This is a genomic window from Millionella massiliensis (genome assembly GCF_900104655.1).
Taxonomy (GTDB): domain Bacteria; phylum Bacteroidota; class Bacteroidia; order Bacteroidales; family Rikenellaceae; genus Rikenella; species Rikenella massiliensis.
In genome coordinates, this window is record NZ_FNWD01000002.1 from 1,901,334 (window position 1) to 1,959,004 (window position 57,671).

The window sequence follows — 57,671 nt, forward strand, 5'->3', positions numbered from 1 at the left end:
GTTCGTCGACGTGCGGGTCCTGGTAGAGGTGATCGATGCGTTCGGTGTTGAACGACGAGGCGCGGCGTTTGATGCCGTGCACGATGTAGCCTTTCTTGAGCAGAAATTCGGCCAGGTAGGCTCCGTCCTGACCGGTGATGCCGGTGATTAGCGCAACTTTTGCCATAGGGTTGTCGGGATGTGTGAGGTGGGTCGGCCGGAGCCGGAGTGGGGGGCAGCTCGCGTAAACGCGCCGTGTGCGGGGGCGTGTGGGCGGGGCGGTGTTATTTCGAGGCTTTGAGGCCTTCGATCACGGCATGGGTGAATCCGTTGGCTTCCATGGCGTTCAGACCGCGGATGGTGATGCCGCCGGGGGTGGTCACTTTGTCGATTTCGATTTCGGGATGGTTGCCGGTGCGGAGCAGAATCTCGGCGGCTCCTTTGAGGGTCTGGGCCAGGATGGTCTGGGCCATGCGGGGCGGAATACCGAGTTCGATGCCTCCCTCCATGGCGGCGCGGACGTAACGCAGGGCGTAGGCGATGCCGCACGAGGCGAGGGCCATGCCGCCGTCGAACTGTTTTTCGGGGATCTCCATCACCATGCCGAGCGATTCGAACAACGAGGTCATGGACTGGATCTGTTCGGGAGTGGCGTTGCGTGAGGTGATAAAGGTCATGCCGGCGCTGACGGTCACGGCGGTATTGGGCATGATGCGGAACAGGTAGCGGTCGTTGCCGAGCCAGGTGCCGAGTTCGTTGAGGGTGATGCCGGCGGCCACCGATCCGATCAGCGTGTGTTGCGGGATGGCCGAGGCGATCTGGCGGGCGACTCCTTCGGTGAGCCACGGTTTCACGGCCAGGATCACCACGTCGGCGTTCTGAACGGCCGACCTGGCGTCGGTGGTGGCTTGGGCGCCGAGGCTGCGCATGGCGTTCAGGGTCGTATCGTGTACGGCTACGGCGGTGATGTCGCCGGCGGCGACGGGGCCGTTGGCGATCAGACCGCGGATGATGGCGCCTCCCATGTTTCCGGCGCCGATGACGGTCACTTTCATAGCGATTCGATTTTCAATTACCTTACAAAGATACTCTTTTGCGGTTGATTACGATACGCTTTGCGCACGATCGTGCGACGGAAAAGAAAAGCCCCCTTCGACGCGGCTCCGGAGACGGGATGGGTTGGTCGAAGAGGGACGAAAATGGATAAAAATGGAGCGTTTTTTCGCTCGGGCAGGTCGGACGGCGTGGGATTGTGCGGTGCTCGGTGATGTGTCGTTCGGTGAGGCTGAGCGGATGGACGAAAATCGTTGTCGGGTGTTCCGGGCGTGCCGCATGTGGTCGATTGGGGGACGGGGAGTGACGTTTGTCGTGGGGCAAAGTCACCACCCTTTGTGTCCTGTCAAGGCTGGTTATCGGGTCGGCAGGCCGAGTTGTGCCACCCAACGGGCGATCTGTTCGGTCGAGACGCCGTTCAGCAGCCGGCCGCCACTCCAGTCGGCCGTGGGATAGGCGGCTTGAAGGTGTTTCATGCAGTTGTCGATCGAACTGCCGCCGCTGGTGGCGAAGGGGATGATGTGTTTGCCGCTGATGTCGCTGCTCTCCAGAAAGGTGTTGATGATGGTCGGGGCAACGTACCACCAGACGGGGAAGCCGATAAAGAGGGTCCCGTAAGGACGCAGGTCGGGCAGTGGTCCGGCGATGGCGGGACGGGACGCGGGGTCGCGCATCTCGACCGAACTGCGGCTCGAACGGTCGTGCCAGTTCAGGTCGGCGGCCGTGTAGGGCTCTTGCGGCTTGATTTCGTAGAGGTCTCCGCCGGTGGCCCGGGCGATTTTTTCGGCGGCGGCACGGGTGTTCCCGCTGCACGAAAAGTAGGCGATCAGTATCTTGTTGTTCATGGTGTTCGTAGATTTTGAACGGGGCGTTTCGGCTCTTTGTCGAGTGGGGGAGCGCCTGTCTGTGATTCGTTCGTTTGTTTCCGGTGGCGGCTATTTGACGGCCTCGGCATACTCGTCGTCGCTCACGGCTTCGAGCCAGGTGTTGCGGTTGGTGTCGGGGTTGCACTCGATGGCCAGGTGCGAAAACCAGCTGTCGGGTGCGGCTCCGTGCCAGTGTTCCACGTCGGGGGCGATCTCGACAATGTCGCCCGGAACCAGACGGCGGGCGGCTTTGCCGCGTTCCTGGTAGTAGCCGACGCCGCCCACGGCGATCAGGATCTGGCCGCCGGTGTGGCTGTGCCAGTTGTTGCGGCAGCCGGGTTCGAAGGTGACGTTGAAGGTGGGGACCTTCAGCCGCGGATCGGTGGCCAGCGGTGCAAGCCACGACCGGCCGCTGAAATACTGTGCGTAGGCGGTGTTTTCTTCGCCTACGGGGAAGGGACTGATGGTGGGAATTTCGGTTTTCATCTCTTGTGCGAATAGCGGGTTGGCGAGGCCCAGTGCGAGGGCCAGCGTGAGGAAAATATGTTTGAAGTTCTTCATGGCGTATCGGTCCGGGTGTAGCCCGAGTGGCGGTATTGCCGGTCGGCTCCGTGACTGATACAAAGGTAGAGGCTCCGGGGCGGTGCGGGGCTATCCCGATTACGGTTGTTTGTATATGGATTACGGATTTTGTCCCGTCGAGGGGAGGTGTGCGGGTGGTCGGGAAACTTTGTCGGATGGATGTTGAGGGAGGGCGGGTAAAAACGAAACGTACCGTTCCCTGCTGAATCGGAGAACGGTACGCTGCATCTTGTGAGTGTCCTTTGCGGGGGGGACGGAATGACAGGAAACATACTTTGTCTTCCGTCGGACTGTCCCGCTTTGAAACCTGTCTGTTCCAATCGTTTCGGACAGCCTGGGGGCCTACTGTTGGCCGACCATGGTTTCGAGGGCTTTACGGTTGCGCAGTACGATCTGCGTTTCGCTCAGCTCGATGTATCCTCGTTTGGCCAGCTCGGTGAGGGTCTGTTCCAGCGCGTTGCGGGTGATGTTCAGTTCGTCGGTCATCTTGTCGACCTGCATCGGAACGGTGTCGCCGTCGGTGGCCAGCGACAGCAGCAGGGCAGCTACCTTCTCGGTCAGCATCAGCACCGACAGCGTGTAGATCTTACGCGAGAAGTAGTTGGCGCGGTTCGAGATGATGTCGATGAAGTTCGAGAGGACGATGGTGTTGTCCTGCATGATTTCGAAGAGTCCGCCGCGGTGGAGTGTCATGATTTCGGTGTCGTCTTCGTTGGCGATCACGTCGATGGGCAGACGGTTGTAGCCGCCGAAGAGGAAGGCGGGGGCGATCAGCTGCGGAGCCGAGATGTTGTCGATGATGCGGCGGCGTCCGGCGGCGTCGACCACTTCGCCGCGTGCGGAACCTTTCAGGATAATCATCAGTCCGGAGTAGGCCATGTCACGTTTGGCGATGCAATCGTCGTGGTTGAATACGGCGGTGGTGTAGGATACGCGTTCGAGCAGGGAGTTTATGGTCTGCTGGTCCAGTCCGCGGAACAGCGGTGATTCGGTCAGTATGGGAAACATAGCGTTGTGAGTTTTAATACCACTAAGTTAACGGTTTTTTATGGAAAACGCCAAAGAAAACGGGATATTCCTTGTTTTTAGCAAAGAACACCCCGCTGTGAAATGGCTGTAAGTCGTTAGTCTATTGCGGGCTACCGTTGAAGGGGCCGATTACGGCCACGTTCGGGACTGTAACGACGAATTGCATGGCGGGGACGTGCCGTTTCCGATGACGGTCATGGCGGGGACGTGCCGTTTCCGATGACGGTCATAGCGGGGGGCGTGCTGTTTCTGGTGACGGTCATGTCGGGGGGGCAGGTTGCGACGCTGCCTTGGAATACTCTTGGAACGATGTATAAAGAGCCTTGTTTTTCAGTGGCTTACAAAATACGCAAGGCGGGATATTCCTCTGATTGTGTTGTATTCCTTTTCCGGGGAAGCGTATTTCTCTCTTTTGTGACCGGAAATTAGCGCGGGAAGATGTCGGACAGCAGGTCGGTGTGGGCCCACAGATAATAGCATAGGTAGCCGATGGCGGCTACGACGATCACTACGGCGAGGATTGATACGGTGTAGTTGTGGGGATTCTTTTGTTTCGGACGGGGCCGGTGCTGGGCGGACATGGGGGCTGCCGACCGTCGTGCCGAGGGTACGACGAGCGGTTCGGCGGGCAGGGGGTTGAGCATGGCCAACAGGTCGGGGTCGGCAAAGAAGTCGAATCCGGTTTCGGGGTCGGCCTGCAGGGTGCCGATCCCTTCCAGCACGAGCGATCCTTCGGGGAGTCCGCTCTGCATGGCCAGCAGACCGGCTGTCTGCTGCCACTCGCGGCAGAGGCCTTCGGCTGTGGCGGGGTCGAGCGAGAGCTCGGCGGCAACGATGCTGCTCAGGGGCAGGTCGCCGGCTTCGGTGGCGACCAGTTCGGGCATGCGTCGCGGGGGATCGAGCCGCTGGCCGGGCTGGAAGCGGGCGCTGCTGCGCACGGTGTGCAGGGTACCGATCCCTTCGATGGCGACGGGGCGGTACTGCAGCAGGGTGCGGCGAAGGAGTGCGGATACGACGTGCATGGATCAGCGCAGTTTCTGGATGGTCTGTTCGATGACGGTCGGGAAGTGGCGGTGCTCCAGTACGTGGATCTTGGCGGCCAGGGTGTCGGGCGTGTCGTCCGGGGTGACGGGTACGGTGGCCTGGAACAGGGTGTCGCCGCTGTCGTACTGTTCGTTGACCAGGTGGATGGTGATGCCCGACTCGGTCTCGCCGGCCGCGATTACGGCCTGGTGGACGTGTTCGCCGTACATGCCTTTGCCGCCGAACTTGGGCAGCAGGGCGGGATGGATGTTGACGATCCGTCCGGCGTAGGCTCCGGTGAGGTAGTCCGGCACTAGCCACAGGAAACCGGCCAGCACGATGAACCCGATCTGGTGTTCGCGCAGCAGGGCGGCCACGCGTCCCTGGGGATCGCGGAACTCCTCGCGCGAGAAGACGGCGGTGGGGACGCCGAACCGTTCGGCGCGTTTGAGGGCGTAGGCATCGGCGCGGTTCGAGAGCAGCAGGGCTACGCGTGCGCACGACGACGCTGCAAAGTGGTTCATGATGGCTTCGGCGTTGGTGCCCGATCCCGAGGCGAATATTGCTATGTTGGTCATAATGAGTTCTTTATGTTGAAAACGGCAAATAAAAGTACAAAAAAAACCGGGGTTATAGCCGATTTTGAGAAAAAAACTATACTTTTGCCCTGAATTGGATAATTGTGTTGATCCATTCCAACGAACACGATAACAATTGTTAAACACTCTAAATTTAGAACGTTATGTCAGACATCTCTTCAAAAGTAGTCGAAATCATCGTTGACAAACTCGGTGTAGACGCTTCGGAAGCAGTACCCACCGCCAGCTTCACCAATGACCTCGGCGCAGACTCGCTGGACACCGTTGAACTGATCATGGAATTCGAAAAAGAATTCGAAATCTCGATCCCGGACGAAGACGCTGAAAAAATCGCTACCGTAGGCGACGCTATCACCTACATCGAAAGCAAAAAGAACTAAGCGGCCGATACGATCGTACTTAGCATAAGACTGTTTCGGACACATTAGAAATATTGCGTTCGGAACAGTTTCTGTTATAACGGGGTTACGGAAACAGAAACCCGTTTGCCGACCAGCCGGCGCGGGCAACCCCTCCCGCCCACCGCCGGATCACTGCGTCCGGCCGCATTCCACCAATCATAAATCCTTATGAAATTGAGAAAAGTAGTAGTAACGGGTCTCGGAACCATCAATCCCATCGGGAATAACATAGCTGAATACTTCGAAAACCTCGAAAAAGGTGTCAGCGGCGCTGCCCCCATCACCCACTTCGACGCTTCGAAATTCAAAACCCAGTTTGCCTGCGAAGTCAAAGGCTTCGATCCGAACCAGCACTTCGACCGCAAGGAAGCCCGCAAATACGACCGATACACCCAGTTTGCACTCGTAGCTGCCAAAGAAGCCGTGCAGGACGCCGGCCTCGTTGACGCCGAAGGCAAAGTCATCGAAAGCATCGACCAAAACCAGGTAGGTGTCGTTTGGGCATCCGGTATCGGCGGTATCGAAACCTTCTTCAACGAAGTCAGCAACTACGTCAAAGGCGACGGGACTCCCAAATACAACCCCTTCTTCATCCCCAAAATGATCGCCGACATGGCGGCAGGCCAAATCTCCATGAAATACGGATTCCGTGGTCCCAACTACTGTACCGTATCGGCCTGCTCCTCGTCCAACCACGCGTTTATCGACGCCCTGAACCTGATCCGTCTGGGCAAAGCCGACATCATCGTTTCCGGTGGCTCCGAAGCAGCCATCAACCCCGCAGGTGTCGGCGGTTTCAACGCCATGCAGGCCCTCTCGACCCGCAACGACGATCCCGCAACCGCATCGCGTCCCTATGACGTCGGCCGCGACGGCTTCGTGATCGGCGAAGGTGCCGGTGCGCTCGTGCTCGAAGAGTACGAACACGCCAAAGCACGTGGTGCCAAGATCTACGCCGAAGTGGTCGGCGGCGGCATGAGTGCCGACGCATATCACCTCACCGCTCCCGATCCCAACGGAGCCGGTGCTGCACGGGCCATGAACGAAGCACTCAAGGACGCAGGAATCCGTCCCGAAGATGTCGACTACATCAATACCCACGGGACCTCGACCCCGGCCGGCGACCTGCCCGAGCTTACCGGGATCCAGAGCGTTTTCGGCGACCACATCTATAACGTCAACATCAGTTCGACCAAATCGATGACCGGCCACCTGCTCGGCGGTGCCGCTGCTGTTGAAGCCCTCGCCTGCATCATGGCCATCGACAAGGGAATCGTGCCCCCCACCATCAACGTGACCGAGCGTGACCCGCACATCGACGAACGTATCAACCTGACCCTGGGAACCGCTCAGAAACGCGACATCAACTGCGCACTGAGCAACACCTTCGGATTCGGCGGACACAACTCCACCGTGATCTTCAAGAAAGTACAGTAATCCCAGGCCCATCGGGCGATCAGTTTACCGGGCCGTTCCACATTGCGTGAGACGGCCCTTTTTCGTTGGAGACGCTCCGTCCTCCCGCGGCCCCGAATGGCATTCGGAGACAAAACCTTTCCATACTCAAACCTCTATGAACCTGCGTCAACTGTTTCGTCGCCGCCCCTCGGGGGCTGACAGACCCTACTACGATCTGCTCAAGCGCATCTTCGGAATCGTGCCCGACAACGTCGAGTTGTACAAACTGGCGCTGGTGCACCGTTCGGCCTCCGTGGCGATCGACGTAGGGCGAGTAGTCAACAACGAGCGGCTCGAATTTCTGGGGGATGCCGTGATCGAAACCGTGGTCTCCGAACTCCTCTTTATCGAGTACCCCGAGGCCAACGAAGGCTTTCTCAGCCGGATGCGCTCACGGATGGTGAGCCGCGAGACATTGAACCGCGTTGCACTCGACATGGGGATCGACGCCGTGATCGTGGCCCATCCCTCCAGCCTGGTGGCCAGCCGAAACAACATCTACGGCGACGCTTTCGAGGCGCTGGTCGGTGCGCTCTATCTCGATCAGGGGTACGAAACCGCCAACCGGGTGTTGATCGAGCGAGTGTTCCCCGAGTACGTCGATCTCGAGGCGCTGGAGCAGACCGAAAAGGACTTCAAAAGCCGCGTGATTGAGTGGGGACAGAAACACCACCGTGCCGTCGAGTTTCACAGCCGTGAGTGTACCGACGCGCTGGAGCTGACCCCCCATTTCGAGTGCGAACTGACGATCAGCGGCACCCGTTACGGTTACGGTGAGGCGCGTTCGAAAAAGGAGGCCGAGCAGCTTGCAGCCCGCGAAGCTTACGAACAGTTGAACATACAGTAAATCATACGCGCGGGCGCGAGTGCGCACGGCGGAAGAAAATACGGATTGCGTCGGATGGCTGTTGCTGTCCGGCGCGATTTGTCTTTGTACGGGAGGTGTCGGTATTCCGGCGGTAGGAGTCGCGTTTCGGCGGGGCGATGGGCGGCGGTGGCGGGTCGTGCCGAAACGGTTGTCTGGATGCGGGTGAACGGAGCCCAGTGGGTTAGAACATCAGGCGGACATAGACCGGCAGGTGGTCGCTGATCGTGCGGTCCGGGTAGCCGCGGAATCGCCCTTCGCGGGTCAGCATCCAGTCGCGGACGAAAACCCGTGCCGCCCCGATTGGCGTACACGCTGCGTTGACCAGAATGTGGTCATACATCTGCCACGTGTCGCGCCAGGCGTAGGAGCCCTGTCCCTGTCGGAAGGGGGCGGCCGTGAGGCATTGCAGGGACGCGAGGTGACGGCGGATCAGCCGCGAATCGGGGTTGGCGTTCAGGTCGCCCAGTACGACCACCTGTTTCCCGGGCTCTTCGGCGGCGACCCGTGCCCCGACCTGGGCTGCGATCAGCTCACGCATCCGGTTGGCCTCGCTGTATCCGCCTCGTCGCGACGGCAGGTGGAGTACGTAAAAGACCAGCCGATGCTCTGTGCCGCGGACGATGAACTCGGCCCGGAGTACGTCGCGGGTGGCGTAGCCGTCCGGTGCGGGGAGCGGTTCCGACTCGACCGGTTGCAGCCGGTCGCTGCGGTAGAGCAGCGCGACGTCGATGCCGCGGCTGTCGGGTGAATCGTAGTGGACGGAACGCAGGGGAAGGGTGTCGAGCGGCAGGGTAAGGGCTAGGGATTGCAGTACGTCGTCGTTCTCCACCTCGCAGAGAGCCAGTAGGTCGGGCGAAAGTTCGCCGATCACACGGGCCAGCGCTTTCGTTTTTGCCCGGTACGTCGTGGAATCGAACACCATGTCCCGGATGCCGGGATCGTTAATGGTGTCGAACAGGTTGCAGACGTTGTAGCTTGCCACGGTCAGCGATCGGGGGCCTTGGGCAGCGGAGGGTGCGGCGATGCCGATCAGAAAAACGACGACAAACAGCAGTGTACGAGCGTACTGCAAAACCGTGCGGAGTTTGTCGGCGGCAGGTGTGAGGCGGCAGAGGAGTGTGAAAGATTTGGAAGGTGCAAAGGATGTGACGGGGGAGGGGAGGACGTGGAATGTGAAGGGGGCGATCGAACCATTCGGCTGTGTATGCGTAAGGCGTAGAACAGCGGGCGTTGATTGTGTCCGTTCGGGATGCCGGCCGGATGGGAGACCGGTGCGAAGGTGGTTCGAGAGGGGTGTTTCCACGGTCATGTGTCGGAGCCGTTTGAGTTGTACCGCCGGGGGTGCCGGAGAAACCGTTGCCGTGCGGTGCGTGGTCGATGCTCTGTTCGACAAATATAGCTTTTCGGAAGCGGCTCTGCAAGGTCCCCGGCCGAAGAGAGGGGAACGTTTCCGCTTCTCCTGTTGTCCGACATCTGTGTCGGGCTTGACTGCCGGGCTTGGTTGTCGGGTTGTTCCGTACCGCTTCGAGCAGTCTCAAATCGTTTCGGGTAGTTTCAGGTTGCTTCGTATCGTTTCGAGCTTTTTCAAATTGTTCTGTACTGCTTCGGGTTGTTTGGGAATGTTTCGGGCTGCATGAGGTTGTTTCGAGTTGCGGGAGCCTGCGTGTGCCGTCTCCGGAAACTTCCTGAAAAATCGTATCTTTGTCAACTCTGTCCGCTCGTTTCCGAGACTGGATGGGGGCTCTTGTGAATACTCTATGGAAAACAACTCTGTCGGTCATATTCGCTGGTGGAAAGTGCTGCTGCCGGTCCTGCTGGGGCTCGGCTTCGTGGCCTGGATGATCGTCCGCGATTTCGACCCTGCCATCTTCGAGCATGTCCGCTTCACGTGGCATGCGCTACTCTTTATTGCGATCGCCTTCCTCTTTATGGTCGGCCGTGACCTCGGGTACATGATCCGTATCCGCCTCTTCAGCCGCGGACAACTGACCTGGCGACAGGCTTTTCGCGTCATTATGCTCTGGGAATTCACGTCGGCCGTCACCCCTTCGGCTATCGGCGGTACCAGTGTGGCGGTCGTCTTTGTTCACAAGGAGGGGATACCGGTGGGGCGCAGTGCCGCCATCGTGATGCTCACCTCGTTTTTCGACGAATTGTACTTTGCGGTGGTCTTCCCCATCATCTTCTTTTTGGTGGGTGGCGACCGCCTCTTCGACGGGCCGATGGGCCACGAACTGATGCTCTTCGCTTCGATCGGCTATGGCATCAAGCTCGCCTACCTGCTGCTGTTGAGTTACGGCCTGTTCCTCAATCCGATCGGCCTGAAATGGCTGATCGTCAAAATCTTCTCGCTACCCGGGCTGCGTCGTTGGCGACCCGGTGCGGTCAAGGCCGGTACCGACATCGTGCGCAGCGCCATCGAAATCCGCCGCTACCGCCCGATGTTTTGGCTCAAGTCGTTTGCCGCTACGTTCCTGTCGTGGAGTTCGCGCTATCTGGTGGCCAATGCGTTGTTCCTGGCCTTCTTCTCGATCAGCGACCACCTGTTGGTCTTCGCACGGCAGCTGGCCATGTGGATCATGATGCTGGTGGCGCCGACTCCCGGCGGGAGCGGTTTTGCCGAATATATCTTCTCCAACTTTCTGAGCGACGTGATTCCGGTGGGAGCCTCGATTCAGGTCGGTACGGCGGCCGTTATCGCGCTGCTGTGGCGCCTGGTGACCTACTATCCCTATCTGATTATGGGGGTGTTCATCCTGCCGAAGTGGCTCGGCCGCAGTTTCGGGAAAAAAGAGCCTGTCGTGTCGCAGAAGGCTAATTAATGTTATTTTTGTTCATGGTTAATCTTCTTTTCCGATGGATATCCTGATCCTGATTCTCAATATCATCGGTTCGCTGGGCCTCTTCCTCTATGGGATGAAGCTCATGAGCGAAGCCCTGCAGCGGGCTGCCGGGGGACGTATGCGCCGCGTCATGGGACGAATGGCCGCGACACCCCTCTCGCAAATCTCTACGACGACGGCCATCACGGCTACCGTGCAATCCTCCAGCGCCATCACCGTGATGATCGTCAGCTTCGTCAACGCCGGCATTGTCAACCTCCGGCAGGCCATCGGGATGATTATGGGGGCGAATATCGGAACCACCCTCACGGCCTGGATCATTGCCATCTTCGGCTTCGAGCTCAACTTCTCGATCATCTCCATTCCGATGGTCGGGCTGGGTTTCGCGCTGATTCTGATCAACAAAACACACTACCGTGCTCTGGGCGAAATCATCATCGGGTTTGCCCTGATGCTCTTGGGGCTGGCCGTCCTGCAGTCGTCGATGAGCGGTATCGCCCAGGATACGGTACTCTTCCACGCGCTGGCCAAATATGCCGGACTCGGCTACCTGTCGATCTTCCTGTTCATCCTGATCGGGACCCTGCTGACCGCTATTCTGCAGTCGTCGAGCGCCACCATTACCCTGACGATCATCATGTGTCAGAGCGGCTGGATCCCCTTCGAAGCAGGTGCCGCGATGATCCTCGGCGAGAATGTCGGAACCACCGTGACTGCCAACCTGGCCGCCATCGTCGCCAACACCTCGGCCAAGCGGACGGCCCTTTCCCATACGCTGTTCAACGTGGCTGGGCTGGTGTGGGTTGTGCCGTTGCTGCCCTGGATATCGGACCGCATCGTCGATCTTTTCGCGGCGATGGGCAATGTCGGACCCAAGGCGACACCGATGATGCTCGCCACGTTCCATACCGGATTCAACGTGCTGAACGTCTGCCTGCTGGTCAACTTCATTCCGCAGATCATGCGGGCCGTCACCTGGATGGTGCCGCAGTCGCCCAACGACAACCGCAAACGCCTCTTTGCGCTCGATTCGGGAATGGTCTCCACGCCCGAACTGTCGTTGATGCAGGCCCACAACGAAATTACCAACCATGCCAAGCGTATCCTGAAGATGTTCGGCATGGTACGCTCGCTGATGACCACCACCAACGCGCAGGAGTTTCAGAAAGAGTACGAGCATGTCGAAAAGTATGAGCGGATTACGGATCGCGTGGAGCGGGAGATCATCACCTACCTTTCGCGGATCACCTCGCGTGACAACGGTGAGGCGGCCACCCGTCAGCTGCAGACCATGTTCCGGACCATCTCGCACATCGAACTGATTGCGGACGGAAACATGGAACTGGCCAAGATCCTGAAGGCCAAAAAAGAGAAAAACCTGTGGTTCAACCAGGAGTTGCGGGATCGGCTGGGCAGTCTGTTCGATCTGGTGGAGCAGGCCCTTTATGTGATGATCATGAACCTGGAGAATCCGACGGCCGAAGGGGTTGAACGTTCGCGCGGGATCGAGGAGCAGATCAATCTGGTGAGCGCCCGTCTGCGCAGCGAACAGTTGCAGGAGGCGCAGGAGCAGGATTACAAATACATGGCGGGGATTGCCTTTATCGAGATGGTGGTCGAGTGCGAGAAGCTGGGTGATGCGGCGGTGCACATCTCGGTGGAGCAGGCCGAGGCCCTGTAAACGGCTGTGCCCATGACCGGCAGTGACTGCGGGTGAGCGAGGGGATGGAGAGAAGTGGATAAAGGAGCAGGGGGGAGTGAAATGAGCGGAGGGGATCGGGAAAGAGGGTGTGACCAAGGATTTGACCCAAAGCAAAGGTTGGGGCTGGTGAAGGAGGGGGCACGTCGGCTATTAATCCCTCCGATATAACGAAACGGCAGGCGGGAGACACTGTTTGATCAGTGTCTCCCGCCTGCTTGATTTATCCCACAACGGGTGCTGAAACGGAAGCGGCCGCCTTGTGAGTTCTCTTTTTAACGGTCGCGGAGTCGGGAGGATCCCCGGTCGAAGCGTTGAACTAACCCCGCTTAGAAGTTCATGTGGAGGTCGCAGACAGGGGAATGGGCGAGGCAGTGCGGGCTTTTCGCCGAACGGATCGCACGGGGTCGTGTGCGCTTGGGTAATGACAGGCAGCGGGCCGGTATTTTTGAGAACAAATTAGCCTCTGAACAAGGATCCGGTACCCTTTTCTGTCGCTCGTCCGCCGCTGTGTCGCGCAGGGCGAATTATCGGCCTCCTACGGCAGCCACATCCAGCAGCTCGATCTCCGGGGAGAGGTACCCTTCCCGCTCGGGCTCTTCGGCACCGTAATCCGTGGTCAGGTATTTCTTGTTGTCGTCCGGGAAGAGGGTGACGGCATTGCCGTGGCCGTATCGCTCCTGCAACTGGACAGCTCCCAGGAAATTGGCGCCGGATGAGATGCCCACGCCGAGACCCAGCTCGCGGGCCAGACGCTGCGTCATCCGGATGGCGTCGCCGTCGTCTACGGCGACAATGCCGTCGGCGGCGCTTCGGTCTACGATCGGCGGGATAAATTCGTCCGAAATCCCTTCGATTCGGTGTTTGCCGACCTTGTGGCCGGTCGACAGGGTGGGCGACGAGGCCGGTTCCAGCAGGTAGAGACCCGTCGCGCGGTGTTGCTGTTTCAGATACAGACCGGTGCCCATGGCGGTGCCGCCGGTGCCGACGCCGGCGACGAAAGCGTCGGGGCGGATCCCGATACGCTCCAGTTGTTCCAGAATCTCGGGACCGGTGGTGCGGAAATGGGCCTCGCTGTTGAGGGGATTGCCGAACTGGTCGGGCAGAAAGACGTCGCTGCGGGCGGCGGCCATGGCCCGGCAACGCTCGATGCTGCCGAGGAATCCGCCTTCGGCGCGGCTGACCAGTTCGATGCGTGCGCCGTAGCTGCGCAACAGCCGGATGCGCTCCTGGCTCATCCAGTCGGGCATATAGATGGTGACGGGGTGGTCCAGCAGGGCCCCCAGCGCGGCCAGCGAGATGCCGGTGTTACCGCTGGTGGCTTCGACGAGGGTCTCGCCGCCGTGCAGCTCGCCCTGGAGGTAAGCCTCCCGCAGGAGGTGTAGGGCGACGCGGTCCTTGATGCTGCCGGTGTAGTTGTAGTGTTCGGCTTTGACGTAGAGGGTGCGGGGCGTTCCGCGGCGATAGCTGTAGCGGATGGCAAGCAGGGGGGTGTGGCCGATCATGGGGGCGATCCGGTCGAGACGGCGAAGGGCTTCGTGCGCGTTTTTCATGGTGGGTCTGGTGTTTGGGGAGAACGGCACGCCCGAATATGAAACGATCCGGCGTCCGTTTTCCGTGGGTTTGACGAAAATTGGGTGCGCCGGATCGTGAATGTGTGAGTTGCTGGTTGTTGATGCCTGCCCCGTACTTTACGTGGCTGCACTCCGGCGCCTTGTGCATGGCAAGGCATACGCGTGGCTGTAGATGTCCCTCTGGGGACAACAACAGCATGCGTTGGGCCGGTTGGTGCAGTTGTGCGGGTTCATGGCCTGTGTGGTTTCGAATGTCGGGCGGATTCGGTCGACGGGCGAACGGTGTTCGGACGTGGGAATCCGGCCGGGCTATTTTGTTTGGTCGTAGGCTGTTTTCGCGGTAGTAGGCTGTTTTCGGAGGTCGCTACGCGGTCGCGCGCTGGGCGTTGTTCGGAGGCGGACTTATCGGGGGTTATTGTTTGGCGTTGTCGGGGTTTTCTGTACTGCTTGCCGGAGCGGGTTTGGGCTTGGCTTTGCCGAGTTTCGGCGCCCGTTCGAAGGGTTTGGTGCGGTCGAACAAGTAGCGGTAGGTGACGTGGCGTTTGTATTTTTCGGCACGGACGTAGCTTTCGGCCACGCGCATCATCAGGGGGTTGAAGTCGCCGATCCAGGCGATCTCCAGCGAGTTGTAGCGGTCGGGGTGGGTTTCGACGTACTGTTCGAAGCGGCGGATCATGCCGGCTTCGACGCCGCGGCCCTGGAACTCGGCAGCCACGCCGAAAACGAGGCCGAAGAGGCGGTCGCTCTGCTTGCGGACCTTGAGTCGCCACAGCAGTTTCAGTTTCTGCCACAGTCCGAAGCGTCCCCGGAAGTCGCGGATCAGCAGATTGAGGTCGGGGATCATCACGAAGAAGCCGATGGCCTTCTCTTTGTGGAAGGCGAAATAGAGCACTTCGGGGTCGACCACCGGAGCCAGCGTGTTGACCATCTGGAGGGCGTGTTCGAACTCCATCGGTTTGACGCCGGAGAAGGTGGCCCAGCCGCTGTTGTATACTTCCATCAGGTCGCGGGCCACTTTGCGTTTGTCGCTCAGATCGACGTGGTCGAAGCGGTAGTCGGGGTTGGCGAAGAGGCGGTCGGCTTTCTGGTAGAGGGCTTCGGGCATGGTGTGTACGATCATCCGGCGCAGGTAGGTGTGCTGGTTGAAGTAGTTCTGGAAGCCGTAGGTTTCGAACAGCCGGGCGTAGTAGGGCGGGTTGTAGTTCATGCCATAGAGGGGCAGGGTGAACCCTTCGACCAGCACGCCCCACCACTGCATGCGGTCGCCGAAGTTGATCGAGCCATCCATCGCCTCGAGGCCGCGGGCGGCGAGCCACTCACGGGCAGCGTTGAAGAGGGTGTTGGCGGCCTCCTGATCGTCGATGCACTCGAAAAATCCGCATCCGCCGGTGGGCTGAGGCTCGTTGGCGCTGAGCTCCCGGTTGTAGAAGGCGGCAATGCGGCCCACGATCGCTCCCGATGCGTCGTGAAGCGTCCAGCGGATCGCCTCGCCGTCGTGGAAGAGCGGGTTTTTCTGCGGGTTGAAGACGTTTTCGATATCGGGATCGAGGGGTTGTACCCACATGGGGTCGTTTTGATAGATACGCTCGGCCATGCGGATGAATTTGCGTGCATCCGCTGCCGTTTTTACTTCCCGAAGCTGGTATTTCCCCATATTTGCTTACTTTTACTGTTAATCGTTCGTCACCTTCGTGAAAGGGTTGTCTCCCGGTGTGTGACGAAGTCCGTTGTTGGAACAGCGGGCTGTGGGGTCGGTTGCGGAGGCTGGTTTGCTGCCGTATCCGCGGGTTTCCCTTCAGGGCCAAGCGGCCGGGCTGCTGTGACGGTGCACGTATGCGGGCCTTTGTCTGTGCTGTTGTCTCTGACGGGGGGCTGCGCATCGAACGATTAAAAGCAAAAATAACGATAAAATGGCGAAGTACAGCGAGAAATTTTTCGTGGACATCGATTTTCACAACCTGATGCAGCGACGCATCACCCATATCCTGCTCGTTTGCAGCTCTTACGACCAGTTCACGCTCGAGGAGGACGGGCACATCGAGGCGCAGATCGTACGCGAGTATGGCGATCTGAGCCTGACCAATCCGCCCACCTTCACCCGCGTCAGCTCGGGTCTCGAGGCGCTCGAACGGCTCCGGAGTGGCGAACGGTATGATCTGATTATCACGATGTTCAATATCGGTGAGATGGACGTCTTCACCCTCTCGCACGAGGTTCGCGCGCAGTGGCCCGGGATTCCCTTCATCCTGATGAGCTCCTTTTCGCGCGAGGTGGCCCGGCGCGTTGTCGAGGCCGACACTTCCGCCATCGACTACATGTTCAGCTGGCAGGGGAATGCCGACCTGATACTGGCCATCATCAAAATGCTAGAAGACCGGATGAACGCCCGCGAGGATATTCTTGGCATCGGTGTGCAGGCCATCCTGCTGGTCGAGGACAACGTGCGTTTCTACTCGGCCTATCTGCCCGACCTCTACCGCATCATCATCCAGCAGAGCAACGAATTTGTCCGCGAGGCGCTCAACGAACGTCAGCGGACGCTCCGTAAGCGGGCTCGTCCCAAAATCCTTTTTGCCCGCTCCTACAACGAGGCCATCGGCTATTATGAACTTTACAAGGACAACCTGCTGGGGATTATTTCCGACGTTTCGTTCCGCCGCAGCGGTCGGCTCGACGAGATCGATCCCGGTGCCGGGCTGGAGTTGTGCCGACTGGTGCTGAGCGACCGCCCCACCATGCCGATTGTGCTCCAGTCGACCAACATCGACCACCAGCGTGACGCCGCCGAAATGGGGGCCGACTTTATCCATAAGAAATCTCCCCACCTGTTGCGCGATCTGGCCGACTTCATCAACCGTCGGCTGGCGTTCGGCGACTTCGTCTTCTACGACCCCCTGAACGGCGAGGAGGTGGCCCGCGTGAGCGACCTCGGGCAGATGCAGGAGGCCATCGAGCGCATCCCGACCGACGTCCTCACCTTCTACACCGCGCGGAACATGCTCTCGAAATGGCTCTATGCCCGCGGGATTTTCTCGCTGGCCCACATGCTGCGGGCCGTGACCAACAGCACGTTCGACAGTCCGGAGGAGATGCGCGAGTTCATCCTGCGTTCGATCCGCGGCTACCGGCGGCAGATGGGGCAGGGCGTGGTGGCTGAATTTGTCCCCGAAACCTACAACCAGTTCATCAGTTTTGCCCGCAGCGGCAGCGGGTCGCTGGGCGGAAAGGCCCGCGGGCTCGCCTTCATCGGCAACATGCTCGAAGAGTACAAGCTCTACGACAAATGGGAGGGGGTGCGGGTCACCATTCCCCGTACGCTGGTGCTGGCCACCGACCATTTCGACCAGTTCATCGCCATGAACGGGTTGCAGTATCTCCAGAGCGAAAAGATGGAGGATGCCGACATCCTGTCGGAGTTCGCCGGCTCGCGGATGCCCGAAAAGATGCTCCGCGATCTGCGGGTCTTTCTGCGCAACGTCAAACGGCCGCTGGCCGTGCGGTCGAGTTCCAAACTCGAAGATTCGCACTTCCAGCCCTTCGCCGGAATCTACTCCACCTACATGGTGCCCCGCGTCGATAACGAGGATCAGATGATCCGCATGGTGTGCAAGGCCATCAAAGGGGTCTACGCCTCGGTGTACTACCGGGCCAGCCGGGCCTATATCGAGGCCAGCTCCAACAGCCTGGCCGACGAAAAGATGGCCGTGGTGATTCAGGAGATCTGCGGCACGCCCGACGACGGGTACTACTTTCCGACCCTGTCGGGAGTGGCTCGGTCGCTGAACTTCTACCCGATCGGCGACGAACGGCCCGAAGAGGGGATTGTCAATATCGCCTTCGGTCTCGGAAAACTGGTCGTCGACGGCGGCATCACGCTCCGTTTTTCGCCCGCCTATCCGCAGCGCGTTCTGCAACTCTCCACCCCTGAGCTGACCCTGCGCGACACGCAGCGGGTGATGTACGCCCTCTCGCTCGACCCGTCGAAACTGCGGACCTCGACCGACGATGCCGTGAACCTCGTGCAGTTCGAGATCCCCAAGGCGGCCCACTTCCGGAACATGAAGTATGTGGCCTCGACCTGGGACGCCGTGAACCAGACGGTGAGCGACTCGCCCAACGAAAAGGGACGCAAGCTCATCACCTTTGCCCATATCCTCAAGTACGACACCTTCCCGCTGGCCGAGATTCTCCGCGAACTTTTGCGGATCGGGGCCGAGGAGATGAAGTCGCCGGTCGAGATCGAGTTCGCCGTGAACATGGACGTTCCCTACGGCAACGAAAAGATATTCAACTTCTTGCAGATCCGACCCATTGCCGATGCCATCCAGAACGGTCGGCTCGACTGGTCGGAACCCGAGGCGCAGCCCGAAGGGGCGCTGCTCTATGCCACTTCGGCCCTGGGACTGGGGCGGATCGAGGGGCTGCGGGACATCATCTACGTGAAGACCGGCCGGTTCGAACGGGCGGCCACCCAGCAGATGGCCCAAGAGATCGACATGCTCAATACGGCCATGAAACAGGCCGGCGTGAACTACGTGCTGGTGGGGCCGGGACGATGGGGATCGAGCGACCCGTGGCTGGGGATACCGGTCAAGTGGCCGCAGATCTCCGAGGCGCGCGTGATTGCCGAGTGCGGGCTGGAGGACTTCCACGTCGATCCGTCGCAGGGAACCCACTTCTTCCAGAACCTGACCTCGTTCGGTGTCGGGTATATGACCCTGAATCCGGCGCTGAACGACGGAGTGTTCGATGCCGCGGCGCTGGATGCCATGCCGGCAGTGGCCGAGACCGAACATTTCCGACGGGTCACCTTCCCCGACGACCTCTTTGTCTTTGTCGACGGACAGAATAACCGCGGGATCGTCCGCCGCGGCGCTCCCCAATCGGAATAGTCCCCAACGGCGGGTCTCCCGTCCCGGGGAGTGTTTTTGGGGCGTTTTGAGGGGGGTTATCGGCTTTTTGTCGATAGATCCGGGAAAAATGTATATCTTGCAAGTTTGAAAACGAACAGATTAAGCCATACGATGAAAGTATTCAAATTCGGCGGCACCTCCGTGGGGAGTGCCGTAGGACTCCGGAATATCAAACAGATTATCGGTAACGAAACCGAACGCGTAGTCGTGGTGGTGTCGGCTCTCAGCGGAATCACCGACCAGCTGATCGCCACCAGCGAAGCGGCCGCCAAAGCCGATCCGAACTATCGCGAACAGTACGAAGCCATTTGCCGCCGGCACCACGATACCATCACCGAAAGCGTGCCCGAGGCCAAACAGGCCCAGACCCGCCTGCAGATCGACACCCTGCTCGAAGAGTTGGGCAACATCCTGCGCGGCGTGTTCCTGATCCAGGACCTCTCGCCCAAGACCACCAACACCATCGTCAGCTACGGCGAACGGCTCAGCTCGCTGATCGTCAGCCGCATCATCGATGAGGCCGTGTTGCGCGATTCGCGGGCGTTCATCAAAACCGAACCCTACTTCAACAAACATATCGTCGATTTCGCGCTGACCAACGAACTGGTGCGGAGCACCTTTGCCGACAACGCCCGTGTGAGCGTCGTGCCCGGCTTCATCTCCTCCGACAAGAACAGCGGTGAGGCCACGACCCTCGGACGCGGCGGCTCGGACTACACCGCGGCCATCATCGCAGCGGCCATGGGCGCCGAGGTGCTCAATATCTATACCGACGTCGACGGATTCATGACCGCCGACCCGCGCGTGATCGGCAAGGCCTATCTGATCGAAAGCCTGACCTTCCTCGAAGCCATGGAACTCTGCAACTTCGGGGCGAAGGTCATCTACCCGCCGACGATCTTTCCGGCCTACAACCACAACATTCCGATCTACATCAAGAATACGTTCCGCCCCGAATGTCCCGGCACCTACATCTCGCGTGCGAAAACGGCCGCCGACGGCGACGTGCGCAAGGCGATCAAGGGGATTTCGTCCATCAACGACAGTTGCCTGCTGACCATCCGCGGGCTGGGCATGGTCGGCGTGATCGGGGTCAACTACCGGATATTCAAGGCACTGGCCAAATCGGGGATCAGCGTCTTCATGGTGTCGCAGGCATCGAGCGAAAACACCACCTCGATCGGCGTGCGTCGCGACGATGCCGAACATGCCCGCGAGGTGCTGAGCCGTGAGTTCGCACAGGAGATCGCCATGGGCGAGATCGACGAAATCATGCTGGAGTGCGACCTGGCGACTGTGGCCATCGTCGGCGAAAACATGCGCGGATGTCCCGGTATCGCCGGTAAACTCTTCGGAACGCTCGGCCGAAACGGGATCAACGTGGTGGCCTGCGCTCAGGGGGCCAGCGAAACCAATATCTCGTTCGTGGTCAAGGTCGAAAGCCTGCGCAAGGCGCTGAACGTGATCCACGACTCGTTCTTCCTCTCCGAGTACCAGGTGCTGAACCTCTTCCTGACCGGAGTCGGGCTGGTCGGCGGGTCGCTCATCGAGCAGATCCGTTCGCAACAGGCCGAACTGCTGCGTACCAATGCCCTCAAGATCAACGTGGTCGGTATCTCAAACTCGCGACGCAGCATCTTCAACCGCGAGGGAATCGATCTGGCCAACTATCGCGAACTGCTCGAAAACGAAGGTATCCCCAGCTCGCCGCATATTGTGCGGGACAAGATTCTGGAGATGAATATCTTCAACTCGGTGTTCGTGGATTGTACGGCCAGCCCCGACGTGGCCGAAATCTACGGCGACCTCCTCTCGCACAATGTTTCGGTGGTGACGGCCAACAAAATCGCGGCCTCGTCGGATTACGAACACTATGCCGAACTGAAAAATACGGCCCGTACGCGCGGCGTGAAATTCCTGTTCGAAACCAACGTGGGGGCCGGTCTGCCGATCATCAACACGATCAACGACCTGCGCCACAGCGGCGATACGATTCTGGGGCTCAAGGCGGTGCTGAGCGGTACGCTGAATTACATCTTCAACGTGCTGGCCGAGGATGTGCCCTTCAGCCGGGCGGTGGCCATGGCCAAGGAGGCCGGCTATGCCGAACCCGATCCGCGTATCGACCTGAGCGGTACGGACGTGGTACGCAAACTGGTGATTCTGGCCCGCGAGTCGGGCTACCGGGTCGAACAGTCGGACGTGGTGAAGAACCTCTTTGTGCCGGACTACATCTTCGAAGGGTCTACGGATGATTTCTGGGCCAAGGTGCCGGAACTGGACGCCTCGTTCGAGGAGAAACGCCGGGTGCTCGCTGCCGAAGGCAAGAAGTGGCGTTTCGTGGCTTCGCTCGAGAACGGGACCTGCTCGGTCGGCCTGCAGGAGGTCGAAGCGGGGCACCCCTTCTACAACCTCGAGGGCAGCAACAACATTATCCTGATCACCACTACGCGCTACAACGAGTATCCGTTGCAGATCAAGGGATACGGTGCCGGTGCGTCGGTGACGGCGGCGGGTGTCTTCGCCGACATCATGTCGATTGCGAACATCCAATAGTATGGTGTAGAGCCAGGGGCGGAAACTTTCGCTTTGCGGGGATATTTTTGCGTGAAGCAGGAAGATAGGGAAAGATACCGGAACCTGGCTCGGATCAAAATTATCGTTCCCCAATTGCCGGAAATGTCTGTGTTTTTGCTGGCGGACGGCGGGGCGATAATCCCCTCTCCGGGTGGTAATATAATAAAGAGCGGGACAGCCGACTAGGCTGTCCCGCTCTTCTTGTATGAATGGGTAATCGTGTGTTATAAGCAGGCGTCAGGGGAAATTTGTATCTCCTTGTGGCTCTTTCTGCTGTTTCTTTGTGCTCTTCCCTATGCTTTCCCGGTGTTTCCTCCGGTACTTTCCTGTATTTCCCCCTGCTTTTCTGTGTTTCTGGGGGCCCTCGCCTCCCGTTTTCTCCACCCCGGGGGCTGGACGGGCTATTGCTGGCGGTTCAGCAGACGGGCTGCCTCTTCCATGCTGATGCGGCGGGTGCCCTGCGTGGCTACCACGAATGCGTCGCGGTACGAACTGCTGCTGCGGAGACGTTTGCAGGCGTTCTGTGCCTCGGTGTAGGTCGGGTAGCTGCCGTAGTAGTAGGCGTATTTCCCGTCGGAGCGTTGTACCATCTGGACGTTCCCGAGGCTCGAAAAGGCGCTCTCGTTGGGACGGGCGGTGACGGAAATCTGAATGCGGTAGCTGACGCGGTTGTCGGTCTGAGGCTGTTCCTGACTCTGGGCCACGTAGCGGTCGGTGGCGGGGGTCTCGAATTCGTACTCTTTCAGGTCCGAAGTCTTGTTCTCGCTCTCTTCGGTCGACGATGAGCCGGGTTTGGGCAGACCTTCCAGTTTGCGGTCGATGACGGCAATCTGGTCAGCCAGCAGGTCGAGTTCCTTGGTGATCTTGCGGGCACGCGACCCGCGGGCGGTTTTCAATTCGGCTCCCAGCAGGTCGACCTGCTCCTGCAACTCGGCCCGCTGCTGGGTCAGGTTGTAGGCCAGCTGTTCGGCGGGGCTCAACTTCGAGCGGGGGGTGCCGCGAACGATGGTGGCATTCGGGTCGGCGGCCCATTCTTCTTTCTTGCTGTCGGTGGTGGGGCTTCCGGCGGTCTGGTAACTCAACTCTTCGGCGCGTTGTTTGTCGGCTTTGCGGCTTTGTGCTGTGGCTGACAGGGGCCCGAGGCCGAGGCTCAGTACGATGGTCAGGGTGGTCAGAACTCGCTTGGACATGGTGTGTGGTATGGTCTAGATGGAATGCGGCAAATGTAATGATTTTCAGACTTACAGGCAATCGGTCTGCAACGGTTTAGCGATCGATGGCGTTGAGAATGATCTGCGTGGCGCCGGCACGGCTGTGGACATACGATTCGGCGGCGGCGCTGCGGAAATCGAGTCCCGAGGGGTCGGACAGCCACTCCTCTACGGTGCGTTGCAGGGTTTGGGTGTCGCTTACAGCGGCGGCGGCTCCGAGGCCGACCAGGTCGATCGCTTCGGCAAAGGCGGTGTAGTTGGGGCCGAACAGTACGGGCATTCCCCAGGTGGCTGCTTCAAGGGTGTTGTGGATTCCGCGTCCGAACCCGCCGCCGATATAGGCGAGCTGGCCGTAGCGGTAGACGCCGGAGAGGATCCCGATGGTGTCGATTACCAGCAGGGTGGCTTCCTGCAGTTGCGTTTCGGTGGTCTGCGGAGTGAGGGTGGTATAGCGCAGTGCTTTGCGGCCGCTGCGCTGGATGAGGCTGTCGATGCGTGAACTGTCGAGTTCGTGCGGAGCGACGATGAATTTCATCTCGGGACGCGCTTTCATCAACTCCAGCAGTAGCTCTTCGTCGGGGGGCCAGGTGCTTCCGCAGATCATTACCGGAGCGGTGGCATTGCTGACGAAGGTGGCAATTGGGGGTAGTTCGGGGGCCTTTTGGGCCAGGGTTACGACTCGGTCGAAGCGGGTGTCGCCGCTGACGGTGACGCGTTCGGCGCCGAAGCCGATCGTGGCGAGCAGTTCGCGCGAGGCTTCGTTCTGTACGAACAGATGGTCGAGCAGACCGAGGGTCTTGCGCATGAAGCGTCCGGCTGCGCTCTCCTTGAAGAAGACGGTCCCGGGACGGAACAGGGCGGAAACTACGCAACTGTATGCCCCGCTGGCGCGCAGGGCGGAGAGGTAGTTGTGCCAGTATTCGTACTTGACGAAAATAGCGGTCTGGGGGCGGACGGCGGCCACGAAACGACGGGCGTTGGAGGGGGTGTCGGCGGGCAGGTAGTAGATGGCGTCGGCCTGGTCGTAGTTCTTACGGATCTCGTAACCGGAGGGCGAGAAAAAGGTAACTACGATGCGGCGGTAGTGGGGACTCCCCACGGGGTGTCGGCGGCGCAGCTCTTCGATCAGGGGGCGTCCTTGTTCGAACTCGCCGAGCGAGGCGCAGTGGATCCAAATGGTTCCTTCGCCGTGGTCGGCTGCCTTTTCCTGCTGTTCGATGCGGGAAAGAAGCCCTTGTCGACCCTGATGCAGCAGGCGGGCTTTCCGGTTAAAAAGAGCCCCCAGCCCGATTCCCAGGCTGAAGGCGTGTATGGAACAGTTATAAAGGAAGTTCATCCTCTTTCCTGTGTTTGGAGTTACTATTTGAAGAGTGAGGTAATCATGGCGGCCATCGAGAGGGTGCTGTTGGCGATGCTCATGATTTCAGTAGCGCCCATACCTGAACCTTTCGGCGGTTTGGAGGGGACGACGATCTCGCATCCGGGTTCGATCTTGGGCCAGCGTCCACCACGTTTAGCGTTCGGAAGCCCGTTGGCGTAAATCACGAACGGACGTTTCTTGGCGCGTTCGGCATACCCGCCGCCCCGGTAGATGTAGTCTTTCAGTTTCAAACCTTCGACGTAGGTCACGGTGCAGGGGTAAAGAACGGCACCGCTGATGGTGACGGTGTTGTTGAATTTCGGAACGACCAGAATATCACCATCTTCCAGTACGAGATTCTCGGTGCTGTTCGGATTATTCAACGCTGTGACCAGGTCGATGGCGATCGGGTAGTAGTCTCCGACCTGAAAGGTTTTCATCGCAATCGAGTCGTTGCTGCTGTTTTTGGTTTGTTCCGAGAGGTTTCTGAGGGTCTCTTTCCGGTTGAGTTGCTCTTCGGTCAGTTGGCGTTTGAGGTAGGCGCCCCGTGCATAGGCTTCGGGACTCAATCCGCCGGCTTTGGCGACCAGGTCGGAGAGGCGGTCATTGTTGGTCGAGAGTACGTATTCGCCGTCGAACAGGAATTCACCGTCGGCATATACGCTGTTTTGTTCGCTGTAGCCGGGCGAGCGACGGATATACACTTCGTCGAAGGGTTGGAGGGTAAACGAAGCGGTTTCCGGCGAGATCCCCAAATCGGCGTTGATGTTGAACTGGTAGAGTTCGGCGATTCGGTCCGAAGGTTCGGTCGAGTTGGGATTCTTGACCCGGCGGGCGACTTCGATACGGGCCAGCGAAGCGGACTCTTTCAGGCCGTTGGCCATCAGGATAGCATCTTCGATGGTCATGTTATCCCGATACAGCAGGGTTTGCGGCGTGTTGACTTCACCCTTGACGGTGACTGTAAAGCCCTCTTTCAGGGAGTTGACGGACGGTATGCGAATCAGGTCTTCGCGTTTGAGGGTCACGTCGGGCACCGTGCCGTTCAGCAGCCCTTGCAGATCGACCGATTCGACGCTAAAGGTGTAGTCGTCGTTGACACGGATAATTTGGGTCCGGCTCATCAGTGCGTCGCCGCGGACTCCTTCCGCTTTTTGAATCAGTGCCTTGAGGGTCGTCAGGCTGTCGTTCAGCTCATAGTCACCGGGACGCCATACGGCGCCTTCGATCGTCACGCGGTTGGCGTATTGGCGGATGACTTCGCCGACGGCAATGCTGTCGCCATCGGTCATCGCGAAGGCGGCGAACTCTTCGGCCGGGATGTTGTGCACGGTCATCATGCGGCCTGACTTGCGGTTCACGGTGAGATTGTCCTTATAGGCTTCACCCATGAAGCCGCCTGCATATTGAAGCAGATCTTCTGCCGTTTCGCCTTTTTTCAACTCATAGATCCGGGGGCGTTTGACCTTGCCGGTCACCTTGATCAGGCTCTCGTAGGGCTGGACGAGGATCATGTCGTTGTCCTGCAGACCGACGTTGACCGACTGGTCGCCGCCGAGCAGGTAGTCGTAGACGTCGAGATCGGCGATCTGTTTGCCGTCGCGGATCAACTTGATGCTGCGCAACGAACCGATGTCGCTGACGCCGCCGGCTTCGTACAAGGCGTTGAAAAGGGTAGCCAGCGAGGGGAGGGTATAGGTGCCGGGCATCGAGGCTTCGCCGATGATGTTGACTTTGATCGATCGGATGTCGCCCAGCGAAATCTTCAGGTTGACGGTGCCGTCACTCAGACCGGAGATGGTATTGGCGAGGGTGTTGCGTATGCGGTTCTCGGCATCCGCAATGGTCATGCCGCCTACGTTGATGACTCCGGCGTTGGGAACGGTAATGCAGCCGTCGGGGCTGACCTGAAGGTCGTAGTTGGCTTCGGCATCGCCCCACAGGTCGATGAACAGCCGGTCGCCGGCAGCCAGAACATAGTTGGCCGGGGTGGGCAGGTTGTAGGTCGGGGCGAAGGTGAGGTTGCGGGCCGAAAAGATTTCGCGACCGAAAACGCTGTTACGCAGGATTGAATCTTGAATCCGTTTTTCCTCCTCTTTGAGACGGTTGACCTCAGTGGGGGTCAGTTCACCGACCGCGTTGAGGCGGGGATCGCCAAGGGTTGTCCCGGAGGTGCTGATGCGGTTTTGTTGTCCGGCGGCGGTTACGGTTCCATCGGCAGTTTCGAATATCTCGCCGGTTTCGGCATCGACCAGATTCCCGTTTTTGTCACGAATGGTGCGTTTACGGTAGTCGTTCTGGCGGGCCTGCTCGTACTTATAGGCGGAGCTTTGTGTATCTACGCCGTTGTTGCGGCGGTTGTATTCCAGATTATCCAGATTGGCGTCTTTACGGGTACGGTCGGTCGGCGTAGTGGTCGAACCGTTGGTTCCGGAGAATTTGTTGGTGTTTTCGGTGGTGGTTCCCAGATCGCCTAAACCTTCAAGCCCCTGCCGGAGGCTCGGGTCGTAACCTTTCGACATGGCCTGACGGATCAACTCTTCTTTGGAGGTGGCACTCTGGTTTTGGGCCTGTGCCGACAGAGAGCCTGCGGATAAAAATAATAGGGCCGTAAAGGCGGTTGCGGCGATTTGTTTGAATATCATCAGTGAAATACGGATTTTCTGCAAAGGTAATATTTATTGCTATCTTTGCCCGCATAATACAACGGATTATGTCGCGTAAAATTGTGATTCTCGCTTTGTTCGCGCTGGTCGGAACGGTCGGGCGAACGTTGGCACAGAGTACGTCGCTCAAGTGGAACGCTCTCTACTGGGTGGTAGGGGTGCCCAACATGTCGGTCGAAACACGGCTGGGCGAAAAGTTCACCTTCAATGCCGATGCCGTCTATTCGCCTTGGAAAAGCGTCAAGGGCAGACCGTTGCAGGGGCTGCAGCTGATTCCGGAGGTGCGTTTCTATCCGAAAGAGGCGATGAAAGGATTTTACGTCGGCGGCTTCGTATCCTACGACTCCTACAAGGTGAGCAAGTGGGATCATCCGAAAAACGAGGTGCAGCACGGTATCGGCATGTGCCTGGGGGCTACGGTGGGGTGGCAGATCGACATTGCACGCCGCTGGGGAATGGACTTCTACGCCGGTGGCGGCTGGCACCTGGGCTGGTACTACGGTGTGAATACGCAGACCGGACAGCGCTATGCGAACTGGAACCGAAGCGGCGAATGGATACCCTATAAAGTGGGTGTCGCTTTCGTTTACCGATTGGGAATGGGCCGGCAGTAATGCTCCGGCCTTTTTTGTATCGTTCGGGGACGGCCGGAAACGACTGTGGGGCATACGGTGAGAGCGGAGGAAAAGAGGTCGTCCGAAAATGTGCGGCAGCAGAGACAGGGGGCGGTGTGGTTGAGAAGCGGGGATGGAAGGCGGAGGGATGTCTATGTCCGATAACTGACCGGGGGCCGTGCCATATGCAGGCGGTGCTGTTGTTCCGGGGGGCTGTTATTTTAACAAGGCGCTGTTGGCCCGGATGAAAACGGATGTCCCGTACGGGGCGAAGATTGAAGTTCGCTAAAACAGCGTGGATGCGGGGATGGGAGATCCTCGTTTCGGATAAAACAGGCGGGGAGAGAGGTTCGATTTCAGAACCTCTCTCCCCGTTCGGTATGTATTGAAGCCGGTTGGTGTGGATTACTCCCTGACCCAGGCGTGGGTGATCTCGGCGATATACATTTTGTGGAAGCCGCCGTGTTCGGCTCCGTACCACCGTTCGGCAAGGGCCGGGTCGAGGAAGTGCGAGGCTTCGAGCAGGTCGGCGTAGAGAACCTGGCATTCGAGTCCGAGGCGGGTCTCCTCGTAGAGGATGCCGTCGTTCTCGGTGATGACCGGATGGAGACCGGCTGCGGCGATTTTGTCGGTGTCGCGACCCGATTTCGAACCGGTGATTTTGTGTACGGCACGGTGGTCGGCCCCCAGGAACGAGAGGGTGAAACGGTGGCTCTCTTCGACGAAGCCGTAGGTGTAGCGTTCGGGGCGGATGAAGACGGAGGCCACGGGTTTGTTCCAGAGGTAGCCGACGCCGCCCCAACTGGCGGTCATGGTGTTGAATCGGTCTGGGCGGCCGGAGGTGATGAGCATCCATTCGTTGCCGATGATGTCGATCATGTTGTCGGAGATGGTGCGCGGGTCGATGGCTTTCATGGTATGGTGTTTTGCGATACAAAAAAGGCGTTCCATCGGAGTGATAGAACGCCTCAGTTGATGTGTTGACCCGCTAGGACTCGAACCCAGAAAGACAGAACCAGAATCTGTAGTGTTACCATTACACCACGGGTCAATCAGAAAGATCGGTGGTGCCTTCCCTCAGGAAGACGGTGCAAAGTTAAAGCGATTTTCAGAAATCTGCAATAAAATTGCTGAAAATTTTATGTTGACCCACCAGGACTCGAACCTGGAACGACAGAACCAAAATCTGCTGTGTTACCATTACACCATGGGTCAGAACCTCATTTCTGATGGCGCAAAGGTAATGTTTTTTCTTGATTTGCAAAAACATAATTTTTTTCGAGACCGCGGCGAGTGGAGGCAGGGTGAGGGCGGGTGGAGGAATGGGGAGAGATTAACGTGTTGATATATAATATATTGATAAATGATGTCGGACTGTTTGGAAACCTGTACGAGCCGCCGGGGAGAGTGTTGGCGGAGTTGGTATGGCCCGTTGGAATGGGGGGAGGGCGGCTTGCGGGGGGGGAGCCTGCGAAGCTGATGGCGTTGAGGTGGAGCGTAAAAAATAATCCGCAAAGGATAGGGTACCCCCCTCTTCCTTTGCGGATGAAAAATCGCGGCGGATGCGGAATGCGAAACAGTCAGACGGCCCGGGCAACCACTTCGGCAATATCGACCACGTGTACCTGGTCGTTGCCGGCCGAGAGCTGGAGCGACTTTTTACACTGCGGACAACTCGTAACGATGGTCTCGGCTCCCGTGGCCAGCAGGTTGTGTACGACGGTCGTCCCGATTTTCTTCTGGGCAGCGGTGTCGAGCGTCAGGTTGGCCAGGCTGCCTCCGCAGCAGTGGACGCGGTCCTTTTCGTGGCTTTCGGCGTTGGTCAGCGTGGCCACGTGCGAGAGTACGTAGCGCGGTTCGGAGTAGATGCCGCGCAGTTCGCAGGGATCGTGGTAGGCGTAGCTGGCCGCGAGGGTCGAAGTCTTGAGGCGTCCTCCGGCGATCAGTTCGGCGATGTACTGGGTGTGGTGCAGCACGCGGATACCCATTTTCTGAAGCTCCTTGTACTCCTGGGTGAAGGTCTTGTAGCAGATGGGGCAGCCCGTGACCAGAGTGGTGATGCCGTGTTTGCGGAAGAGCTCGGTGTTGTAGCGTTCCATGCGTTCGGCGGCGGGCAGGTTGCCGCTCAACCGCATCGGACGGCCGCAGCAGACTCCGCCGTTTTTGTCGGCCCACCAGACGTCGACGCGGGCGGCGGCAAAGATCTTCTCCATGGCGCGGGTGATACTCGGGGTCAGCTGGGTCATGCAGCCGGCAAAGTAACCGACGCGGCCGGTACCTTCGGAGCGGTCGGCCGTGGAGGCGAGGAACTCGTAACGCGGGGCCTCGTAGAACGAGCTCTGGCGGGCGAAGGCGACGCGGCTGCTGAGGCGGAGGGTGGCCTGGTCGATGCCGACGGGACACGCCTGGGCACAGCGTCCGCACATCAGACAGGTGTCGGCTACCTGAGCGGTCAGGTGGCCATAGCGGCGGTCGCGCAGGAAGTAGGCGGGCTGGATGTTGTTGATGTCGAGGTCGGCGGCGATGGGGCAGGGGTCGAGGCAGATGCCGCAGCGCGAGCAGGCCTGGATCTGGAAGTTGTCGAAGGTGGAGCCTTCGGGTTTCGACTTGACTTTATAGGCGCGCAGGAAGATGAGCGGAATCTCGGTAAAGATGTGCATGTAGCGCGAGTAGGGCATGGCCACGAAGAAGAGGCCGAGCACGATGGAGTAGGCCCACCAGGCCGGATACTCCATGGCCGAGAGCACGCCGCCGGGCAGGACGCTGGCGAGCAGGTCGCCGGTGCCGCCGGTGAAGAAGCTGCCGCTGTCGTGGACGCCGCAGGTGATCGATTCGGCCAGGTAGCGCAGCGGGAAGATCAGCCACAGGGTGGTCAGGGCGATGCGGTCGAAGGGGGTGTGGCGCGTGGTGCGCTTCATGCCCATCATCCGCGAGTAGAGCCGTTTGCCCCAGGCCAGCGCCACGCCGCAGAGAACGAAGATCAGCAGGCAGTCCATCAGCAGGGCGTAGTTGAAGTGGCGGATGTAGGCGGCGGGTTCCTCGGGGAAGAAGTAACGGAAGAAGACGTGGACGTGGGGCGGGTTGACGGCATCCCGGATGTAGGCCGAGGTTTCGAGTTTTCCGACGACGATCAGCAGGAACCATCCCAGCGCGAGGCTCATGTGCATGAAGCCGAGCATGGGGTTGGTTTTCCAGATCTTGCGGTGGATCAGGCATTCGAGGAAGGCCTCCTTGATGGCCCGAAAGGTGCGGGCCGTGAAGAAGTTGTGCCGGATGAGGGCTTTGTCTTCGCGGGGAAGGCCGGCAAACCATTTGCTCCATTTCCAGACGATGGCGATGAAGAGCCACAGGACGCCGATGCTGAAGGGCAGGACGAAGGGATCGAAAAACCAGGGTGAACCGGGGTGCATAGGTCGAAATAGTCTTTATATCTGTTCAGTTTCTCGTTTCTTGGGGGGGCCGCCGCGGTGTTTCGGCGTGTTGCCGGTAGGGGTTTCGGGTAGGAGGGGGGCCGGGCGGTGTGCTTTGTGGGGTATGCGGCGCGGAAGCGGTAGGCGGAGATGCAGGTGTGAGGCGCATCAGCAACGGGAGCGTTCCGCGGCGGTGGCGGTTGCGGCGGGGGCGTGCGTGGGTCGGCCGGACGTGTGGTCAGCAGTGCGGGGCTCGCCGGAAGCGTTACAGCACTTCGAGCATGGCGTGGATCACGGCGCGGGTGTGGACGCCGCGCGGGCAGACCATCCGGCACTTGCCGCACAGCATGCACTCCTGAAGGGACTTGCGGACGGTGTCGTATTCGCCGCGGCGGATCAGGTGCTGCATCTTCCGCAGGCTGAAGGAGGTGAACTGTCCGGTGGTGCAGGTGGCGGTGCAGCTGCCGCAGCCGATGCAGAGCAAGGTAGTGCGCTCGCGGGCGATGATCTTGTCGCGCAGGGTGGGGTCGATCTTGTCGAGGTAGATGGCCCGGGGCGCGTTGATGGTAAATCCGAAATCCATAGGTCTGGAGTTGTCTGTAAACGGTGTTGCGGGTCTCCCGGTTGCCGCGAACCGATGTGCGGGGAGGAGCGGTGGAGTTGCGGTCTCCGCGGTTGCCCGTCCTGGATGCGGCGCCGGCCGGATGTTTGCGGCGGGGCGGCTGGCGGTTGCGGTTCGGTGGCTGAAGGGTGGCCCTGTGTACGGGTCGAAGGCTGGGGCTGAACAGTGGTCGGAACTGCGGTTCGTGCTGTGGTCGGAGTTGTAGTCCGCACTGCGGCCCGAGTCGATCCGGTTATTTTTTGAGGTCCATCCGGATGCGGCGGGCTACGGCAACGGCTTCATTGACGGTCTCGCCGATGGTCTTGGGGCCGGTGGCCGTGCCGGCCAGGTAGATGCCGGGTGTGGTGCTGGCGACAGTCTGGGTGTAGGGGTCGCGCGGGGCGAAGAATCCGTTGGCCTGTGTCGGCAGTCCGAAGGTGGAGCAGCATTTCGGGGCCCGCATCCCCACCAGCAGCACCAGCATGTCGACGGTCATTCGCAGCGGGCGGCCGACCAGTGTGTCTTCCACCTTGAGCTGGATGCGTTTGTCGATCGTTTCGCCGGCTTCCGAGATGCGGCCGCGTACGTAGGTCACGCCGTTTTCGATCTGCGACCGCCGGTAGAGTTCTTCGTAGCCGTTGCCGAAGGCCCGCAGGTCCATGTAGAAGTTGGTCACCTGTACGCCGGGGACGGCTTCGGTCAGTTCGATGGCCTGTTTGATACCGGTGATGCAGCACACTTTCGAACAGTGGTTCTGGCCGACCTTCTCGTCGCGCGAACCGACGCAGTGCAGGATGGCTACCCGTTTGGGGGCTTCGCCGTTGCGCATGGTCACCTTGCCGTCGCGGAACATCGCCTCGAGTTCGGCCGAGGTGATGACGTTCTCGTACATGCCGTAGCCGTACTCCTCCTTGAGGCGGGCGTCGAACAGATCGAACCCGGTGGCCACTACGGCGGCACGGCCTTCGAAACGTTCGCCGGTGGCCGAAAGGGCGGTGACGCCCGTGCCGTCGCTCTGCAGCGAGACGATCTCTTGTCCGGTGGCCGATTCGATGCCGTCGGTGGCGGTGTTCAGCGTGTCGATCACTTCGCGGGCGTGGAGCTGGGTCGGGAAAAGACGGTCCCAACGGGCTACGTGGCCGCCCGTGGCCGGGCTCTTTTCGATGATGAGCGGACGGAATCCCTCTTCGCGCAGGGCGGCTGCCGCCTGCAGGCCGGCGATGCCGCCGCCGATCACCAGTATGCGTTCCTGTGTCATATCGTGTGGTCTCTGTGTGGGGTGTTCGTGGGGGTTAGAGTGCTGCGGGGTTGTAGGCGGCGGGATCGACCGGCCGACCGATGTATTTGCCGTTCTTGCCGAGGTACTTGGCTGCCGGATCGTATTCGACGCCGAGCTTGTCGAGCAGCGGTTCGACGGGCACCTGGTGCATCTGCAGCCCGAGGTCCCAGGGGTCGATGCCGAGCACCAGACCGGCCATCTCTTCGTAGGTCAGTACCGGAATGGCGTAGTTGCTGCCGGTCATGGCGTTGAGGGTGAACTGCCAACGGTCGAGGAACATGGTGCAGCCGGGACAGTTGGCGACGATGAAGTCGGGCTGGTAGGGAGCCATCGATTCGAATTTCTTTTTCGAGTTGGCTACCGAGTAGCCGCGGTTGGCCTGCACGAGGTAGTTCCGGAATCCGAAACCGCAGCAGTGGCGGCGTTCCGGATAGTCGACCGACTGGCCGCCCCAGGCTTCGACCATGCCGGCGAGCACGTAGGGGAATTCGGCTCCGCCGATTCCTTTCTTGGGGAATACCTTGGCGTAGTGGCAGCCGATGTGGTCGACCACTTTGAGGGGTTCGCCGGTGTGGACGTTCACCAGTCGGCGGACGCTCTTCTGGGCGATCTTCTCGCGCACGTGGAACATCAGGTCGGAGGTGTGGACCAGTATTTTGGGCTTGTTGAACTCGCGTCCGGTGGCTTTGTAGAGGTTTTCGCGGGCCTTGGCTTCGAGTTCGGGGAAGTGGTGCCACATGTCGAGCACTTCGCTGTAGATGCCGAACGAGGTGATGCACGAGGCGACGTAGTTCTCGTAGCCGCATTCGGTCATCAGCGAGAACTGGCGCGCTACGATGGCCATCGTCGTGTCGAGGGGCACCACGTCGGAGTGGTAGCCGATGCCGGTGCAGGTGGTGTGGCGCGGGTCTTCGATGACGTCCATCCCCAGGTCGTTCCGCAGGATGTCCAGAAAGGCTTTCTCGGAGCCGGGGAAAAAGTTCTGACGGATGCAGCTGCGGGCGTAGTAGTAGTGGTCGTCGGCGATGTCTTTGCTATATTCTTGCCAGTTGGCGTATCTGTATTTCATGGCTTGTGGCGTTGGCTGTGGAATTCTTGAGCGGGTGGGCGGGCGATCCGATGGGGGGAGCGGTGGGTTACAGGGTGTGGTTGCCGCTGTTGTAGGTATATACGTACTCGAGGTATTCGTCGTCGCTCATGCCGAGTTCCTGGGCTTTGCGGTGGGAATGGCGTTCGATGTTGTCAAGGAATTCGGTGCCGCCGCTGACGTCGAATATGCGTCGGAATTCGGCCAGACTATCGGGGTCGATGGCACGGGCGGGGCCGGGACCGGGTTTCATGTAGTTGTCGGTGAATCGGGCGAAGACCTCTTTGTCGTGTTCGTGGACCCATGCCCAGACGGGGCCTTGCTCGGGGTGCATGCGGGGTACGACGCGGGTCGGGTGGACGCAGTAGCCGAGTTCCATCATATTCTGGCCGAGCATTTTGCCGAGGGCGTACTGTTGGCGGCCTTTTTCCGATTCGGTGAAGAATCCGTACTTCTGCGAGAGTTTGCGCAGGGCCTGTACCACGTAGGCGGGGGTATTGCCGCGCGGACAACGGGGGCGGCACGACATACATTCGCCGCAGTACCAGATCGTGTCGCTTTTCATGAGTGCTTCGATGCTGGCGTCGTCTTTGGCCTGGACGTCGTCCACGATCTGTCGGGGGTCGTAGTTGTAGTATTCGGCGGCGGGGCAGACGGCCGTACAAGCACCACAGTTCATGCAGGCGTTGAGTCCTTCGCGGAAGCGGGGGTCCTGCATCAGTTCGTCGAAATATTTTCCCATATCTTTTTTCGGATGCCTTTTTCGCTAAACAAAGGTACGGGGGCCTGAAAAATTACGGGATAGTGTTATCACCTATTTTGAATGGGTATTTATACGTAAAATGTGGGCGACGAAAAGGTCTGACGGGGTGCTCGCGGCGAAGTAGGGAGGGTGTGTTTTCCTACTAACTGAAATTAGCGGAAGTGTTGTAATTACCGTTAACAGCCGCCGAACGGGATAATGCGGTAAAACCTCTATTTGAGGCAATACCAGTCTGACGGAGTGCCCGAAGGCACCGCCCGCCCGGCGTGAGGGCAGTTCCATACGGTTCGTTGATAGAAATTAAATTAAGCGAATCAATCTATTTCGATGAATAGATTGATTCGTTCACTGAAAAACTCGCGACCGTTCTTCGACTGCGCTGCCGCGCGGGCCCCGCGTGCTTGCGGTGGAGCGGGCGATACTGCGTATCGCTTGTGTCATTAGAAACTCATAATTCGGAGTGCCCGAAGGCACCGTGCTCGCGGCGGAGCAGTGAGGTGTATTACCGCTAACCGAAGTCAGCTGAAAGTGCAGCAAACTGCCGCTAACAGCCGTCGAACAGGATTTTGCGGTAAAACCTTTATTCGAGGTAATACCATTCTGTCGGGGTGCCCGAAGGCACGCCCGCCCGGCGTGAGGGCAGTTCCGTACGGTTCGTTGATAGAAATTAAATCAAGTGAATCAATCTATTCCGATGAATAGATTGATTCGTTCACTGAAAAACTCGCGACCGTTCTTCGACTGCGCTGCCGCGCGGGCCCCGCGTGCTCGCGGTGGAGCGGGCGATACTGCGTATCGCTTATGTTGTTAGAAGTTCATTATTCGGAGTGCCCGCGGCACTGTTACAAAATCTTGGTCCGCTTCCGCGACTTTCCGACACCCGCCTTCGACTCGTGCACCCCTTCTCGAATGGAGGGCGAAACTTTTCCGCTCCCTGCCGCCTGCTGGCGCTTTTGCAGAGCGAACATCTCGTCGCGGTATCGCGCGGCAGTCATAAAATCAAGCTCTTTGGCGGCCTGTTCCATCATCGCACGCGCCTGGGCAATGGCACTCTCCAAATCACTGGCTGACATATATTCCATTACGGGGTCGGCTACCATCGATAACGGCGCGTCCATATCGTAAACGACGCCGCCCCCTTTGCCCAATGGACGCTCGACGGTGGTTGCGCCGGCTGCGGCTACCTTGGCCGATGGGAGCGAGGCAGCCAGCGGAGAACCTTCGCCGAGGGTCGATTTGCTCATCTTGTGCACGGCTTGGGGTGTGATGCCGTGCGACAGGTTGTAGTTCATCTGTTTCTCGCGGCGACGCTCGGTTTCGTCGATGGTCTGACGCATCGAGTCGGTGATCTTGTCGGCGTACATGATTACCCGCCCTTCGAGGTGGCGTGCCGCACGCCCTGCCGTCTGGGTCAGCGAGCGGGCCGACCGAAGGAAACCCTCCTTGTCGGCGTCCATGATCGCTACCAACGAGACTTCCGGCAGGTCCAGCCCCTCACGCAGCAGGTTCACGCCCACCAACACGTCGAAACGACCGGCACGCAGGTCGTCCATGATCTCGATCCGTTCCAGCGTGTCCACGTCCGAGTGGATGTATCGGCAGCGAATCCCCACCTTTTCGAAATATTTGGTCAGCTCTTCGGCCATCCGTTTGGTCAGCGTCGTGACCAGCACTCGCTGGTCCTTTTCGGCGCGGATCTCGATCTCGCCGATCAGGTCGTCGATCTGGTCGGCCGTCGGGCGAATCTCGATTTCGGGGTCGAGCAGGCCGGTCGGCCGGATTACCTGTTCAACGACCACTCCCTCCGATTTGTTCAGCTCGTAGTCGGCCGGCGTGGCGCTCACGTAGATCGCCTGCGGAACCAGTGCCTCGAACTCTTCGAACTTCAGCGGGCGGTTGTCGATGGCGGCAGGCAGACGGAAACCGTACTCCACGAGGTTCTTCTTGCGGGCGTTGTCGCCGCCGTACATGGCCCGGATCTGCGGTATGGTGACGTGGCTCTCGTCGATGATAATCAGGAAATCGTCCGGAAAGTAGTCCAGCAGGCAGAACGGACGCGTGCCGGGGGCACGGCCGTCGAAGTAGCGCGAGTAGTTCTCGATGCCGGAGCAGTAGCCCAGCTCTTTGATCATTTCGAGGTCGTATTCGACGCGTTGTTTGAGCCGTTTGGCGTACTGTTCTTCGCCGCGCTGCATGAAAAAGTCGTACTGGGCCGAGAGGTCGTGCTGGATCTGGATGACGGCCGAGTTGATGCGGTCGCGGGTGGTGACGAAGATGTTGGCCGGGTAGATGGTGACGCGGTCGAGCTGGCCGAGGCGCTGACCCGTGATGGGGTCGATGGAGTGGATCTCTTCAACGGTGTCGCCCCACTGGACGATGCGGTAGGCTTTGTCGCCGTACGCCACGTGGATGTCGATCGTGTCGCCTGTTACGCGGAACGTACCGCGGCTGAACTCCACGTCGTTGCGCGAGTAGAGGCCGTCGACGAGCTGGTAGAGCAACTTTTGGCGTGAAAAGTCTTCGCCTTGTTTGATGTTGATCGTGTTGGCGTGAAAGTCGGACGGGTTCCCGATACCGTACAGGCACGAAACGGAGCTGACCACGATCACGTCATTGCGTCCCGACAGCAGTGAGCTGGTGGCGCTCAGACGCAGTTTCTCGATCTCGTCGTTGATTGACAAGTCTTTTTCTATATAGGTATCCGACGTGGGCAGGTAGGCTTCGGGCTGGTAGTAGTCGTAGTACGAAACGAAGTATTCGACGGCGTTTTCCGGAAAAAAGCTGCGGAATTCGCCGTAGAGCTGGGCCGCGAGCGTTTTGTTGTGGCTGAGGATGAGCGTCGGTTTGCCTACGTTCTTGATGACATTGGCCATCGTGAAGGTTTTGCCGGAACCGGTGACCCCCAGCAGGGTGTTGTGGCGGGTCCCTTCCTGAATCGAGCGGGTCAGCTGTGCGATTGCTTCGGGTTGGTCGCCGGTGGGGGCGAAGTCGGAATGCAATATGAAGTCCATGTCGGTTTAGTTCAAGTCGGTGGTGTTTGATGTTGTTGTTCGGCGGCTGTTAGCGGTACTGCCTCCTTACTGCTCCGCCACGAGCACGGTGCCTTCGGGCACCCCGAAAGAGGAGTTTCTAACGACACAAGCGATACGCAGTATCGCCCGCTCCACCGTGAGCACGCGGGGCCCGCGCGGCAGCGCAGTCGAAGAACGGTGGCGAGTTTTTCAGTGAACGAATCAATCTATTCATCGGAATAGATTGATTCGCTTAATATATTTCTATCAACGAACCGTACGGAACTGCCCTCACGCCGGGCAGGCGGTGGCTTCGGCCACCCCGTCAGAATGGTATTACCTCGAATATAGGTTTTACCGCATTATCCTGTTCGGCGGCTGTTAGGGTATTATCCCCTCATTGCTCCGCCGTGAGCACAGTGCCTTCGGGCACCCCCGAAAGAGGAGTTTCTAACGACACAAGCGATACGCAGTATCGCCCGCTCCACCGCGAGCACGCGGGGCCCGCGCGGCAGCGCAGTCGAAGAACGGTCGCGAGTTTTTCAGTGAGCGAATCAATCTATTCCGATGAATAGATTGATTCTAATTATATTCTACAACGAACCGTACGGAACTGCCCTCACGCCGGGCAGGCGGTGCCGCGGGCACTCCGTCAGAGTGGTATTCCCTCAAATAACGGTTGTACAAAATAATCCTGTTCGGCGGCTGTTAGCGGTACTGCTTCCTTACTGCTCCGCTGCGAGCACGGAGCCTTTGGCCACGCCGTCAGAGGGGTATTGCCTCCCATCGAGGTCCTGCCATGTATTACCGTTCTGCGGCTGTTGTTCAGCGTATGGTTCGCAATACTTTAGGCATTTGTACCCGCTCCGAAACGGTAAAAGTGCGTAGCCAACCCTTCTTACAAAAATATTACTTTTGCAGTTCATTTGAGTAACAAATAATGAAACGCACATTTATCCTCTTTATTTTGGCGGCCACGATCGCAAACATGTCCGCATCCGGCGCGGAAAAAGGCGAATCGCGCGTGACCTTCAAATTCGGCGGCCGCCTCGATGCGCAGGTCTTTACGGATACCTACGCGTCGAAAGCCAAAAACGGCGGCATCTTCTACTATTTCCCTCTGGCTCCCGAGTATAACCAGTATGGCGATGACATCAGCAGTCTGAACTCCCTGCGGTTCGGCGTCGCCAATACCCGAATCAACGGGACCCTGACTGCGAAGGATGTGTTGGGTGCTACGGCAAAAGCCTTTGTCGAAACCGACTTCATGGGGTCGGGCGATATTCTCGGCGTGCTGCGGTTGCGTCATGCCTATATCAGTCTTGACTGGAAACGCGGCCAGCTGCTTATCGGGCAAACCAACAACCTGGCAGTCCCCGAAGAGATCTTCCCAAATACCGTGTCGCACGGTTGCGGAACCCCGTTGAACCCCCTGTCGCGAATTCCGCAAATCCGTTACACCCAGCGCTTCGGCAAACTGGTTCGGCTGACCGGTGCCCTGCAAATGTACTCCGGAACCGAAGGCGAGGCACAGGCCTACGGCATGATTCCCGAATTTGCGTTGCGACTCACCGTCGGCGATCCGAAAGGGTCGATGATCGGTGTCGAAGGGGCCATCAAGTCGATCCGCCCGCGCAACCTGACCGATGACGAGGTGCCCACCTACAAGCGAATGGCGGCATTCAATGCCTCGATTTTCGGATTGCACACCTTTGGCGGCGGCCACAAACTGTCGGCTTTTGCCATGTGGGGGCAGGATCTCTCGACGCTGAACATGCTGGGCGGCTACGGTCCCAAGTTGCGTGATGTGGTTGCCGGCAATCCGGATTACGGCTACACGGCCACGCAGACGGTGGCGGCATGGATCGATTTTGAAACCAAAGTGATGAAGGGGTGGCAGCCCGGTATCCTCACCGGCTGGACGAAAAACCTCGGCTCCGGACAGCCAATCGATTTGTCGGCGGCTTCGATTCCCGACCAGGGTATCGACTGGTATTTCCGACTGGCGCCGCGGCTGTGGTACCACTATAAACCGCTCTCGTTCGGGTTGGAGTATATGTACAGTTTGGCGTCGTGGGGCAGTGTGTTCGACGACCACTATTGTCCGACTGCGCGGTATGCCAAGTCGCAGAACCATCGGGTGACCCTCCTGGCCCGCTTCAAATTCTAATCCGAAGGGCTCCGACCCTTAGAACAATCCGATCCTCGGCCCGTTGGATATATAAAAATCCCCTCGTTGCGCGAAAGGCAGCGAGGGGATTTTTTATACGCGGTACTCAATCGAAACTGTATGCAGGGGGGGCAGGTGCAGGGAGGTCAGGCCTGGCCGCCGAACTCCATCAGGTAGGCTTTGATGAAGTCGTCGATCTTGCCGTCCATCACACCGTCCACGTCCGAGGTCTGGTAGTTGGTGCGGTGGTCCTTGACGCGGCGGTCGTCGAACACGTAGCTGCGAATCTGCGAGCCCCATTCGATCTTCTTCTTCTGACCCTCCAGCTCGGCCTGCAGCGCCTGGCGTTTCTCCATTTCGAGCTGGTAGAGTTTCGACCGGAGGATACGCAGGGCGTTCTCCTTGTTCATGATCTGCGAACGGGTCTCGGTGTTCTCGATGACGATGCCGGTCGGAATGTGGTACAGGCGAACCCCGGTCTCGACCTTGTTCACGTTCTGGCCGCCGGCGCCGCTGCTGCGATAGGTGTCCCACTTGATGTCGGCCGGGTTGATGACGATCTCGATGGTGTCGTCCACGGCCGGCGAAACGAAGACGCTCGCAAAGGTGGTCTGACGCTTGTTGTTCGCGTTGAACGGCGACAGACGGACCATGCGGTGGACGCCGTTCTCGCTCTTGAGGTAACCGTAGGCGTAGTCGCCCACGAATTCGATCATGGCCGACTTGACCCCCACTTCGTCGCCGTCCTGGATGTCCAGCACCTTGACGGTGTATCCGTTGCGTTCGCCCCAACGGGTGTACATGCGCAGCAGCATCGAGGCCCAGTCCAGCGCTTCGGTGCCGCCGGCCCCGGAGTTGATCTCCATGATAGCCCCCATCTTGTCCTCCTCGGTGCGGAGCATGTTGCGCATCTCGAGCGCTTCGATTAGCCTGAGGGCTTTGTCGTATGCGGCGTCGAGGTCCTCTTCGGTCGCGGCCCCCTCTTTGATGAATTCCGGGACGAGGCTCATCTCGTCCATGGCCGTGGCGATGGCGTCATAGTCCGTGACCCACGACTTGATGGCGGCTACCTTCTTGAGTTGTGCCTGCGCCTTTTCGGCGTCGTCCCAAAAGTCGGGGGCGAGGGTCAGCGCCTCTTCCTGTTTCAGTTCTTCACGCTTGCCGTCCAAGTCAAAGATGCCTCCTCAGCGCATCCTGGCGCCTTACAAGCTCTTTCATCTGTTCAGTCGTAATCATATTGTGTCGGTTTTGTGTGTTTGGCGGGTGGGTATGAGGCTGCGGCTCACGCGGCAGCGGTAGACGAGGGGTGGCGTCGGCGTTGCAACGCCTCTTTCAGACGCATCGTCCAGACGACGACCATTGCCATCACGATGCGCGGCACCATCAGCCAGAAGAGACCGATGCCGAGGGCAAAGTAGAGCAGGGTGTCTTCCAGCAGCGAGTGGTTCATGGCGGCGTGGGCGTTCAGCAGGCGGGCGTCGCGGCGCGGAATGGCTCCGCTCTCCACTTCGCCGATCATTACGGAGCTGCCGTAGGTGAGGCCCAGCGTGTTGAGCACGATCCACAGAAAGGCGCAGTCGCCGGGCAGACCGAACAGCCGCATCAGCGGGGTGAGCGGTGCGGTGAGCCGTCCGATGAGGTGGAACTCCCGCAGAATCTGCTGGAGAATGTTCAGCGACAGGATCATCACGAACATCAGCGGCAGCAGTTTGGCCTGTGCCACGGCCCAGCCCTGCATGACGGAGGCGAACGAGGCGTCGCCGGCGTCGCGGTGGGCGAGCAGCAGGGTTCCGGTGAAGTCTTCGGGCAGGATGCGGTTCAGAATCCAGGCGGTCAGCAGGGCCATCGCCAGCCTCAGGGTAGCCATTCCCCAGGCCGAGCGGCTGCCGGATTTGCGCTGGACGACCGATTCGACGATCAGGTTGTGGGCGATGAGGGTCATCACGGCGATGATCGTCACGCTGCGGTAGTCGAGGTTGAGGGTCCCCATCACGCCGATGGCGGCGTAGATCGAGGCCGAAATGCCGGTCAGGAAGGTCAGCACCCCTTCGCCGTTGAGGCCGATGTGGGAGAAGGCGGGGGTCAGCCACTCCGAGAGGGTGGCGATCACGCCGGCCCATTGGAGCAGGGCCACGCCGAAGGTGATCGGCAGCATCATCTTGACCAGCCACCACCAGGTGCGCAGGCCGGTTTGGAAGCCGCGCACGGCACAGGCGCGGGTCCGGAGGGTCAGGGCATGTTGCATGGCGGTCAGCGTTTGATGCGGATATAGTCCGTGAAGTCGAAGGCGGGAGCCGTGTCGGTGGCGGGGTGTGCTTCGTTCCAGACGATGCGCCACTGGGCGGGGTCGATCGCCGGGAAACGGGTGTCGCCCTCGGGGGTGGCGTGGATGTGGGTCAGGTAGAGCTTGTCGGCCAGCGGCAGGGCCTGGCGGTAGATCTCGCCGCCGCCGATGATGAAGAGCTCTTCGGCGCTGTCGCGGTAGGGGGCCAGGGCCTCATCCAGCGACGTGGCGGTGGCGACGCCTTCCGGAACGCTCAGCGCGGTGTTGCGGCTGACGACGATGTTGAGGCGGTTGGGCAGGGGGCGGCTGCCGAGCGATTCGAAGGTCTTGCGCCCCATCACGACGGGGTGTCCGCTGGTGATCTGTTTGAAACGTTTGAGGTCTTCGCTGATGTGCCAGGGCATGCGGCCGGCACAGCCGATGATGCCGTTGTCGGCGGCGGCTACGATGATGGAAAGGATCATAACGGTCTGTTTCTGACTGCAAAGGTAAGCATTCCCGGGCACTTCTCGTCACCGGGTCGGTTTGTTGGCCTCCGTTCGGCACCTGTCGGGAGTCTGGCGGGGCAGGTGAGAGAGGGCCGTATGGTGTGGGGCGGGCTGTCCCACGGTGGTCGAGGCCGGGATTTATCGGGGACGGTGGTGAGGAGAGACCGTGGAAGGCCGTGGGAGAGAGGTCGCGTTTGCCACAGGGGGCGAACGGGGAGAAGCGGAGGGCTGTCGGGTGGAGGAAATCGACGGCGCGGCGGGTCGGGGTTTATTTCCGCAGCGAGGACTTGGCTACGCCGATAATCTTGCAGACGCTCATCGCGAAGTGGGTGAAGAGGATACGGGGATTCCCGTTCTGGCGGATCTGGGCCAGCAGCAGCTCGAATTCGGAGACAAAGGCTTCGACGGTCAGGTGTGAGACGTAGGGGGCGAAGTTTCGACAGAATTTCTCCCGGGCGGGGTCGGCGTAGGCGAGGCGCTCCATGCCGATGCCGGTCAGGTAGCACTCGCGGAGGATGCCCAGCGAGGCGATGCAGAACTGTTTCTGGGCTTCGCGGCCGAGCGGGGCCATCTCTTCGGCCCACTCGAAGAGGCCGAGGTATTTCTGCTGGTAGCAGAGTCGCATGAGGCGGATGAAACGGTCTTCGTGTTCGTTGGTCGTCCCCTCGGTCTGCTGGCGGATCATGCGCAGGGCTGCGCCCCAGCTGCCTTGAGCCAGGTGTGCGATCTGTTCGGCACGGTCGGCGGCAAGGCCTTCGCGGGTGGTCAACTCACGGGCGATGGTCGCGTCGGGGATGCCGGGCAGCGCGACGATCTGCGTCCGTGACCGGATGGTGGCGATAATCTTGTCGGGCTCGCTGCTGACGAAGAGGAAAAGGGTCTTGTCGGGCGGCTCCTCGACCAGCTTGAGCAGCGTATTGGCGGCCGATTCGTGGAGCCGTTCCGGCAGCCAGATGATCACGCTTTTGTACCCCCCTTCGAACGACTTGAAGCCCATCTTGCGGACCAGCTCGTTGGCGTCGTTTTTGTTGATGATCCCCTGCTGGTTCTCGATGCCGAGCCGGGCGTACCACTCCTGTTCGGTGAGGTAGCCGCCGGTGGCGGGCACGATCTCGCGCCAGAGGTGGAGAAACTGCTCGCTGCGGGGCTTGTCGTCGGCGCGCCCCGTGGCGACGGCCTCTTTCGAGGTGTTCACCGGGTAGATGTAGTGGCAGTCGGGATGCTCCATGTGCTGCATCCGGTAGCACTCCGGACACTGGCCGCAGGAGTCTTCGTCCGTGCGGTTGCGGCAGTTGATGTACTGGGCGTAGGCCAGGGCCAGCGGCAGCGCGCCGGTGCCTTCGTTCCCGGTGAAGAGCATGGCGTGGCTGATGCGGCCGTTGCGCACCGTTTCGCGCAGGTGGCGCTTGATCTGATCCTGTCCTATGATGTCCTTAAATTGCATGCTCCGAGGGGTGTGCCGCGAAAAAGCGGGGCGGCGACTGACGAAGATACGAAAATTTTACATATCTTCGCCAATCACACGGAAGTCTAAACTAAATCACATAACTTGCATCATGAGAATAGCAGAGTTGCTCGCCAGCGGCGAGCGTAACGTCGAAGTAGTGGCCAAAGGATGGGTACGTACCAAGCGCGGCAACAAGAACGTGGCGTTCATCGCCCTGAACGACGGCTCGACTATCAATAATATTCAGGTGGTGGCTGAAACCGCCGCCTTCGACGAGGCGCTGCTCAAAGGCGTGACCACCGGTGCCTGCCTGAAAGTGACCGGTACGCTGGTCGATTCGCCCGCGTCGGGCCAGCCGGTCGAAATCCAGGCCCGTTCGATCGAAATCTACGGCGGTGCCGATCCCGAAACCTATCCCCTGCAGAAAAAGGGCCATACGCTCGAATTCCTGCGCGAAATCGCCCACCTGCGCCCCCGTACCAACACTTTCGGGGCTGTGTTCCGCATCCGCCACGCCATGGCATATGCCATCCATAAATACTTCAACGACCGCGGTTTCGTCTACTGGAACTCGCCGCTGATCACGGGTTCGGACTGTGAAGGCGCCGGTGCGATGTTCCAGGTGACCACGCTCGACATGGCCAATCCTCCGCGTCGCGAGGACGGCAGCGTCGACTACTCGCAGGACTTCTTCGGCCGCTCCACGAACCTCACCGTATCGGGACAGCTCGAAGGCGAACTGGCCGCCCTGTCGCTGGGGCTGATTTATACCTTCGGGCCGACCTTCCGCGCCGAAAACTCCAACACTCCGCGCCACCTGGCCGAGTTCTGGATGGTCGAACCCGAGATGGCCTTCTATGAGATCGAAGAGAACATGGATCTGGCCGAGGACTTCATCAAATACCTGGTCACCTATGCGCTCGAAAACTGCGCCGACGACCTGGCATTCCTCGAAAAGATGTACGACAAGGAGCTGACCGAACGGCTGCGCTTCGTGACGGCCAACGATTTCGTGCGCCTCGACTACACCGAAGGGGTGCGCATTCTCGAAGAGGCCCGCGACAAGAAAGGCGTCAAATTCGAGTTCCCGGTATTCTGGGGCGCCGACCTCGCCTCGGAACACGAACGCTACCTGGTGGAACAGCACTTCAAACGTCCCGTGATCCTGACCAACTACCCCAAGGAGATCAAGGCCTTCTACATGAAGCAGAATGACGATGGCAAAACGGTTCGCGCCATGGACGTCCTCTTCCCCAAGATCGGCGAAATCATCGGCGGTTCGGAACGTGAGGCCGACTACGACAAACTCGTGACCCGCATGCAGGAGATCGGTATTCCGGTCGAATCGATGCAGTGGTATCTCGATACCCGCCGCTTCGGCAGCGCCCCCCACAGCGGTTTCGGTCTGGGCTTCGAACGACTGGTGCTCTTCGTGACCGGCATGACCAACATCCGCGACGTGATCCCCTTCCCGCGCACGCCGAAAAACGCGGAATTCTAATTCCGCCCCTCCGCATCGGAGAGAGTCCCCATAAGGGTCGCACGCTTCACACCGTGCGGCCCTTGCTTTTTTACGACGATTGTGGGCCGATGCAGGGTGAATTGGTAATTAAGGCCAAAACGACTACTTTTGTAAGAAAGACCAAGTATCTTTATTCAGAGAGGTATCCCCGCCATGGCGTCCATTAGTCAAAGTCTAGAACAGAAACTGCAGCAACGGCTCTCGCCCCAGCAGATACAGGGAATCAAACTGCTGGAACTGCCCACCCTGCAACTCGAACAGCGTGTCAAACAGGAGATCGAAGAGAACCCCGTCCTCGAAGAGGAGGAGCACGAAACCGATCCCGACGAAACGGGACTGACCCTCGAAGACTACATCCGTAACGAAGAGAACGCCTCATCCTATAAACTGAAGGTCAACAACGCCTCCAAGGACGACGAACAACGTTCGCCCACCCTCTCGCAGGGTCTTTCGTTGCAGGACTTCCTGCTCGAACAGCTCTCCTACCACCACCTCAGCGACCGCGAAATGACCATTGCGCGTTTCGTGATCGGCACCCTCGACGACGACGGCTATCTGCGGCGTCCGACCGCTTCCATTGCCGACGACCTGGCCTTCACGCAGGGGCTGGAGGTGACCGACGAGGAGATCGACCGCGTGATCGGGATTATCCAGACCCTCGACCCGGCCGGTATCGGCGCACGCGACCTCGGCGAATGCCTCGTCATCCAGCTGCGGGCCCTCCGTAACCAGAGCCCCGCCGTGAAACTCGCCATCACGATCCTGACCGACTACTACGACGCCTTCGTCAAGAAACACTACGAACGGATGATCCGGCGGCTGGGGGTCACCGAAGAGCAGTTCCGCGCCGCCCTCGACGAGATCATGCGTCTGAACCCCAAGCCCACCAACGGCTATACGGACGAAAGTTCGGCCGCCTCGCCCAACATCATCCCCGACTTTATCCTTGACTACAACAACGGCGCTTTCGACCTGCAGCTCGCCTCGCGCAACGTGCCCGACCTGCGGATCAACAGCAGCTACCTGCGGATGGCCGAAAAGGCGATGAACAGCGGAAAACCTACTGAAGCCGACAAGGAGGCCCTGCAATTTATCCGTCAGAAGATCGAATCGGCCAAGTGGTTCATCTCCGCCATCAAGCAGCGGCAGGAGACCCTGATGAAGACCATGCGCGCCATCCTCCACTTCCAACAGGAGTACTTCATCGACGGCGACGAATCCAAACTGCGGCCGATGATCCTGAAGGATATTGCCGACGCCACCGGGTTCGATATCTCCACCATCTCGCGCGTGGTCAACAGCAAATACATACAGACCCATTTCGGCATCTTCCAGCTCAAGTACTTCTTCTCCGAAGGGCTGCCCACCGACAGTGGCGAGGAGGTCTCCACCCGTGAGATCAAACGCATCCTGGCCGAGGCCATCGCCCACGAAGACAAACGCGATCCGCTCACCGACGAGGCCCTGATGGATACGCTCACCGCCAAAGGTTACAAAATCGCACGGCGCACCGTGGCCAAGTACCGCGAAATGCTCGGCATCGCCGCTTCGCGTCTGCGCAAGGAGCTGTGATTTCCGTGCTGTTTCGGGACGAAATCTGACAGGGCTGCTCCCCGTTCGGGCGGAGCAGCCCTTTTTTATGTTCGATTCGGTTCAAATTACAGGGAACGAGCGTCGAACCCCGATTAAATTAGCTACTTTTGCAGCAATTTGCCCGGGATAATCGAAATATGAAAAATTATATCCGTTACACTTTCGGACTAACCCTGCTGGTTGTCCTGATGATGCTCGGATTGCGATACCTTCCCGCCGAAACGCTGCGCAGTGTCGGACTCAAGCCGGTCAACATCCTGGCCGACCTGCAACAGGGCAATTCGGTGGAACAACTCGACCTGCTCGATGCCGAATACGGTGCCGGCGAAACGCGCGGCGGTTATACCGTCGGTTCGGTCGTCGAACCCGATACGCTGGCCTCGGCTGCCGGCGACAGCACGCAGGCCGTCAGCACGATCTTCGTCGAGCCCGACCCGCGGCTGGTCGAAGATTCGCTCGCCGGAAACGATACCCTCGCTCCGCAACCCGTGCGCCGCGAACCGGTCGAACCCGTCAGCAGCGGTGGCCGTATTCCGATCCGGGACTACTCGCCCGCCGGAGACATGTTGAGCGGATTCGTGGCACAACTCGGACGTGCGACCCAGATGCAGCGTCCCGTGCGGATCGGATTCATGGGCGACTCCTTCATCGAGGGCGACCTGCTGACCTCCGACTTCCGCGAACTGATGCAGGACAAATATGGCGGCGGCGGGGTCGGTTTCGTGCCGATCACCTCGCAGGTGGCCGGATTCCGGCAGACCGTCGGCCACAAGTTCGGCGACTGGAAACAACACTCGATCGTCAACAGCAAGGAGGGCGGCCAGTTCACGATCTCGGCCTTCAACTTCACCCCCTCGGAAGACAGCTATGTCGAATACAAGGCTTCGGCCGGCCGGCCCCATCTGGACCGGTTCAGCCGCGCCCGTCTGCTCTTTATCAGCCAGGGACGCTCGACGATCCGCGTGACGATCAACGGCGAGCAGGAACAGCTGTTCGAAACCGAACCCCGGGAGACCCTGCAGGAGATCCAGCTTGACGGCGATTTCCGCTCGATCCGTTACCAGGTCAGCAACGTGGAGGGTTTCACCGCCTATGGCGTCTATCTCGAAAATCCGACCGGCGTCTGCGTCGACAACTTCTCGGTGCGCGGCAATGCCGGACCGGTCATGGGACGCATCAGTCCCGTGCTCAGCGAGCAGTTCGGCGAACTCTCGCCCTACGACCTGATTATCCTCCAGTACGGGCTGAACGTGGTCTCCAGCGAGGTGACCGACTATTCCGCCTACCGGAAACAGATGATCCAGGTGGTGAACCACATCCAGCAGTGTTTCCCCGGCGTGGCGATTCTGGTGATGAGCGTCGGCGACCGCGCCACGCAGGAGAACGGGCAGTTTGTGACCATGCCCGGCATCCGGGCGATGGTGGCCGAACAGGAACGGGTGGCCCAGGACTGCGGCGTGCTTTTCTGGAACACCTACGAGGCCATGCGGGCCGCCGGAGGGATGGGAACCTTCGTGAAGAACGGATGGGCGGCCAAGGACTATACCCACATCTCGGCCCGGGGGGGACGGAAAATCGCGACCGCCCTGTTCGAAGCCGTCACCGGAGAACAGAAGTAAGAAACCGGGAATGTGCCTGTTTGTGCCGGAGCGACCTGCCGGCAGCCATGCCCCCTAAACGTGAAACGTGATTAGATACCTGACATATACGATACTGGCCGTGATGGTCGCCTGCAGCAGTTGTGCGGCCGAGAACCGGACTCCCCAGAACGACAGCGAAACGATACCCTCCGATTCGCTGTTTCTGGCCGCCTATCCGTTCGTCAACCAGACGGCCGACACCGTTTACGACCCGGCCCGGAATCTCGACCCGTTCTACGCCAAGCTCTGCTGGCTCGACAGCCTCCGCAGGGCGCCGGCCGACACCCTTCCGTCCGACGGACCGCGGAGGGTCAACGTCGTTCACTTCGGTGACTCGCACATTCAGGCCGGATTCCTCACCGACGTCATCATGCGCCACCTGCATGCCCGTTTCGGCAACGCGGGGCGCGGCATGATCGTTCCCCACAAACTGGGCGGAAGCAACGAACCCCGCGATTATGCGATTCGTGCTGTCCGCGGCAAGAGTGGCGAGTGGTCGGCCAGCCGCGTGGTCAATGCCCGGCCCAGCCTGCCGATCGGCATCAGCGGACTCTCGCTGCAAAGCTCCACGGCCGACAACCGGCTCCTGCTCTGCACGCTCCATACGGAAGATACGCTCGACTACGGTTTCAACCGCGTCCGCGTCTTCCACGACAAGTATGCCCCGATCATCGAGGCCGACGACAGCCTCTCGGCCGGTCTGGGGGCGCCCGACATCATCTACGACTTCAATACCGACATCGACCTGGTGGCCACGGTCGATTCGCTGGAGCTCTACACCTATGCCGATGGACAGTTCGCCCGGGGGCCGATCTTCGGCTTCTCGCTTGAGAACGGACGCGACGGCGTGCTGTACCACGCTCTGGGGGTCAACAGCGCCTGTTATCTGCACTGGGGCCGTCAGACCGACGTGCCGCAGCAGACCACGGCCCTCGAACCCGACCTGTTCATCCTCTCGATGGGGTCGAACGAGGCGGCCGGAAACAACTTCAACGACGAGGTCTTCTACCGTGAGATTGACCGTTTCGTCAGCGCGCTGCGGGCGGCCAATCCGCAGGCTTCGGTGCTGCTGACCGCTCCGGCACAGGCTTTCAAACGCGGTGAGCCCAACGCCAACTTCGACCGCGTCAGTCGTACCCTCAAACGCTATGCGCAGGACAAGGGGGTCGCCTTTATCGACGTATATGCCGCCACCGGCGGAATCGGTTCGGCCCGAAAATGGGCCGAGTACGACCTGATGGCGCGTGACCGCATTCACTATACCGAGGAGGGGTACCGTGTGCAGGGCCTCCTGATCTATAACGCACTTTACAACGGATTCTTAGGCTATGGTCGAACAGCTCAGTAACCTGATCGAACTGCTGAAATACAACCCCGAAGAACCGCTGCTCTTCACCAGCGGCCTCTTTCTGTTCCTGTTTCTGGGCTTCACCCTCTTCTACGGGTTCATGCGGCGGACCGTGACGCTGCGCATCGTCTACGTCACGCTGTTCTCGCTCTACTTCTACTACAAGACCAGCGGCATCTTCTTCCTGCTGCTGATGTTCACCGCCACGAGCGACTTCCTCATCGGACGCGCCATTGTCCGATCCGCAACGCGCACCTCGCGCCGGGCGTGGGTCACCCTCAGCGTCTGCATCAACCTCGGGATGCTGGGCTACTTCAAGTACACCAACTTCCTGATCGAGATCGTCAACAGCTTCCTGGCCGACCCGCTCGAATTCAAAAATATCTTCCTGCCGATCGGTATCTCGTTCTTCACCTTCCAGTCGATGAGCTACATCATCGACCTCTACCGGGGACGAATGCAGCCCCTACGCCGCTGGATCGACTACCTCTTCTACATCTCCTTCTTCCCGCAGCTGGTGGCCGGCCCGATTGTCCGTGCCCGCGACTTCATCCCCCAGATCCACCAGCGGCCGGTGATCGTCAGCCGCGCACAGTTCGGCGAAGGCTTCTGGCTGATCTTCTGCGGGCTCTTCAAAAAGGCCGTGATCTCGGACTTCATCAGCCTCAATTTCGTGGACCGCATCTTCGACAACCCGATGCTCTATACCGGTCTCGAAAACCTGATGGGGGTACTGGGCTATGCCCTTCAGATCTACTGCGACTTCTCGGGCTATTCCGACATGGCCATCGGGATCGCCCTGCTGCTGGGCTTCCGATTCAACGCCAACTTCGACTCGCCCTACAAATCGGCCACCATCACCGAATTCTGGCGCCGCTGGCACATCTCCCTGTCGAGCTGGCTCAAGGATTATCTCTACATCTCGCTCGGCGGTAACCGGCGCGGCAAACTCCGCACCTACCTGAACCTGATGCTGACCATGCTGCTCGGCGGGCTGTGGCATGGCGCCGCCATGCGGTTCATCGTCTGGGGCGGGCTGCACGGAGCCGCGCTCGCGCTCCACAAATGGACCATGGGTCGTTTCCCCAGCAGCTTCCGGCCGCTTGGGATGCAGATGTCTCGAGGCCGGCGGGTGGTCGGAATCCTGCTGACGTTCAGCTTCGTCTGCGCCACGTGGGTCTTCTTCCGCGCCCCGTCGATGGAGATCGCCGGGCAGGTCTTCTCGCAGATATTCACGGCGTTCCATCCCGAAATCTTCTTCGACTTCGTGGCCGGTTACCGATGGGTGGTTCTGCTCATGGCGGTGGGCTATGTGCTCCACTTTGCCAGCGCACGGGTCGAGGCCGGAACGATGCGGCTCGTCCAGCGGATGCCCATCGTGCTCTATGCCGTGATGATGACCGCCCTGATCTGGCTGATCATGCAGATGCGCAACGGGGACGTACAGCCCTTCATCTACTTCCAGTTCTAACGCCCGACTGCCGCTCGGGGGCGTAAAGCCCGACCGGGCGGATCTTGCCGTTTCCCCGTTTCGCTGGGTGCGGGACTTTTCGTCTTCTGTCCGAATTTTGCCGTTCCGGAGACTTCACCGGACCACAAAACGACGCGATATGAGGAAATAAGGTTATCTTTGCAAACAAAAAAACGAAACCACCGATGGATTTTATCGAGGAACTGACCTGGCGGGGCATGATTCACGACATGATGCCCGGAACCGCCGAACAACTGAAAAAAGAGATGACCACGGCCTACCTGGGGATCGACCCCACGGCCGATTCACTGCATATCGGCCACCTGGTCGGCGTGATGATGCTCAAGCACTTCCAGCGCTGCGGCCATAAGCCCATCGCACTGGTCGGCGGTGCGACCGGCATGATCGGCGACCCCAGCGGCAAATCGCTCGAACGCAACCTGCTCGACGAACCCACCCTGCGTCACAACCAGGCCGCCATCAAGGCACAGCTCTCCAAACTGATCGACTTCGACAGCACCGCGCCCAACGCGGCCGAGATGGTCAACAACTACGACTGGATGAAGGAACAGACCTTCCTGGGCTTCATCCGCGACATTGGGAAACTCATCACCGTCAACTACATGATGGCCAAAGACTCCGTCAAGAAACGCTTCAACGGCGAGGGCGAAGGGATGTCTTTCACCGAGTTTACCTACCAGTTGGTTCAGGGCTTCGACTTCCTGACCCTCTACGAAACCAAAAACTGCAAACTTCAGCTGGGCGGCTCCGACCAGTGGGGCAACATCACCACCGGGACCGAACTGATCCGTCGCAAGGCGGGTGGCGAAGCCTTCGCCCTGACCTGTCCGCTGATCAAAAAGGCCGACGGTACCAAATTCGGCAAGACCGAAAGCGGCAACGTATGGCTCGACCCGCGTTACACCTCGCCCTACAAGTTCTACCAGTTCTGGGTGAACGTGAGCGACGAGGATGCTGAACGCTATATCAAAATATTCACGCTGCTCGACCGCGAAACCATCGAACAGCTGATTGCCGAACACCGCGAAGCTCCCCACCTGCGCAAACTGCAGAAGAAACTGGCCGAAGAGGTGACCGTGATGATCCACTCGCGCGAGGACTACGAACGTGCCGTGGCTGCCAGCTCGATCCTGTTCGGCGGCGGGGCCGAGGCGCTGAAAGCGGCCGACGAACGGACCATCCTCGAAGTGTTCGAAGGGGTGCCGCAGTTCGAAATCGCCAAAGCCGATCTGGAAGCAGGCGTACCGTTCTCGGCCCTGTGCACCGAAAAGGCGGCCTTGTTCGCCTCGAAGGGAGAACTCCGCCGGTTGATCCAGGGCGGGGGCATCTCGCTCGACGGCACCAAGGTGGCCGACCCGGAACAGAAGGTCACCGAAGCCGACCTGATCTCCGGCAAATTCCTGCTTGTTCAGAAAGGAAAGAAGAATTACTTCCTGATTATTGCAAAATAACCGGCGGGATTTTATAATTTTGAAGGGACGATCCGAAAGGAGAGTCCCTTTTTTCGTCTCCCTGAATTCTCGATTGCCATGGTGAAACGTTTATTACTGACTGTCTCGGCGCTGTTGGCTGCCGGTTCGGCATCGGCCTGGAAGGTCGAAGGAAATATTCGCGGGGTCGCCGAGAAAGATACGGTGTCTGTGTATATTTCGCGATACTGGGGGAATACCGGCCGCAGTTTTCAAACGGATACGATTCGGAACGGTCGTTTTTCGTTTGCGGGAACGCTGCCTGCCGACGAAATGGTGATGATGTCGGTACGGGCCTCGAACGGACGAGGTTGCAATACGCTTTGGGTCTCGGACACGACCCGCCTGCGCATCGAGGGCGCAGCCGACGGCGAATGGACTGTGGTCAGCAATGAACCCGAACAGGCTGTGGAAGCGGAGCTCCAGGCTGTGGATATGTCCGACCTGGATGCCCTGATGAGCACGGAGGAGGGGTATTGGAAATATCGTGACTCGGTGTGGCGTGTCCAGGTCGAACGGCTGTGGCCGCTCTATACGAAATATCCGAACTCCTGCGCGATGTTGGACGACTTGTCCTTCTATGTCCGGGTGGGAGCTGTGCCGCATGAACGTTTGCAATGGGTCTACGACCGTCTCACGCCTGAAAACCGGAATCGGCTGGAGGGACGCGCCATCGCCGTGGCACTCGATCCGCCCCATGTACCGCAGGTCGGAGAACCGTATGCCGATTTTGCTGGAACGGATACGACCGGTGCGGCCTGCCGGCTGTCGGACTGGGTCGGTAAAGGCAAATATGTGTTGCTGGATTTTTGGGGCGTAGGATGCGGAGGCTGTTATGCCGCTTTCCCGAAACTGAAAGAGATTTATGACCGTTACAAAAACCGGTTGGAGATCGTCGGAGTCAATCTCGATGTCAATCCCGAATTGTGGAAAAGCGTCGTGGCGCAGCAGAAGTTGCCGTGGGTACATATTGCGGACGGACTGGGAACCTTTGCCGGAGCCGGCGTGTTGTATCGCACGGATGTTATGCCGACCTATATCCTGATCGATCCGCAGGGTAAGATTGTTGAACGCTGGTATCCGGGTGAAGGAGATTTCCAGGATCGGCTGATCGACCCTTATTTGGAGAAAGAGCAGTAATCTGTCTCCGGCACGTGCAGGGCGGGTGCTTGTCCGCTACCTGTGCAATGCAGGGCTCCCGTTGGTGAACCTGGTCTCTCCTCCCGGCGACGGCCCTCGGGAATCGACTCTACGGAGTGCCTGTTGGCCGCTCTCGATGGCTACCCCATCGACTGAACCGTTGACAAAAACAAAACACTAACCCAATAAATACAAAACCGATGATGCTGAAAAGAAAATTCTTCATTCCCCTGATGGCCGGGCTGCTGTGCTGGCTGGGCATGGCGCCGGCTGCCGCTCAGGACCCCGACGGTAAGGTCAAAGTGGGCGACAAACTCTATGATGTCGAGGTGCATGACACCGAAGGAAACTATACCTATCTGGCCGACTATGTGGGGCAGGACGGGAAGTATCTGCTGGTGCTGTTCTGGACCTCGAACTGTCCCCGGTGCCACGCCGCGTTCCCCGAAGTGGCCAAGTATGCCAAGAAGTATGCCGACAAACTCTCGGTGGTGGGGGTCATGCTGAGCGATAACCACGACGGGTGGATGGAGATGTATCAGTACAAGAAACCGTTCGAGTGGCCCAACCTCTCCGACGGCCAACTGCTGAAGGATGGCGCTGCGGTACCGTACGGCATCGGCCTCTTCCCCACCTTCGTGCTGGTCGAACCCGAAGAGGGTAAGATCGTCAAGATGTGGAGCGGCTTTAAACTGGAACGCTTCCAGTCGGAGATGCAGCCCTATTTCGCCCCCGTCGAATAGCGGTCTTTAGGATGCGTAGTATCCGCCGGAAAGTTCTTTGGGTCCCTTTCTTACAAGAAAGGGACGGTTCCAGACGGCCTCCCCGTAAGAGACGGTTCCAGACGCTCTTCCCCCGCAAGAGACCCTCGTCATTACGCATCCTGCTCAGCCAGGAAGAGCCCGCGACGGCTGCTCGTGGCTAAAAACAGTCGCTCTCGAGAGCTCGGTCAAACAGCGATCTCTTTGATAATCCCCCCAACCGGTATTTACTGTCGGTTTTCCGGAAGACGCCACGCAGTCTTCGTACTCTGATTTTCTGCCGATGCTCGGCCGATCCCCATCCCTAAGGATGCCGGTCGGGCTGGTGCAACCCGGACATTCTATTTTCCCCATCTCGTATGCAACGACTCGCTGAAATCGTCGAACAACAGTACCGTGCCTGCGGCTTCTCGGCCGCAGGCACGGTCGCATTCGCCCTGCTTCGCGAGGAACAGGAGCGTTTCGTCCGGTGGCTCGGAAAGGGGTATGCCGCCGAGATGGAGTATCTCGGCCGGTCGGCCGACTATCGCCATGACCTGCGCCGACTCTTTCCGGCCGTTCAGAGCGTCGTCGTTACGCTGACTTCGTATCGCCGGCCGCCCGAAGTGTGCCAGGAGGAACACCTCCCGCGAATCGCCCGTTTCGCCTGGAGCGACGACTATCACGACATCCTCAAACGGAACCTCCGCCGATTGCTGGAGGCCATCCGGCAGTACGACGGTTACCGGGATGTGAAGGGCAGGGCGGTGGTGGACAGTGCACCGGCCTTCGAACGGGCCTGGGCTGTGCGTGCCGGGCTCGGGTGGATCGGGCGGAGCGCGATGCTGATTCACCCCCGTTTGGGTAGTTTTACACTGATCGGATTATTGTTGCTCGATGTGCCGCCGGGCCAGGACGACGTGCTGCCGGTCCCCGTAACGGATGGGTGTGGCAGCTGCCACCGCTGCATGGATGCCTGTCCCACGGGGGCGATTGTCGCGCCGCATGTGGTGGATGCCCGCCGCTGCATCTCGTACCAGACGATCGAACGTCGCGGGGAGGTGGAACCCGATATCCGGCCGCGGCTGGAGGGGCGTATCTTCGGTTGCGACCGGTGTATGGAGGTGTGTCCCTACAACAACCGTTCGCAGATTCCGCTCATGCCGGACGGGGCCGGTCTGGAGGCACGGCCGGAACGGATGTGTCTCTCGGCCGAACAGTGGAGCCGGATGACGGAGACGGAGTTCGAGACGCTGTTTGCCGGAAGTCCGCTGCTGCGGGCGGGGCTGGAGAAGATCAAAAGTTCGCTTTAGGCGCTGCGGTGGGTGCGGAAGGTGTAGAACCGCTGGGCGAGGTAGCTGAAGATGACCGTCACGATCTGGATCATCACGTTGGCGACCGAGGGGTAGATATTCAGTCCGCGGACGAGCAGTCGCAACCCGAAGTAGTTGATGCCGATATTGACCGCGACGACCTGTGCGTAGCGGAAGAGTTGCTTGGCTCCGTGGACGCGGGAGTGTCCGAACGCGACGTTGCGGGCCAGATAGAACCCGGTGAAGAAGGTGATGACGAAGGTGATGAGGAACGCCAGAATCGGTGCCGAAATGACGACGAACCCGAAATCGGTGTCCTGCTGGCCGAGCACGAAGTTGTAGCAGAACCAGTAAAGAATGGCGTTGAAACCGAGGTTCATCCCGCCGACAAAGGCGTAACGGAAGGTCTCCTGGGGAATGAATCTCCGCAGGGGCCGGATGTAGAAAAAGTCTGTCAGTCGGATGAACAGGTTACGCATGGCGCAAAGGTACGTTTTTTTCGGCTCTCCGTGGCGATGGGGAAGGGTGTATGTGGACGGCTGTGGGTGGTGGACGGGGGGTGCGCTCCCGAAAAATATGGGGAATGGCGTGTGGAGTGGCGAAACGAACGGGGGGTGAGGTGGCTCGCTCCGAAAAATGATTGGAGATTCATACCATAAATGTGATATTATGTTGGAGATGAGTTTGTACGGCGGGGCTGAGGTCGGTCTCGACGAGGCCGGTCGGGGACCGCTGGCCGGATCGGTATTTGCCGGGGCGGTGCTGCTGCCCGCTGATTTTTGCGACGAACGGCTCAATGATTCGAAAAAGATGAGCGAACGTGACCGGTATGCTTTGCGCGAGGTGATTGAGCGTGAGGCGGTGGCGTGGGGCGTGGGAGAGGTGTCGGCGGCCGAAATTGACGAAATCAACATCCTGAATGCGTCGTTCCGGGCCATGCGGCGGGCCTTTGCCCGGTTGCAGGAGCGGTTGCCGGCGGGTGTGGAGGTGGAACGGCTGCTGGTGGATGGAAACCGCTTCCGTCCGGGAACGCTGATTATCCCGTATGAGTGTATCGTCAAGGGAGATGCAAAACTGGCTCCCATCGCGGCGGCATCGGTGCTGGCCAAAACCTACCGGGACGACTATATGCTGCGTCTGCACGAGGAGTTCCCGATGTATGGCTGGGACCGCAACAAGGGCTACCCCACGGCGGAACATCGCGAGGCGGTGGCGCGGTACGGGTTGTCGCCCTACCACCGACGCACTTTTTGTCGGCGGTTCCTGGTCCCGGAGGAGTAGGGATAGATATTCATTGTATTGAAAATCTTTGATTCTTGTGTTTTGAAGAGAATATGGATAATAGAGATTTTTGTATTTTTAGATATATAAATGAATAAACAACACATGAAACGAGATGCGGATAGCGAGTGAAACGCTTGTGATCGTCCGTCCGGCGTTTTTCTTAATGGCTTAAACGAAGGAATAAGCCTCCGATTTGATGCGGGCCCATATCGAGCTTCTCGCGGAGACCCCCATGTAATGAAGATATCGAGATTGACGATAAGTTGATATAGCTC

43 protein-coding genes, 2 tRNA genes and 1 pseudogene (1 of these 46 only partly in view) are annotated in these 57,671 nt (G+C 59.5%); 19 read left to right on the top strand and 27 right to left on the bottom strand.

Annotated features, from left to right (window positions below; genetic code table 11):
* The 7 genes and pseudogenes from gmd to purN form a co-directional block, all read right to left on the bottom strand.
* A protein-coding gene (gene gmd, locus BQ5379_RS07350; RefSeq protein WP_071134834.1) for a GDP-mannose 4,6-dehydratase crosses the window boundary here: on the bottom strand, positions 1-166 show its beginning. 986 nt of this gene lie to the left of the window's left edge; 166 of the gene's 1,152 nt are visible here — the first part of the coding sequence; its start codon is at positions 164-166; its stop codon lies off the left edge, out of view.
* Between the two features lie 97 nt (positions 167-263).
* Positions 264-1,034 carry a pyrroline-5-carboxylate reductase gene (proC, locus tag BQ5379_RS07355; RefSeq protein ID WP_071134835.1) on the bottom strand — a complete coding sequence of 257 codons (771 nt, stop codon included), beginning with the start codon at positions 1,032-1,034 and terminating at the stop codon, positions 264-266.
* Positions 1,035-1,388: 354 nt separating this feature from the next.
* Positions 1,389-1,877 (bottom strand): flavodoxin, encoded by a 489-nt coding sequence (locus BQ5379_RS07360; protein WP_071134836.1) that lies wholly within the window; start codon positions 1,875-1,877, stop codon positions 1,389-1,391.
* 93 nt (positions 1,878-1,970) lie between these two features.
* Positions 1,971-2,459 (bottom strand): annotated as a pseudogene (locus BQ5379_RS07365) (cupin domain-containing protein); the annotation flags it as partial.
* Between the two features lie 363 nt (positions 2,460-2,822).
* Complete coding sequence (locus tag BQ5379_RS07370; protein ID WP_071134838.1) at positions 2,823-3,488, bottom strand: Crp/Fnr family transcriptional regulator; 666 nt, start codon at positions 3,486-3,488, stop codon at positions 2,823-2,825.
* A 446-nt stretch (positions 3,489-3,934) separates the two neighbouring features.
* Positions 3,935-4,531, bottom strand: coding sequence for a hypothetical protein (locus BQ5379_RS07375; RefSeq protein ID WP_071134839.1), 597 nt, complete (start codon positions 4,529-4,531; stop codon positions 3,935-3,937).
* Between the two features lie 3 nt (positions 4,532-4,534).
* The gene (purN, locus tag BQ5379_RS07380; protein ID WP_071134840.1) at positions 4,535-5,110 is read right to left on the bottom strand and encodes a phosphoribosylglycinamide formyltransferase; all 576 of its coding nucleotides are present in this window, start codon (positions 5,108-5,110) and stop codon (positions 4,535-4,537) included.
* A 164-nt stretch (positions 5,111-5,274) separates the two neighbouring features.
* On the opposite strand from purN, the gene BQ5379_RS07385 reads away from it, so the two are divergent.
* The 3 genes from BQ5379_RS07385 to rnc all read left to right on the top strand — a co-directional run bounded on the left by BQ5379_RS07385 (position 5,275) and on the right by rnc (position 7,837).
* Positions 5,275-5,511 (top strand): acyl carrier protein, encoded by a 237-nt coding sequence (locus tag BQ5379_RS07385; protein WP_071134841.1) that lies wholly within the window; start codon positions 5,275-5,277, stop codon positions 5,509-5,511.
* Positions 5,512-5,700: 189 nt separating this feature from the next.
* On the top strand, positions 5,701-6,969 hold the full coding sequence (gene fabF, locus BQ5379_RS07390; RefSeq protein ID WP_071134842.1) for a beta-ketoacyl-ACP synthase II: 1,269 nt from the start codon (positions 5,701-5,703) through the stop codon (positions 6,967-6,969).
* Positions 6,970-7,105: 136 nt separating this feature from the next.
* Positions 7,106-7,837, top strand: a complete 732-nt coding sequence (rnc, locus tag BQ5379_RS07395) for a ribonuclease III (protein WP_071134843.1) — start codon at positions 7,106-7,108, stop codon at positions 7,835-7,837.
* Positions 7,838-8,039: 202 nt separating this feature from the next.
* Here the strand turns inward: rnc and BQ5379_RS07400 are convergent, their stop codons facing one another.
* Positions 8,040-8,930: an endonuclease/exonuclease/phosphatase family protein gene (locus BQ5379_RS07400; RefSeq protein WP_071134844.1), complete on the bottom strand. Its 891-nt coding sequence runs from the start codon at positions 8,928-8,930 to the stop codon at positions 8,040-8,042.
* Positions 8,931-9,615: 685 nt separating this feature from the next.
* Between BQ5379_RS07400 and BQ5379_RS07405 the strand changes: the two genes are divergently transcribed.
* Both BQ5379_RS07405 and BQ5379_RS07410 read left to right on the top strand, forming a co-directional pair.
* Entirely contained in the window at positions 9,616-10,680 is a 1,065-nt protein-coding gene (locus BQ5379_RS07405; protein ID WP_071134845.1) for a lysylphosphatidylglycerol synthase transmembrane domain-containing protein, read from the top strand.
* Positions 10,681-10,714: 34 nt separating this feature from the next.
* A complete protein-coding gene (locus tag BQ5379_RS07410) occupies positions 10,715-12,382 on the top strand; it encodes a Na/Pi cotransporter family protein (RefSeq protein ID WP_071134846.1) in 1,668 nt (555 codons plus the stop codon).
* A gap of 545 nt (positions 12,383-12,927) precedes the next feature.
* Here the strand turns inward: BQ5379_RS07410 and BQ5379_RS07415 are convergent.
* Positions 12,928-13,953, bottom strand: coding sequence for a PLP-dependent cysteine synthase family protein (locus tag BQ5379_RS07415; protein ID WP_071134847.1), 1,026 nt, complete (start codon positions 13,951-13,953; stop codon positions 12,928-12,930).
* A 433-nt stretch (positions 13,954-14,386) separates the two neighbouring features.
* Positions 14,387-15,628 (bottom strand): hypothetical protein, encoded by a 1,242-nt coding sequence (locus BQ5379_RS07420; RefSeq protein WP_071134848.1) that lies wholly within the window; start codon positions 15,626-15,628, stop codon positions 14,387-14,389.
* Positions 15,629-15,884: 256 nt separating this feature from the next.
* On the opposite strand from BQ5379_RS07420, the gene BQ5379_RS07425 reads away from it, so the two are divergent.
* Together BQ5379_RS07425 and thrA are read left to right on the top strand one after the other, a co-directional pair.
* On the top strand, positions 15,885-18,866 hold the full coding sequence (locus BQ5379_RS07425) for a PEP/pyruvate-binding domain-containing protein (protein ID WP_071134849.1): 2,982 nt from the start codon (positions 15,885-15,887) through the stop codon (positions 18,864-18,866).
* A 132-nt stretch (positions 18,867-18,998) separates the two neighbouring features.
* Positions 18,999-21,443: a bifunctional aspartate kinase/homoserine dehydrogenase I gene (thrA, locus tag BQ5379_RS07430; protein ID WP_071134850.1), complete on the top strand. Its 2,445-nt coding sequence runs from the start codon at positions 18,999-19,001 to the stop codon at positions 21,441-21,443.
* Positions 21,444-21,865: 422 nt separating this feature from the next.
* Here thrA and BQ5379_RS07435 read toward each other — a convergent pair whose 3' ends face one another.
* The 3 genes from BQ5379_RS07435 to BQ5379_RS07445 form a co-directional block, all read right to left on the bottom strand.
* A complete protein-coding gene (locus BQ5379_RS07435; protein ID WP_071134851.1) occupies positions 21,866-22,654 on the bottom strand; it encodes an SPOR domain-containing protein in 789 nt (262 codons plus the stop codon).
* A gap of 76 nt (positions 22,655-22,730) precedes the next feature.
* Positions 22,731-24,011: a 3-deoxy-D-manno-octulosonic acid transferase gene (locus tag BQ5379_RS07440; protein WP_071134852.1), complete on the bottom strand. Its 1,281-nt coding sequence runs from the start codon at positions 24,009-24,011 to the stop codon at positions 22,731-22,733.
* A 23-nt stretch (positions 24,012-24,034) separates the two neighbouring features.
* Positions 24,035-26,680: an SLBB domain-containing protein gene (locus tag BQ5379_RS07445; RefSeq protein WP_071134853.1), complete on the bottom strand. Its 2,646-nt coding sequence runs from the start codon at positions 26,678-26,680 to the stop codon at positions 24,035-24,037.
* 68 nt (positions 26,681-26,748) lie between these two features.
* Between BQ5379_RS07445 and BQ5379_RS07450 the strand changes: the two genes are divergently transcribed.
* On the top strand, positions 26,749-27,315 hold the full coding sequence (locus BQ5379_RS07450) for a DUF3575 domain-containing protein (RefSeq protein ID WP_071134854.1): 567 nt from the start codon (positions 26,749-26,751) through the stop codon (positions 27,313-27,315).
* 405 nt (positions 27,316-27,720) lie between these two features.
* Here BQ5379_RS07450 and BQ5379_RS07455 read toward each other — a convergent pair whose 3' ends face one another.
* The 9 genes from BQ5379_RS07455 to uvrB form a co-directional block, all read right to left on the bottom strand.
* A complete protein-coding gene (locus BQ5379_RS07455; protein ID WP_071134855.1) occupies positions 27,721-28,230 on the bottom strand; it encodes a flavin reductase family protein in 510 nt (169 codons plus the stop codon).
* Between the two features lie 65 nt (positions 28,231-28,295).
* Positions 28,296-28,366 (bottom strand) — tRNA-Gln (locus BQ5379_RS07460).
* Between the two features lie 93 nt (positions 28,367-28,459).
* Positions 28,460-28,530, bottom strand: a tRNA-Gln gene (locus BQ5379_RS07465).
* Positions 28,531-28,895: 365 nt separating this feature from the next.
* Positions 28,896-30,725, bottom strand: a complete 1,830-nt coding sequence (locus BQ5379_RS07470) for a (Fe-S)-binding protein (RefSeq protein WP_071134856.1) — start codon at positions 30,723-30,725, stop codon at positions 28,896-28,898.
* A 265-nt stretch (positions 30,726-30,990) separates the two neighbouring features.
* Entirely contained in the window at positions 30,991-31,308 is a 318-nt protein-coding gene (locus BQ5379_RS07475) for a 4Fe-4S dicluster domain-containing protein (RefSeq protein ID WP_071134857.1), read from the bottom strand.
* Positions 31,309-31,579: 271 nt separating this feature from the next.
* Positions 31,580-32,584, bottom strand: coding sequence for an FAD-dependent oxidoreductase (locus tag BQ5379_RS07480; protein WP_071134858.1), 1,005 nt, complete (start codon positions 32,582-32,584; stop codon positions 31,580-31,582).
* Positions 32,585-32,618: 34 nt separating this feature from the next.
* Positions 32,619-33,674 carry a CoB--CoM heterodisulfide reductase iron-sulfur subunit B family protein gene (locus tag BQ5379_RS07485; RefSeq protein ID WP_071134859.1) on the bottom strand — a complete coding sequence of 352 codons (1,056 nt, stop codon included), beginning with the start codon at positions 33,672-33,674 and terminating at the stop codon, positions 32,619-32,621.
* A 67-nt stretch (positions 33,675-33,741) separates the two neighbouring features.
* On the bottom strand, positions 33,742-34,434 hold the full coding sequence (locus tag BQ5379_RS07490) for a 4Fe-4S dicluster domain-containing protein (RefSeq protein ID WP_071134860.1): 693 nt from the start codon (positions 34,432-34,434) through the stop codon (positions 33,742-33,744).
* A gap of 863 nt (positions 34,435-35,297) precedes the next feature.
* Positions 35,298-37,466: an excinuclease ABC subunit UvrB gene (gene uvrB, locus BQ5379_RS07495; protein ID WP_071134861.1), complete on the bottom strand. Its 2,169-nt coding sequence runs from the start codon at positions 37,464-37,466 to the stop codon at positions 35,298-35,300.
* 940 nt (positions 37,467-38,406) lie between these two features.
* Between uvrB and BQ5379_RS07500 the strand changes: the two genes are divergently transcribed.
* On the top strand, positions 38,407-39,636 hold the full coding sequence (locus BQ5379_RS07500; RefSeq protein WP_071134862.1) for a hypothetical protein: 1,230 nt from the start codon (positions 38,407-38,409) through the stop codon (positions 39,634-39,636).
* Between the two features lie 146 nt (positions 39,637-39,782).
* Here BQ5379_RS07500 and prfB read toward each other — a convergent pair.
* The 4 genes from prfB to BQ5379_RS07520 form a co-directional block, all read right to left on the bottom strand.
* Positions 39,783-40,872 (bottom strand): peptide chain release factor 2 gene (prfB, locus tag BQ5379_RS07505; protein WP_143039418.1). Its coding sequence is split into 2 segments (ribosomal slippage): positions 39,783-40,808 and positions 40,810-40,872, totalling 1,089 coding nucleotides; the frame shifts between segments, so codons are not numbered across the junction.
* Between the two features lie 46 nt (positions 40,873-40,918).
* Positions 40,919-41,881, bottom strand: coding sequence for a nucleoside recognition domain-containing protein (locus BQ5379_RS07510; RefSeq protein ID WP_083377649.1), 963 nt, complete (start codon positions 41,879-41,881; stop codon positions 40,919-40,921).
* A gap of 5 nt (positions 41,882-41,886) precedes the next feature.
* The gene (locus BQ5379_RS07515) at positions 41,887-42,381 is read right to left on the bottom strand and encodes a dihydrofolate reductase (RefSeq protein ID WP_071135591.1); all 495 of its coding nucleotides are present in this window, start codon (positions 42,379-42,381) and stop codon (positions 41,887-41,889) included.
* A gap of 295 nt (positions 42,382-42,676) precedes the next feature.
* Positions 42,677-43,852 (bottom strand): DNA polymerase III subunit, encoded by a 1,176-nt coding sequence (locus BQ5379_RS07520; RefSeq protein WP_071134863.1) that lies wholly within the window; start codon positions 43,850-43,852, stop codon positions 42,677-42,679.
* A 112-nt stretch (positions 43,853-43,964) separates the two neighbouring features.
* Here BQ5379_RS07520 and asnS point away from each other — a divergent pair, with 112 nt between their 5' ends.
* The 9 genes from asnS (at position 43,965) to queG (ending at position 56,112) form a co-directional block, all read left to right on the top strand.
* Positions 43,965-45,356, top strand: a complete 1,392-nt coding sequence (gene asnS, locus BQ5379_RS07525) for an asparagine--tRNA ligase (RefSeq protein WP_071134864.1) — start codon at positions 43,965-43,967, stop codon at positions 45,354-45,356.
* A gap of 174 nt (positions 45,357-45,530) precedes the next feature.
* A complete protein-coding gene (gene rpoN, locus BQ5379_RS07530) occupies positions 45,531-46,949 on the top strand; it encodes an RNA polymerase factor sigma-54 (protein ID WP_071134865.1) in 1,419 nt (472 codons plus the stop codon).
* Between the two features lie 158 nt (positions 46,950-47,107).
* On the top strand, positions 47,108-48,589 hold the full coding sequence (locus tag BQ5379_RS07535; protein WP_071134866.1) for an SGNH/GDSL hydrolase family protein: 1,482 nt from the start codon (positions 47,108-47,110) through the stop codon (positions 48,587-48,589).
* Positions 48,590-48,656: 67 nt separating this feature from the next.
* Positions 48,657-49,958, top strand: coding sequence for a GDSL-type esterase/lipase family protein (locus BQ5379_RS07540; RefSeq protein ID WP_143039419.1), 1,302 nt, complete (start codon positions 48,657-48,659; stop codon positions 49,956-49,958).
* A complete protein-coding gene (locus BQ5379_RS07545; protein ID WP_071134868.1) occupies positions 49,939-51,429 on the top strand; it encodes an MBOAT family O-acyltransferase in 1,491 nt (496 codons plus the stop codon). The genes BQ5379_RS07540 and BQ5379_RS07545 overlap by 20 nt, the downstream gene beginning before the upstream one ends.
* Positions 51,430-51,614: 185 nt before the next feature.
* Complete coding sequence (gene tyrS / locus BQ5379_RS07550) at positions 51,615-52,901, top strand: tyrosine--tRNA ligase (RefSeq protein WP_071134869.1); 1,287 nt, start codon at positions 51,615-51,617, stop codon at positions 52,899-52,901.
* 81 nt (positions 52,902-52,982) lie between these two features.
* On the top strand, positions 52,983-54,059 hold the full coding sequence (locus tag BQ5379_RS07555; protein ID WP_205408197.1) for a TlpA family protein disulfide reductase: 1,077 nt from the start codon (positions 52,983-52,985) through the stop codon (positions 54,057-54,059).
* Between the two features lie 200 nt (positions 54,060-54,259).
* On the top strand, positions 54,260-54,802 hold the full coding sequence (locus tag BQ5379_RS07560) for a TlpA family protein disulfide reductase (protein WP_071134871.1): 543 nt from the start codon (positions 54,260-54,262) through the stop codon (positions 54,800-54,802).
* Positions 54,803-55,179: 377 nt separating this feature from the next.
* Positions 55,180-56,112, top strand: a complete 933-nt coding sequence (gene queG / locus BQ5379_RS07565; protein WP_071134872.1) for a tRNA epoxyqueuosine(34) reductase QueG — start codon at positions 55,180-55,182, stop codon at positions 56,110-56,112.
* Here the strand turns inward: queG and BQ5379_RS07570 are convergent.
* Entirely contained in the window at positions 56,109-56,591 is a 483-nt protein-coding gene (locus tag BQ5379_RS07570; RefSeq protein ID WP_071134873.1) for a GtrA family protein, read from the bottom strand. The two genes, queG and BQ5379_RS07570, sit on opposite strands and share 4 nt — an antisense overlap.
* A gap of 190 nt (positions 56,592-56,781) precedes the next feature.
* Between BQ5379_RS07570 and BQ5379_RS07575 the strand changes: the two genes are divergently transcribed.
* Positions 56,782-57,393, top strand: coding sequence for a ribonuclease HII (locus tag BQ5379_RS07575; protein ID WP_071134874.1), 612 nt, complete (start codon positions 56,782-56,784; stop codon positions 57,391-57,393).
* The last annotated feature ends 278 nt before the right edge of the window (positions 57,394-57,671 follow it).

Coding starts and splice junctions, on each gene's coding strand:
- BQ5379_RS07405 (WP_071134845.1), top strand. CDS start 9,616: ATGGAAAACAACTCTGTCGGTCATATTCGCTGGTGGAAAGTGCTGCTG.
- BQ5379_RS07440 (WP_071134852.1), bottom strand. CDS start 24,011: ATGAACTTCCTTTATAACTGTTCCATACACGCCTTCAGCCTGGGAATC.
- rpoN (WP_071134865.1), top strand. CDS start 45,531: ATGGCGTCCATTAGTCAAAGTCTAGAACAGAAACTGCAGCAACGGCTC.
- BQ5379_RS07410 (WP_071134846.1), top strand. CDS start 10,715: ATGGATATCCTGATCCTGATTCTCAATATCATCGGTTCGCTGGGCCTC.
- BQ5379_RS07375 (WP_071134839.1), bottom strand. CDS start 4,531: ATGCACGTCGTATCCGCACTCCTTCGCCGCACCCTGCTGCAGTACCGC.
- proC (WP_071134835.1), bottom strand. CDS start 1,034: ATGAAAGTGACCGTCATCGGCGCCGGAAACATGGGAGGCGCCATCATC.
- BQ5379_RS07545 (WP_071134868.1), top strand. CDS start 49,939: ATGGTCGAACAGCTCAGTAACCTGATCGAACTGCTGAAATACAACCCC.
- BQ5379_RS07535 (WP_071134866.1), top strand. CDS start 47,108: ATGAAAAATTATATCCGTTACACTTTCGGACTAACCCTGCTGGTTGTC.
- thrA (WP_071134850.1), top strand. CDS start 18,999: ATGAAAGTATTCAAATTCGGCGGCACCTCCGTGGGGAGTGCCGTAGGA.
- BQ5379_RS07560 (WP_071134871.1), top strand. CDS start 54,260: ATGATGCTGAAAAGAAAATTCTTCATTCCCCTGATGGCCGGGCTGCTG.
- BQ5379_RS07520 (WP_071134863.1), bottom strand. CDS start 43,852: ATGCAATTTAAGGACATCATAGGACAGGATCAGATCAAGCGCCACCTG.
- BQ5379_RS07360 (WP_071134836.1), bottom strand. CDS start 1,877: ATGAACAACAAGATACTGATCGCCTACTTTTCGTGCAGCGGGAACACC.
- BQ5379_RS07455 (WP_071134855.1), bottom strand. CDS start 28,230: ATGAAAGCCATCGACCCGCGCACCATCTCCGACAACATGATCGACATC.
- purN (WP_071134840.1), bottom strand. CDS start 5,110: ATGACCAACATAGCAATATTCGCCTCGGGATCGGGCACCAACGCCGAA.
- BQ5379_RS07490 (WP_071134860.1), bottom strand. CDS start 34,434: ATGGGAAAATATTTCGACGAACTGATGCAGGACCCCCGCTTCCGCGAA.
- queG (WP_071134872.1), top strand. CDS start 55,180: ATGCAACGACTCGCTGAAATCGTCGAACAACAGTACCGTGCCTGCGGC.
- BQ5379_RS07435 (WP_071134851.1), bottom strand. CDS start 22,654: ATGTCCAAGCGAGTTCTGACCACCCTGACCATCGTACTGAGCCTCGGC.
- uvrB (WP_071134861.1), bottom strand. CDS start 37,466: ATGGACTTCATATTGCATTCCGACTTCGCCCCCACCGGCGACCAACCC.
- BQ5379_RS07485 (WP_071134859.1), bottom strand. CDS start 33,674: ATGAAATACAGATACGCCAACTGGCAAGAATATAGCAAAGACATCGCC.
- BQ5379_RS07420 (WP_071134848.1), bottom strand. CDS start 15,628: ATGGGGAAATACCAGCTTCGGGAAGTAAAAACGGCAGCGGATGCACGC.
- BQ5379_RS07480 (WP_071134858.1), bottom strand. CDS start 32,584: ATGACACAGGAACGCATACTGGTGATCGGCGGCGGCATCGCCGGCCTG.
- BQ5379_RS07370 (WP_071134838.1), bottom strand. CDS start 3,488: ATGTTTCCCATACTGACCGAATCACCGCTGTTCCGCGGACTGGACCAG.
- BQ5379_RS07500 (WP_071134862.1), top strand. CDS start 38,407: ATGAAACGCACATTTATCCTCTTTATTTTGGCGGCCACGATCGCAAAC.
- BQ5379_RS07510 (WP_083377649.1), bottom strand. CDS start 41,881: ATGCAACATGCCCTGACCCTCCGGACCCGCGCCTGTGCCGTGCGCGGC.
- tyrS (WP_071134869.1), top strand. CDS start 51,615: ATGGATTTTATCGAGGAACTGACCTGGCGGGGCATGATTCACGACATG.
- BQ5379_RS07450 (WP_071134854.1), top strand. CDS start 26,749: ATGTCGCGTAAAATTGTGATTCTCGCTTTGTTCGCGCTGGTCGGAACG.
- BQ5379_RS07575 (WP_071134874.1), top strand. CDS start 56,782: ATGTTGGAGATGAGTTTGTACGGCGGGGCTGAGGTCGGTCTCGACGAG.
- BQ5379_RS07445 (WP_071134853.1), bottom strand. CDS start 26,680: ATGATATTCAAACAAATCGCCGCAACCGCCTTTACGGCCCTATTATTT.
- rnc (WP_071134843.1), top strand. CDS start 7,106: ATGAACCTGCGTCAACTGTTTCGTCGCCGCCCCTCGGGGGCTGACAGA.
- BQ5379_RS07475 (WP_071134857.1), bottom strand. CDS start 31,308: ATGGATTTCGGATTTACCATCAACGCGCCCCGGGCCATCTACCTCGAC.
- BQ5379_RS07470 (WP_071134856.1), bottom strand. CDS start 30,725: ATGCACCCCGGTTCACCCTGGTTTTTCGATCCCTTCGTCCTGCCCTTC.
- BQ5379_RS07385 (WP_071134841.1), top strand. CDS start 5,275: ATGTCAGACATCTCTTCAAAAGTAGTCGAAATCATCGTTGACAAACTC.
- BQ5379_RS07415 (WP_071134847.1), bottom strand. CDS start 13,953: ATGAAAAACGCGCACGAAGCCCTTCGCCGTCTCGACCGGATCGCCCCC.
- fabF (WP_071134842.1), top strand. CDS start 5,701: ATGAAATTGAGAAAAGTAGTAGTAACGGGTCTCGGAACCATCAATCCC.
- asnS (WP_071134864.1), top strand. CDS start 43,965: ATGAGAATAGCAGAGTTGCTCGCCAGCGGCGAGCGTAACGTCGAAGTA.
- BQ5379_RS07425 (WP_071134849.1), top strand. CDS start 15,885: ATGGCGAAGTACAGCGAGAAATTTTTCGTGGACATCGATTTTCACAAC.
- BQ5379_RS07570 (WP_071134873.1), bottom strand. CDS start 56,591: ATGCGTAACCTGTTCATCCGACTGACAGACTTTTTCTACATCCGGCCC.